At 71.4% G+C, this 52,942-nt stretch carries 46 protein-coding genes; 25 read left to right on the top strand and 21 right to left on the bottom strand.

Annotated elements, in window-relative coordinates; translation table 11 throughout:
• Positions 1–460: NADP oxidoreductase (locus CU044_RS26320; RefSeq protein WP_205124104.1), on the top strand; the 460-nt coding region annotated here is incomplete at its 5' end.
• A 51-nt stretch (positions 461–511) separates the two neighbouring features.
• Here CU044_RS26320 and CU044_RS26315 read toward each other — a convergent pair.
• Complete coding sequence (locus CU044_RS26315; protein ID WP_129771238.1) at positions 512–832, bottom strand: DUF6191 domain-containing protein; 321 nt, start codon at positions 830–832, stop codon at positions 512–514.
• A 125-nt stretch (positions 833–957) separates the two neighbouring features.
• Between CU044_RS26315 and CU044_RS26310 the strand changes: the two genes are divergently transcribed.
• From CU044_RS26310 to CU044_RS26295, 4 genes are read left to right on the top strand one after another with little or no spacing between them, the layout of a single operon-like run.
• The gene (locus CU044_RS26310; protein WP_129771237.1) at positions 958–1,698 is read left to right on the top strand and encodes a class I SAM-dependent methyltransferase; all 741 of its coding nucleotides are present in this window, start codon (positions 958–960) and stop codon (positions 1,696–1,698) included.
• Between the two features lie 35 nt (positions 1,699–1,733).
• On the top strand, positions 1,734–2,759 hold the full coding sequence (locus CU044_RS26305; protein WP_129771247.1) for a pyridoxal-phosphate dependent enzyme: 1,026 nt from the start codon (positions 1,734–1,736) through the stop codon (positions 2,757–2,759).
• Complete coding sequence (locus tag CU044_RS26300; protein ID WP_129771236.1) at positions 2,756–4,000, top strand: ATP-grasp domain-containing protein; 1,245 nt, start codon at positions 2,756–2,758, stop codon at positions 3,998–4,000. Before CU044_RS26305 ends, CU044_RS26300 begins: the two co-directional genes overlap by 4 nt.
• Positions 3,987–5,300, top strand: coding sequence for an MFS transporter (locus tag CU044_RS26295; RefSeq protein WP_129771235.1), 1,314 nt, complete (start codon positions 3,987–3,989; stop codon positions 5,298–5,300). The genes CU044_RS26300 and CU044_RS26295 overlap by 14 nt, the downstream gene beginning before the upstream one ends.
• A 61-nt stretch (positions 5,301–5,361) precedes the next feature.
• Here the strand turns inward: CU044_RS26295 and CU044_RS26290 are convergent, their stop codons facing one another.
• Together CU044_RS26290 and CU044_RS26285 are read right to left on the bottom strand one after the other, a co-directional pair.
• Complete coding sequence (locus CU044_RS26290; protein ID WP_129771234.1) at positions 5,362–6,051, bottom strand: sigma-70 family RNA polymerase sigma factor; 690 nt, start codon at positions 6,049–6,051, stop codon at positions 5,362–5,364.
• Positions 6,052–6,250: 199 nt separating this feature from the next.
• On the bottom strand, positions 6,251–6,928 hold the full coding sequence (locus CU044_RS26285; protein WP_129771233.1) for a hypothetical protein: 678 nt from the start codon (positions 6,926–6,928) through the stop codon (positions 6,251–6,253).
• A 156-nt stretch (positions 6,929–7,084) separates the two neighbouring features.
• On the opposite strand from CU044_RS26285, the gene CU044_RS26280 reads away from it, so the two are divergent.
• On the top strand, positions 7,085–8,098 hold the full coding sequence (locus CU044_RS26280) for a ferric reductase-like transmembrane domain-containing protein (RefSeq protein WP_129771246.1): 1,014 nt from the start codon (positions 7,085–7,087) through the stop codon (positions 8,096–8,098).
• Positions 8,099–8,158: 60 nt separating this feature from the next.
• Here CU044_RS26280 and CU044_RS26275 read toward each other — a convergent pair whose 3' ends face one another.
• Positions 8,159–9,028 carry an aldo/keto reductase gene (locus CU044_RS26275; RefSeq protein ID WP_129771232.1) on the bottom strand — a complete coding sequence of 290 codons (870 nt, stop codon included), beginning with the start codon at positions 9,026–9,028 and terminating at the stop codon, positions 8,159–8,161.
• A gap of 246 nt (positions 9,029–9,274) precedes the next feature.
• Here CU044_RS26275 and CU044_RS26270 point away from each other — a divergent pair, with 246 nt between their 5' ends.
• On the top strand, positions 9,275–10,600 hold the full coding sequence (locus tag CU044_RS26270; protein ID WP_129771231.1) for a CAP domain-containing protein: 1,326 nt from the start codon (positions 9,275–9,277) through the stop codon (positions 10,598–10,600).
• A 34-nt stretch (positions 10,601–10,634) separates the two neighbouring features.
• Here CU044_RS26270 and CU044_RS26265 read toward each other — a convergent pair whose 3' ends face one another.
• The 5 genes from CU044_RS26265 to CU044_RS26245 all read right to left on the bottom strand — a co-directional run bounded on the left by CU044_RS26265 (position 10,635) and on the right by CU044_RS26245 (position 20,188).
• Entirely contained in the window at positions 10,635–11,294 is a 660-nt protein-coding gene (locus CU044_RS26265) for a DUF4232 domain-containing protein (protein ID WP_129771230.1), read from the bottom strand.
• A gap of 265 nt (positions 11,295–11,559) precedes the next feature.
• On the bottom strand, positions 11,560–12,915 hold the full coding sequence (locus CU044_RS26260; protein ID WP_240045856.1) for a glycosyltransferase 87 family protein: 1,356 nt from the start codon (positions 12,913–12,915) through the stop codon (positions 11,560–11,562).
• Between the two features lie 23 nt (positions 12,916–12,938).
• Positions 12,939–14,366: a polyprenol phosphomannose-dependent alpha 1,6 mannosyltransferase MptB gene (gene mptB / locus CU044_RS26255; protein WP_193564076.1), complete on the bottom strand. Its 1,428-nt coding sequence runs from the start codon at positions 14,364–14,366 to the stop codon at positions 12,939–12,941.
• Between the two features lie 168 nt (positions 14,367–14,534).
• Entirely contained in the window at positions 14,535–17,267 is a 2,733-nt protein-coding gene (locus CU044_RS26250) for a ThuA domain-containing protein (protein ID WP_129771244.1), read from the bottom strand.
• A gap of 20 nt (positions 17,268–17,287) precedes the next feature.
• Positions 17,288–20,188 (bottom strand): carbohydrate-binding protein, encoded by a 2,901-nt coding sequence (locus tag CU044_RS26245; protein WP_193564075.1) that lies wholly within the window; start codon positions 20,186–20,188, stop codon positions 17,288–17,290.
• Positions 20,189–20,584: 396 nt separating this feature from the next.
• Here CU044_RS26245 and CU044_RS26240 point away from each other — a divergent pair, with 396 nt between their 5' ends.
• The gene (locus tag CU044_RS26240) at positions 20,585–21,730 is read left to right on the top strand and encodes an inorganic phosphate transporter (protein WP_129771228.1); all 1,146 of its coding nucleotides are present in this window, start codon (positions 20,585–20,587) and stop codon (positions 21,728–21,730) included.
• A 14-nt stretch (positions 21,731–21,744) separates the two neighbouring features.
• The gene (locus CU044_RS26235) at positions 21,745–21,996 is read left to right on the top strand and encodes a hypothetical protein (protein WP_129771227.1); all 252 of its coding nucleotides are present in this window, start codon (positions 21,745–21,747) and stop codon (positions 21,994–21,996) included.
• On the opposite strand, the gene CU044_RS26230 is transcribed toward CU044_RS26235, so the two are convergent.
• On the bottom strand, positions 21,990–23,570 hold the full coding sequence (locus tag CU044_RS26230; protein ID WP_129771226.1) for a substrate-binding domain-containing protein: 1,581 nt from the start codon (positions 23,568–23,570) through the stop codon (positions 21,990–21,992). The genes CU044_RS26235 and CU044_RS26230 overlap by 7 nt on opposite strands.
• 317 nt (positions 23,571–23,887) lie before the next feature.
• Between CU044_RS26230 and CU044_RS26225 the strand changes: the two genes are divergently transcribed.
• The 8 genes from CU044_RS26225 to CU044_RS38745 all read left to right on the top strand — a co-directional run bounded on the left by CU044_RS26225 (position 23,888) and on the right by CU044_RS38745 (position 31,546).
• Positions 23,888–24,976 carry a hydrogenase expression protein HypE gene (locus CU044_RS26225; RefSeq protein ID WP_129771225.1) on the top strand — a complete coding sequence of 363 codons (1,089 nt, stop codon included), beginning with the start codon at positions 23,888–23,890 and terminating at the stop codon, positions 24,974–24,976.
• Positions 24,977–25,090: 114 nt separating this feature from the next.
• A complete protein-coding gene (locus CU044_RS26220; protein WP_129771224.1) occupies positions 25,091–26,872 on the top strand; it encodes a nickel-dependent hydrogenase large subunit in 1,782 nt (593 codons plus the stop codon).
• A gap of 57 nt (positions 26,873–26,929) precedes the next feature.
• Positions 26,930–27,868: a NifU family protein gene (locus CU044_RS39740; protein ID WP_129771223.1), complete on the top strand. Its 939-nt coding sequence runs from the start codon at positions 26,930–26,932 to the stop codon at positions 27,866–27,868.
• 161 nt (positions 27,869–28,029) lie between these two features.
• On the top strand, positions 28,030–28,605 hold the full coding sequence (locus CU044_RS26210) for a DUF5947 family protein (protein WP_240045855.1): 576 nt from the start codon (positions 28,030–28,032) through the stop codon (positions 28,603–28,605).
• The gene (locus CU044_RS26205; RefSeq protein ID WP_129771222.1) at positions 28,602–29,240 is read left to right on the top strand and encodes a DUF6084 family protein; all 639 of its coding nucleotides are present in this window, start codon (positions 28,602–28,604) and stop codon (positions 29,238–29,240) included. Before CU044_RS26210 ends, CU044_RS26205 begins: the two co-directional genes overlap by 4 nt.
• A complete protein-coding gene (locus tag CU044_RS26200) occupies positions 29,237–30,814 on the top strand; it encodes a hypothetical protein (protein ID WP_129771221.1) in 1,578 nt (525 codons plus the stop codon). Before CU044_RS26205 ends, CU044_RS26200 begins: the two co-directional genes overlap by 4 nt.
• A 1-nt stretch (position 30,815) precedes the next feature.
• Positions 30,816–31,382, top strand: coding sequence for a hydrogenase maturation protease (locus tag CU044_RS26195; protein WP_129771220.1), 567 nt, complete (start codon positions 30,816–30,818; stop codon positions 31,380–31,382).
• A 5-nt stretch (positions 31,383–31,387) separates the two neighbouring features.
• On the top strand, positions 31,388–31,546 hold the full coding sequence (locus CU044_RS38745) for a hypothetical protein (protein WP_165371973.1): 159 nt from the start codon (positions 31,388–31,390) through the stop codon (positions 31,544–31,546).
• A gap of 77 nt (positions 31,547–31,623) precedes the next feature.
• On the opposite strand, the gene CU044_RS26190 is transcribed toward CU044_RS38745, so the two are convergent.
• Positions 31,624–32,022 carry a helix-turn-helix transcriptional regulator gene (locus CU044_RS26190; RefSeq protein ID WP_129771219.1) on the bottom strand — a complete coding sequence of 133 codons (399 nt, stop codon included), beginning with the start codon at positions 32,020–32,022 and terminating at the stop codon, positions 31,624–31,626.
• A 149-nt stretch (positions 32,023–32,171) separates the two neighbouring features.
• Here CU044_RS26190 and CU044_RS26185 point away from each other — a divergent pair, with 149 nt between their 5' ends.
• The 6 genes from CU044_RS26185 to hypE all read left to right on the top strand — a co-directional run bounded on the left by CU044_RS26185 (position 32,172) and on the right by hypE (position 38,657).
• On the top strand, positions 32,172–32,594 hold the full coding sequence (locus CU044_RS26185) for a hydrogenase maturation nickel metallochaperone HypA (protein WP_129771218.1): 423 nt from the start codon (positions 32,172–32,174) through the stop codon (positions 32,592–32,594).
• Positions 32,578–33,423: a hydrogenase nickel incorporation protein HypB gene (gene hypB / locus CU044_RS26180; RefSeq protein ID WP_129771217.1), complete on the top strand. Its 846-nt coding sequence runs from the start codon at positions 32,578–32,580 to the stop codon at positions 33,421–33,423. Before CU044_RS26185 ends, hypB begins: the two co-directional genes overlap by 17 nt.
• A gap of 155 nt (positions 33,424–33,578) precedes the next feature.
• Complete coding sequence (gene hypF, locus CU044_RS26175) at positions 33,579–35,888, top strand: carbamoyltransferase HypF (RefSeq protein ID WP_240045854.1); 2,310 nt, start codon at positions 33,579–33,581, stop codon at positions 35,886–35,888.
• A gap of 65 nt (positions 35,889–35,953) precedes the next feature.
• The gene (locus CU044_RS26170) at positions 35,954–36,319 is read left to right on the top strand and encodes a HypC/HybG/HupF family hydrogenase formation chaperone (protein ID WP_129771215.1); all 366 of its coding nucleotides are present in this window, start codon (positions 35,954–35,956) and stop codon (positions 36,317–36,319) included.
• A gap of 87 nt (positions 36,320–36,406) precedes the next feature.
• Positions 36,407–37,549 (top strand): hydrogenase formation protein HypD, encoded by a 1,143-nt coding sequence (gene hypD / locus CU044_RS26165; RefSeq protein ID WP_129771214.1) that lies wholly within the window; start codon positions 36,407–36,409, stop codon positions 37,547–37,549.
• 118 nt (positions 37,550–37,667) lie between these two features.
• Positions 37,668–38,657, top strand: coding sequence for a hydrogenase expression/formation protein HypE (gene hypE, locus CU044_RS26160; RefSeq protein ID WP_129771241.1), 990 nt, complete (start codon positions 37,668–37,670; stop codon positions 38,655–38,657).
• A 113-nt stretch (positions 38,658–38,770) separates the two neighbouring features.
• On the opposite strand, the gene CU044_RS26155 is transcribed toward hypE, so the two are convergent.
• From CU044_RS26155 to CU044_RS26135, 5 genes are all read right to left on the bottom strand, one after another.
• Positions 38,771–39,601 carry an aldo/keto reductase gene (locus CU044_RS26155; RefSeq protein ID WP_129771213.1) on the bottom strand — a complete coding sequence of 277 codons (831 nt, stop codon included), beginning with the start codon at positions 39,599–39,601 and terminating at the stop codon, positions 38,771–38,773.
• Between the two features lie 122 nt (positions 39,602–39,723).
• Positions 39,724–41,172 carry a GH1 family beta-glucosidase gene (locus CU044_RS26150; protein ID WP_240045853.1) on the bottom strand — a complete coding sequence of 483 codons (1,449 nt, stop codon included), beginning with the start codon at positions 41,170–41,172 and terminating at the stop codon, positions 39,724–39,726.
• 120 nt (positions 41,173–41,292) lie between these two features.
• Positions 41,293–42,219 (bottom strand): carbohydrate ABC transporter permease, encoded by a 927-nt coding sequence (locus tag CU044_RS26145; RefSeq protein ID WP_129771212.1) that lies wholly within the window; start codon positions 42,217–42,219, stop codon positions 41,293–41,295.
• Between the two features lie 19 nt (positions 42,220–42,238).
• The gene (locus tag CU044_RS26140) at positions 42,239–43,276 is read right to left on the bottom strand and encodes a sugar ABC transporter permease (RefSeq protein ID WP_129771211.1); all 1,038 of its coding nucleotides are present in this window, start codon (positions 43,274–43,276) and stop codon (positions 42,239–42,241) included.
• A 216-nt stretch (positions 43,277–43,492) separates the two neighbouring features.
• Positions 43,493–44,803, bottom strand: coding sequence for an extracellular solute-binding protein (locus CU044_RS26135; protein WP_129771210.1), 1,311 nt, complete (start codon positions 44,801–44,803; stop codon positions 43,493–43,495).
• 272 nt (positions 44,804–45,075) lie between these two features.
• On the opposite strand from CU044_RS26135, the gene CU044_RS26130 reads away from it, so the two are divergent.
• The gene (locus CU044_RS26130; RefSeq protein ID WP_129771209.1) at positions 45,076–46,107 is read left to right on the top strand and encodes a LacI family DNA-binding transcriptional regulator; all 1,032 of its coding nucleotides are present in this window, start codon (positions 45,076–45,078) and stop codon (positions 46,105–46,107) included.
• Here CU044_RS26130 and CU044_RS26125 read toward each other — a convergent pair.
• Positions 46,097–46,855 (bottom strand): methyltransferase domain-containing protein, encoded by a 759-nt coding sequence (locus CU044_RS26125; RefSeq protein ID WP_129771208.1) that lies wholly within the window; start codon positions 46,853–46,855, stop codon positions 46,097–46,099. The genes CU044_RS26130 and CU044_RS26125 overlap by 11 nt on opposite strands.
• Before the next feature lie 113 nt (positions 46,856–46,968).
• Positions 46,969–47,937, bottom strand: coding sequence for an SDR family NAD(P)-dependent oxidoreductase (locus tag CU044_RS26120; protein ID WP_129771207.1), 969 nt, complete (start codon positions 47,935–47,937; stop codon positions 46,969–46,971).
• 291 nt (positions 47,938–48,228) lie between these two features.
• On the opposite strand from CU044_RS26120, the gene CU044_RS26115 reads away from it, so the two are divergent.
• Positions 48,229–49,236: an alpha/beta hydrolase gene (locus CU044_RS26115; RefSeq protein WP_240045852.1), complete on the top strand. Its 1,008-nt coding sequence runs from the start codon at positions 48,229–48,231 to the stop codon at positions 49,234–49,236.
• A 53-nt stretch (positions 49,237–49,289) separates the two neighbouring features.
• Here CU044_RS26115 and CU044_RS26110 read toward each other — a convergent pair whose 3' ends face one another.
• From CU044_RS26110 to CU044_RS26100, 3 genes are all read right to left on the bottom strand, one after another.
• Complete coding sequence (locus tag CU044_RS26110; RefSeq protein WP_275670225.1) at positions 49,290–50,249, bottom strand: CU044_5270 family protein; 960 nt, start codon at positions 50,247–50,249, stop codon at positions 49,290–49,292.
• Positions 50,246–50,929, bottom strand: a complete 684-nt coding sequence (locus CU044_RS26105) for an RNA polymerase sigma factor (protein WP_129771205.1) — start codon at positions 50,927–50,929, stop codon at positions 50,246–50,248. Before CU044_RS26105 ends, CU044_RS26110 begins: the two co-directional genes overlap by 4 nt.
• A gap of 195 nt (positions 50,930–51,124) precedes the next feature.
• The gene (locus CU044_RS26100) at positions 51,125–52,603 is read right to left on the bottom strand and encodes a UDP-N-acetylmuramoyl-L-alanyl-D-glutamate--2,6-diaminopimelate ligase (protein ID WP_129771204.1); all 1,479 of its coding nucleotides are present in this window, start codon (positions 52,601–52,603) and stop codon (positions 51,125–51,127) included.
• Positions 52,604–52,942 lie beyond the last annotated feature (339 nt).

Below are 52,942 nucleotides of genomic sequence, written 5' to 3'. Positions count from 1 at the left end.
GGTGGCACCGCTGGCGGGGAAGGTCGTTCTCGACACGAACAACTACTACCCCGAGCGCGACGGACAGATCGCCGAGCTGGACACGGAGAAGACCACCAGCAGCGAACTCCTCCAGCGGCATCTGCCCGACGCCCACGTCGTCAAGGCGTTCAACAACATCTTCTTCCTGCATCTGACCGTACTCGCCCGGCCCACGGGCGCGGCCGACCGCACGGCCCTCCCGATCGCCGGCGACGATCCCGGGGCGAAGGCGTCCGCGACCCGGCTGCTCGATCTTCTCGGGTTCGACGCCGTCGACGGGGGGACGCTCGCCGACAGCTGGCGCTTCCAGCCCGGCACACCGGCGTATGGCATCCCGTACGCGCAGGACCCGGAGGGTCTCGCCATCGCCGACGACCCGGGCAGGAGCGCGGACGCCGCGACGCTCCGCACGGCGCTCGCCGCCGCCACCCGCGGCTGAGCCCGGTGACCCCGGCGGGTAACCCCGGCCGGGGTTACCCGCCGGGGTTCGCTACGGCCGCGCGTCCGGCATCCGTATGACCGCCGTCCCGCCGTCCAGATCCACCGTGGTCCGGTGCGGCGGGGCGCCGTCCTCCTCGTCGTCCCTGAGCAGCAGCGCCGACTGCCGCTCCTTCAGTTCGTTCTGCTTGCCCGGCGAGAAACTCGCGTGCAGCTGCTCGAACCCGGTGGCCGAGATCTGCCCCTGCCGCGCGCTGTTGCGCCACGGCAGCATGCCCGCGCGCCCCGCGCGCAGCAGCAGCTGATCGGCGAAGGCCACCGCGGTCAGCACGATGACCAGGCCGGGAAGCGTCATGAACACCACTGTCTCCATCGCTCCAGTGTGCGGGTTCACGAACTCGCCGGGAACCAGCCGGGCGCGACGGCCGACTACTGACACGAAAGCGAGTACCAGCGCTCATGTCAGGAGCCGTTGAGCTCCGGAGGAGGACAGCCGGTTTGCAGTGGTACGAGGACGACTCCCTCTGGTCCGACTTCGCGCCCACGATGTTCTCTCCCGGCCGCGCCGAGCAGGCCGCCGATATCGTGGCGAGTTCACCGCTCCTCGACTTCCCGCCCGGCTCGCGGGTGCTCGATCTGTGCTGTGGACCCGGGCTGTTCCTGGTGCCGCTGGCGCGGCGCGGCTACACCGTCACCGGTGTCGATCTCAGTCCGTCCATGCTGGACCGGGCGCGGGCCGCCTGCGCGGAGGCCGGCGCGGACGTCCGGCTGGTGCGGGCCGACATGCTCGACTACGCCGAACCGGGCTCCTTCGATGTCGTGCTGAACGTCTTCACCTCCTTCGGCTACTTCGACGATCCCGACGACAACCTGCGGGTCCTGCGCAACGCCCACGCGTCCCTCGCCCCCGGCGGCCGGCTCGTGGTGGATGTGATGGGCAAGGAGGTGCTCGCCGGCTGGATCGGGCGGCCCCAGGCCGTGGATCTGCCCGACGGCTCCTATGTGGTGCAGCGTGATGTGGTGCTCGACAGCTGGCGCCGGCTGCGCACCGACTGGACGCTGGTACGCGGCACTTCGGCCCGTACGGCGTCCCTCACCTCCTTTCTCTACAGCGCCGCCGAACTGCACGATCTCTTCGTGGCGGCCGGGTTCACGGATGTCGAGTGCTTCGGGGGCTTCGACGGCGGCGCCTACGACCAGAACTCCCGCCGGCTGATCGTCAGAGGGGTACGGAAGTGACGGGCGTACGCGTACACGAGCATGTCACCGACGCGATGAAGGCCCCGGACCTGATCCGGCTGAGCCCCAATGTGGTGCTCGCGCGCTTCGAGACGATGAAGGTCTACGCGGCGCTCGGTGCGGTCCGTACGCTGCTGCGGCGCGGCCGTATCGTGCCCGGACAGACACTCATCGACAGTTCGAGCGGTATCTACGCGCTGGCGCTGGCGATGGCCTGCCACCGGTACGGACTGCGGTGTCACATCGTGGCGTCCACCACGGTCGACGCGGTGATGCGGGCGCAGTTGGAGGTACTGGGCGCGACGGTCGACCAGATGCCCCCGTCGGAGAGTCTGCGGCTCGATCAGGAGCGGCGGGTGCGGCACGTACGTGAACTGCTGGCCCGCAGGCCGGACTTCCACTGGATGCGGCAGTACCACGACGCGGTGCACTACGCGGGTTACCAGGAGTTCGCCGAGCTGGTCACGGCGGCGCTGCCGGACCGGTCGCTGACCGTCGTGGGCGCCGTCGGCACCGGCGCCTCCACCGGCGGTCTGGTCCGGGCGCTGCGGGAGCCGGGGCACGGCTCCGGACGCGCGGTGCGGCTGGTGGGTATCCAGCCGTTCGGGAGTGTGACGTTCGGCAGCGAGCGCTTCAGCGATCCGGAGGCGATCATCGCGGGGATCGGCAGCTCGATCCCGTTCGGCAACGTCCGGCACGAGCTGTACGACACGATGCACTGGGTGGACTTCCGGCATGCCATGGCGGGCGCGGTGGGTCTGCTGCGCGAACACGCCGTCTTCGCCGGGCTGTCGACGGGCGCCGCGCATCTGGTCGCGTCGTGGGAGGCGGAGCGCGACCCGGGACGGCAGCATCTCGTCATCGGCGCGGACACCGGACACCGGTACGTGGAGCGGGTGTTCGCCCGGCACGCCGAGGCCCTGGAGCTGCGTACGCTGCGGCCGCGCAGGATCCACGCCCTCGACGACCTCGGTCCGCCGTGGTCGGTGATGGAGTGGGCGCGCCGCCCGCACAAGGAGCCCGTGGTGGCGGAAGTCGGTTCGGAAGGGGACGCGCTGTGACCATCGCCGCGCTGGAGTCACTGTCGTTCGGACTGGCCCGGATGGCCGCCGCGGCCGACGGAGCGGGGCACCGGCTGACCCTGCTCACCCGCGACCGGTCGGTGTACCGGCACGAGCTGGACACACTGCCGGACGACGCGCCGCTGTCCGTCGTCGACGTCGACACCTTCGACCCGGCCGCGACCCGGCGGGCGCTCGCCGCCCTGCCCGGACTGGCCGGCCTTCTCAACACCACGGACACGTGGAGTGTGCCGGCCGCCGCTCTCGCGGCCGAGTTCGGCCTGCCGGGGCCCGATCCCGAGGCGGTACGGCTGCTCCGTGACAAGGCACGGGTCCGCGAACTGCTGCACCGCCACGGGCTGAGCAAGAGCCCCGCCGTGCCGGTGGCGCCGGATCCGGACAGCGCGGACGAGGTGCTCCGTACGCTCGCGCCGCCGCTCGTCCTCAAGGACTCGGCGGGCACGTCGTCCCGTAACGTCTGGGTGGTCAGGGACGAGGAGGAGCTGCGCTCCGCGCTTCGCGAGTCGGCCCAACAGGCCCTCACGGGCAGGCTGTTCGCGGAGTCGTTCCTCGCCGGGCCGCTCTACAGCGCGGAGACGCTCAGCTGGGCCGGGGAGACCCGGCTGCTGGGGGTGCTCAGCCGGCAGACCTCGCGGGACATCGCCGTACGGGAGGAGGCCGCCGCCTTTCCCGTCGCGCTGCCGCCGGCCGAGCGGGGCGAGATCGAGGCGTGGGTGGGCCGGGTGCTGCGCACGGCGGGGCACGACGGCGGCTTCGCCCATGTGGAGTTCATCCTCACCGGCCAGGGGCCCGAGCTGGTCGAGATCAACCGGCGGATCGGCGGCGCCCTGGTCGGGGAGGCGCTGTGCCGGTCCCTGCGGACGAATGTGTACGAGGCGATGATCGAGGCCGCGCTCGGGCGCCGGCCCCGGCTCATGGATGAGCCACTCGACCACTCCGGCGCCGCGTGCGGTTTCGTGCTCGTCTATCCGGACCGGCCGGGGACCCTCGTGGGCTGGCAGGGGCTCGATGAGCTGGGTGCCTATCCGGGTGACGTGGGCTGGTACCCGGTCAGGGCACCGGGGGACGAGATCCATACCGTGGCCGATCAGCGCGGCTGCACCGGCATGGTGCTGGCCGAAGCGGCCACCGCCGAGCTGGCGCTGCACCGGGCGGCGAGCGCCGCGGCGCGTGTGCGTCCCGTCCTGGCTCCTGCCCGGGTCGCCGATGGCGGGACGTGAGCGCGGGCCCGCACACGCGGCCGGCGGCCGGAGAAGTGGTGGCGAGGCCGGGCACGAGCGAGCCGGCGGGAGGTGGCGGCCGAGCGGTCCGCGGTCGTTCCTGCTGGTCTGCTCGTTCCTGATCACGCTGGGCAGCTTCGCCGTACTGCCGTACATGTCGGTGCTGCTGCACCAGCGGCTGGGGCTCGGCCTGGGCACGGTCGGGTTCGTGCTCGCCGTCGCCTCGCTGGTGCAGTTCTCCGGCGGGGTGGTCGGGGGCGCTCTGGCCCGGCGGATCGGGCTGCGCGCCACGATGCTGGTGGCGCTGGCCGTGCGGACGGCGGGGTTCGCCGCGTTCGTGCCGGGGCTGAGCAGTCCGTCGGCCGCGATCGGCGCGCTGTTCCTGGTGTCGTGCGGGGCGGCGCTGTATCTCCCCGCGAACAAGGCGTATCTGGTGGAGGGGGCGGCGGAGTGGGAGCGGCCCCGGCTGCTGTCGGCGAGCGGTTCGGCGTTCAACGCGGGCATCGCGCTGGGCCCGCCGGCCGCGGCGCCGTTCGTACTGACCTCGCCGGGCGCCCTGTTCGCCGGTGTCACCGCGCTGTTCGCGGTGGTCGGGCTCGGGCACGCGCTGCTGCCGGCCGCGTCCTCCTCCGTGCCCGGCGCGAGCGATCCGCGGGCGGACGAGGATCGCGCCGTACGGGCGGGGAGTCCGGGCGGGGACGGACTGCCGTTCGTGGTGACCGTACTGAGCGTGTATGTCTTCATGTTCTTCCAGCACTATCTGGCGCTCTACGCCGTCCCCCGTACGTCGGCGTCGTTCTACGGCGCCGTGCTGATGGGGTACGCGTGTCTGCTGGTGGTCGCGCAGCCCCTGTTGTCGGAGTGGATCGCCGGGCTCTCCTACCGGCGTGCGGTGCGCGTGGGCTTCGGCGCGATGGCCGCCGGGACCGCGGTCATCGGTGCCGGTGGGCGGACGGGGATCGGCGTGGGGGCCGCGCTGATCTGTCTGGGCGAGATCGTGCTCTTCCTCAAGAACGATCTGGAGGCACTGGACCGCTCGTCCGCCGTCCCCGCCGTGGTGTTCGGCCGGCAGCGGCTGGCGGCGGGGATCGGCGCGTTCGCCAGTGGGGTGGCGGGCGGTCAGTTGTACGGCGCGGCCGAGGACATGGGGACGGCGCGCGGCTTCTGGTTCGCGGTCTCGCTCCAGGCCCTGGTCCTGCCGGTGCTGCTGGTCCCGCTGGCCGGTGCGGTGCGCCGCCGGTACGCCGGCTCCCGGCCGGAGAAGCGCACGACGGCCGACGGCGGTCCGCGCCGCACCTGAACCGGCCGACGGCGGTCCGCGCCGCACCTGAGCCCGAGGACGGCGCGGACCGGGACGCCCGTTACCTGGACGCCGCCCGGACGAGCAGCAGCCCGGGGTCACGGTCCGCCAGCCATACGGCGGTGAGGTCGCGCCGCGCCCGCGCGACCCGTGAGCGCACCGTACCGACGGGGCAGCCCGCGGCGTCGGCGGCCTCGGCGTACGAGAGCCCCAGCACCTGGGTCAGCACGAACGCCTGCCGCCGCGCCGGGTCCAGCGCGCCCAGCGCGTCGAACACCGCGACGCCCTCGTCGAAGCCGGGCAGTTGGCGCGGCTGCGCTCGCTCGGCGGCGCTCTGCCAGTCGGTGGTGTCGGCGAGCCGGGGCCGGGCGGCGGCGCCCCGGTACCGGTCGATGACCACACACCGCGCTATCGACAGCAGCCATGTGCGCGCGCAGGAGCGGCCCGCGAACTTCGCCAGGCTGGTCAGGGCCCGCAGATAGGTCTCCTGGGCCAGATCGTCGGCCCCGGGCACATCGGCTGTGAGATGAGCGACGAACCGGCGTACGTCGTCGTACGTCGCGTGGACGAACCGCTCGGCGGCCTCGCGGTCGCCACTGCCCGCTGCCAGCGCCCAGGCGGTGATCTGCCGATCGCGGTGGGCGGATCTGACGCCCGGTGAGCCGCTTTCCGGGGCGCGGGCCGTGGCGGCGGGAGTGTGGGGAACGGCGCCGGGGACGGCGCGTCTCGCGCCGCGGGCAGGGGGATTCATCGTCGGAGCAGGGCACATCGCAGATGGTCCTTCGTGTCCTCGCGGAGCCACGCCGGACGCGGTCGTCCGCGCGGCTCCATCGGTGGCCGGTCCCCCGCGGTGGCGCCGCTGGCGACCGGCATGCCTGTGAACAGGCACGCGTACGTGCCTGGAAGGACCCTCGGCCTGCACGCGCGGCACAGCGCGGACGGACGAAGGGTCAGCGAAGGGACGGAAGGACCGGCGGACCCCGGCGGGTGATGCTCCGCAGGAGGACGAGCGGGCGCGGCCCGCGCCGCGGCCTGCCCGGGGTGCGGACCGGCGTACGCGGCGCGGCGAACCCCTCGCCGGTCAGCACCCGCCAGGCGAGCAGCAGCGGTGCGGCCACGAACAGCGTGAGCGTGCGGCCCAGTTGGAGGACCGCCGACTCGCCGCGCCACAGCCACCAGCCGCACAGCAGCCCGGCGACGAAGTGGGCCGCCGCCATGCCCGAGGTCAGGGAATGGCCGTCGTAGGCCAGGACGAGCGCCAGGAGATCCTGCGGCGCCTCACCCATCCCGGAGTGGGCGTGCGCCATCGCAGTGGCGGAGCGGCCCTCCCCCGGCACCCCGACGGCGGGCGCCGCCGTCCCGGCGGGTGGCGGAAACGTATGGGTCCAGCTGAACAGCGCGTGCAGGATCAGCTGCCCCGCGGCGCTCGCCCCGGCGATGGCCAGAACCCCGCGCTCCCGCCCGGCCAGCCACCATCCGGCGCCGCCCGCCACGAGCAGGGCGAGGGCCAACGCAGGCCTGGGCAGCGGGACTTCGGAGCGCAGGGCATGTCCGAGACCGGACACCGCTACGCACACGACCGCGAAGATCGCGGCACGTGTGAGGCGGAATGCGGGCCCGGCTCCCATGGCTGACATCGTGTCACCCGGGGCCGGGCTTCGGAACAGAGCCGCTGATACGGATACGTCGATGGTTCGCCCGTTATAGAACGACACCAAGAGATGTGATCCATGTCACAGGAAGCCGCCGGGAACTTTCCCGGCCCGGCGGCCGACTGCTCCGGTATGAAGTCGTCCCCCGCGTCCGCCGTCCCCGAGCCGAGCGAGCCGGCCGAACCGGCCGAAGAGCCCGTCGCCGCCCCGGGCCGACGGCCTCCCCGGCCCACACTCCGGTCCGACCTCAGGGCGTCGGTCCCCGACGGTCTGATCGCGCTGGTGGTGACCGCCGCCGTCTTCGCGCTGCTCTACGCCCGGATCCGGGCGAAGACGTCGTCGACCGTAACCGTCATGCCCTTCATGGCGGACGCGGGCGGCTTCTGGATGTACTTCCTCAGCCAGGCGTTCGGCTGGGCGGCGCTGCTCTGGGCGTGGGGCACCGTGATTCTCGGTCTGCTGCTCTCCGGGCCCCGCCCGAAGCGGCTGCCGTTGTCAGGCCCCCGGCTGGAACGGCTGCACCGTACGACGAGCCTCAACACGATCGCGCTGATCGCCGCACACGCCCTGCTGTTCGCCGCCGAGTTGGTACGGCACGACACCGCGCGGTGGAACTCGCGGCTGTGGACGGCCTTCATCGAGGCGTTCGTGCCGGGCGGCTACGACTCGGGCACGGGGCAGATCGCGATGCCGGTCGGCCAGGCCGCGCTCTATCTGGCGGTCCCGCTGGGGCTGCTCTTCTACGTCAGACACCGCATCGGCCCCAAGACCTGGCGCGTACTGCACCGCTTCGTGATCGTCGTCTACATCCTGAGTGTCTGGCACACCCTGCTGTACGGAACGAACGTCTGGTACGACGGGTGGTTCCGCACCTCGGTCTGGCTGCTGCAACTGCCGATCGCGGCCCTGCTGCTCGTACGGCTGCTGCGTCCGGCCCGCCGCTCCGAGCAGCTGGCGCGCCCCGGCGGCGGAACCGGCACCGGGGGCGCGGGCTGGCGGACCTGGTCCGGCTGGTCCCTGCGGCTCGTCGGGCGCGTCGCCGTGGCCGGTGTCGTCGTCGCGATCCTGGCGGTCGTGCTCAGCGGGAGGGACGGCGGTCGCACCATCCCGCCCGCCGATACGTCCTCCACCCACAATCACGACTGAGCGGCTGGGAGCGGGGCCGGGCCGGTACCGTACCCGGCTCCGGGCCGGCCCGCTCCCGCGTCAGCCCGCCGCGCGGGAGAGCGCCTCGAACTCGTCGTCGGTCAGTTGGAGGGTGGCGCCGATGGTGTTCTCCTCCAGATGCGCCACCGAGGAGGTGCCCGGTATCGGGAGGACGACCGGCGAACGCCGCAGCAGCCAGGCCAGGGCCAGCTGCGCCGGAGCCACCCCGCGGTCGGCCGCGATCTTCGTCAGCGGGCTGTCGGCACCCGTGAGCGCGCCGGTCGCCAGCGGGAACCAGGGGATGAACGCCACACCCTGGGCCTGCGCGTACTCGAGCACGTCCTCGGCCGCGCGGTCGGCGAGATTGAAGCGGTTCTGCACGGACACGATCCGCGCGGTCTTCCCCGCTTCCTCCAGCTCCGCGACGGAGACCTCGCTCAGGCCGAGGTGCCGGATCTTGCCCTCGCTCTGCAGCGCCACCAGCGCCCCGAGCTGCTCCGCGAGCGGCACCTGCGGATCGATGCGGTGCAGCTGGAGCAGATCGATACGCTCCACTCCGAGATGACGCAGGCTCAGCTCGACCTGCTGGCGCAGATACTCCGGACGCCCCACCGGTACCCACTCGTCGGGGCCGGTGCGGGTGAGCCCCGCCTTGGTGGCGATCACCAGATCGCCGGGGTACGGGTGCAGCGCCTTCTTGAGCAGCAATTCCGCCGTGAAGGGGCCGTACGAGTCGGCCGTGTCGAAGAAGTTGATACCCAGTTCGACGGCGCGGTGCAGGACCCGCACGGCCTCCGCCGGATCCTCCGGGTCTCCCCAGATGCCGGGGCCGGTCAGCTGCATGGTGCCGTAGCCGAGCCGCGTGACGGGCAGATCGCCGCCGAGGAGGAACGTGCCGGACGCGTGAGCGGGCTGCTGGGTGACGGTCATGATCAGCTCCTGATCGGACTACACGTTGAGTTACCCGGGGGCAACGCGAGGAGCCGACGGGTTCGTTCCCATGGCCCGGCATCGGCGGAGCCCCGTCTTCCGCTCCCATTCTCCTCCGTACCCGACCGTCGTGCCCGTGCGGACCGCGGCGCCCCCGCGGAACCGTCGTGCCCTCCCGCGACGTTTCCCGGGCAGTGTCACCACCGGACCGAGGTGACGCGGCCCCGAGCCGGACGGACGGTACCGATGAGCGAGTTGGTTCCCGGCGGTAACATGCCCCTGCCGGACACGGAGCTGTGGTTCCGCGTCACCGGCCCCTACGATCTCTCCGCACTGATCACCGGCGACAGCGGGAAGGTCGCAGGGGACGGCGATTTCGTGTTCTACAACCAGCCGTCGGCCCCCGGTGCCCGGCTGCGCGCCGACGGCATCGGGCTGGATCCCCGGCGGCTGCGGGCCGGCGCGAGCCGGGTCACCGTGGTCGTCAGCCCGGCCGGGCCCGGCACTCCTCTCGGCCGGCTGCCCGCCCCGGCGCTGACGGTCACCGGGGCCGGCGCACGCGTCCTGGCCCGGTTCACCCCCGCGCGCCCGGCACAGGAGACGGTGCTGCTGCTGGCGGAGATCTACCGGCGCGGCGCCACGTGGAAGCTGCGCGCGCTCGGCCAGGGGTACGCGGACGGACTGGCCGGAATCGCCCGTGACTTCGGGGTCGAGGTCGCGGAGGAGGCGCCCGGCCCCGTATCGCCGTCCCCCTTCGCGGCGCCGGCCGTCGCGGTGCCTCCGGCGAGCGGTACGGAGGCGGAGTTCGAGGGGCTCGTCCGGGCCGCCCGGACCGGGGCGGGGGTCACGCCCGTGACCCTGGACGGGCGGCTCTCGGCCGCCGCGCGGGCCCACGTGGCGGTGATGGCGGGACAGCGGCGGCTGAGCGCGGACGGCCCGGACGGTCTCTCGGTCTTCCAGCGGATCACCGCGGGCGGCTACCGCTATCTCCGTATCGACCAGCAGCTGGTCTCCGGTCCGCGTACCGCCGCCGAGTTCCTCGACTACTGCCTCACCGACGGGGCGACCCGGCGCCCGCTCCACGACGCGGCCCTGACGGACGCGGGCATCGCCCGGCACCACGACTCCCGCTCCGGTGACGTCTACTGGACGGCGCTGTGGGCGGCGCCGTTCACCGCGGACGGTCTGCTGCGGACAGCGGCGGAGGTCCTCTCCCTCACCAACACCGAGCGGACCCGCGCCGGACTCCGTCCGCTGGCCGGTGACACCCGGCTGGCGACGGCCGCGCAGGCGTACAGCGCCGACATGGCCGCGCGCGCCTTCTACTCACACACCTCGCCCGAAGGGCTCGCGCCATGGGACCGCGCCGCCGCCGCGGGGGCCGCGCACCGCGGCATCGGTGAGAACATCGCCTGCGGTCAGCGCGACCCGCGCGAGGTGGTCCGGGGCTGGATGGACAGCCCCGGGCATCGGGCCAATATCCTCAAGCCCGGTTTCACCCACCTGGGAGTCGGTTTCGCGGGCGGCGGACCGGCCGGGACGTACTGGACGCAGCTCTTCGGCCAGACCTGACCGCCATGGCCGCTCGGCCAGTTCCCGGGACCGCTCAGCCGGATCGCACCGCGGTCACGGTGAAGGTGTCACCGCAGACGACCGGCGTCGAAGTCCGCAGCGTCATGGCGTCCCTGGAGCCGGGCGGATAGATCTTGAGGAGGCTGGGCGCGGCCCAGCAGGAGGAACCCTTGATGCCCTTGTTCAGGGTGTGCAGGGTGACGTCCGCGGTGCCTCCGGGAGCGAGGGTCACCGCGGGCAGCTGCTCGCCCTCGCGACTGGCCGGCCTGCCTATGGTGGCGCCGTCGCCCGCGAGCAGCGAGACACCGGGGAAGCCGCGCAGCACGCACGCGCCCGCACCGTTGTTGACGAGCCGCAGGTCGTAGCGGATATTGCCGGCGCCCGCGTTCGGGGCGCTCAGGCTCAGCCCCAGCTGGTCCGCCGTGCACCGCGGTGACGCGGCGGCTGCCTGCCCGGTACCGCTGGGCCGCGCCGAGGGCGCCGACCGTACCGCCGCCGCGGACGAGGGCGGCGCGCTGGACGCGCCGGGGGCCCCGTCGCCGCCGCTCTCCGTGGAGGTGGAGGAGGAAGCGGACGGGGCCGAGGAGGCGGATCCGCCGGAACCGTCGGGGGCGGACGCCGCGGAGCCGCCCGAGCCGCCACCGCCTCCGCACGCCGCGGTCGCGACGGCCAGCAGCGTCATGGACGCCGCCATGGCGCCCCTCCGCCACACCCGCCCGGCCCGTGCCTGCCGTGGCCTGCCCGCTTCCTGGTCCCCGACAGGGCCCCGGTGCCGCCCCGGGCCCCGGGCCTGTTCCTGGGATGACGTCCTGAAGGTCTGGAAGTGACCGGACACTCTGCCCACCTGCCCCTCGCGTCGTACGTATGCCCGTCGTACGTATACCCGCAAAAGCGAGGAGCGCTCGGACCCGCGGCGGAGCACAGCGGCCGGTGAGCCGGCCCCGAGGCGCGGCCGGGGATCATCCGCTCGGTTCCGGACCACCGGAAGGATCGACCGCGCGACGACGCCACGCTCCCGCTGACCGAGTGGCGGCCACCCCGTCCGTGACGGCGGTGGTCTCCGCCCCGGGCAGCCGCCGGACGCGGGGTCCAGGACCCGGTCCGGGCACGGATCGTGTCGTCTCCTCGGGACCCGGGGGTACGAGCAGCAGACCGAGGGTGATCCAGACGTAGGCGTTCGCGCCGAGGAAGGCGGCCGGTCCGGTCGAGTCCCAGCGCCACAGCCAGACGACACTGCTGCACAGGACGACGTACAGCGCGGCGCACACGACCAGCGACCGCCGGCGCGCGCCGGGCTCCCGGCTCAGCGCGGAGTCCGTCAGGACGAGCAGGGCCGGGATCAGCCAGACCAGGTGATGCACCCAGGTGACGGGGCTGACCAGGCAGGCGGCAAGGCCGGTGAGGGCGAACCCGGTCCTGTCGTCACCGTCGCGGACGGCGGCGCGGGCGCGGTACGCCCAGACTGCGAGAACGGCCAGGACGCACACCAGCCACACCAGCCGGCTCGGATGGTCCCCCGGCTGGAGCCGGGCCAGGACGCCTTGCAGCGACTGGTTGGAGACATAGCCGAGCGCCCCGACCCGGTCGGTGTCCCACAGGGCGCCGGTCCAGAAGGTCCGGGAGGCGCCGGGATCGATCAGGGCGGCGAGCAGGGTGGCCGCGCCCGCCGTACCCGTAGCCACCGCGGCCTGCCGCCGGCGGCCGGTGATCAGCAGATAGCCGATGAACAGCGCGGGCGTGAGCTTGATCGCGGTGGCCAGCCCGATGCCGATGCCCGCGTACCGGCCGCGCCCGGTGGCGAGCAGCCGCGCGTCGGCGAAGACGAGCGCGACGAGCAGCAGATTGACCTGGCCGAAGCTGAAGGTGTCGCGGACCGGCTCGAACAGGGCGAACAGACACCCGGCCACGACGAACACGAACCACGGCCGCCGGTCCCCGCTCCGCTCCGTACCGGTGCCCGGGTCCGTGCGCCGGGCGACCAGCCGCCGCACGGCCGGACCGGCCAGCCAGCGCAGCAGCAGCGCCGAGGCCACGGCGCTCAGCACGGCGCTGATGCCGATGGCCACATGCCAGGAGACCAGCGCCATCGGCAGCATGACCACGGCGGCGAAGGGCGGGTACGTGAAGCCGTACTGCGTGCCGGGGCGGAGATAGTCGTAGATCCGGCCGTCGTGGTGGATCCAGTCGTTGACCGTGCCGTAGTAGACGCCGACGTCGAAGAAGCCCCGGTGCAGGGGGACGGTCGCCAGGAAGACCGCGGTGGCCACGACGAGGGCCGCCGCGATGGCCGGCCGTCGTCGGGTGGTCGCCGGCATCGTCAGCGCGTCGCGTACTCGTCTCATGACGCCACCCGCGCCCGGGAGTGGACCGTGCCGGGGTCGGACATCTCGAACATCCAGTAGAGCGCGATCAGGCCGAACGCGGCGCCGCCGACGGCGAGGGTCACCTGCATGGCGTCCGGTGGATAGCCGCTGGGCAACAGGGCCGGCGCGAGTACGCCGCTGCCGGCCGCGGCCCAGCGCCGTACCCGCCCGTCGGGCGCGGCGGCGGCGATCAGGAACAGCCCCCACAGCGCGTACCACGGCCGGAAGGCCGGACCGAGCGCGAAGACCGCGAGCAGACTCAGCGCCAGTGCGTAGACCGGTCCCAACGGCACCCGGCGCAGCCAGAGCACCGCCACGGCACCCGCTGTGGCCAAGAGGCCGAACCACCGCCACGCCGGTATGGCCCGGTCGGCGAGTCCGCTGCCCACGGTGTCCAGCAGGGTGCCGGTGAGCCGACCGAGCGCGCTGGTCAGCGACCAGTTGTCGGGCGACACGGGGGTGGAGAGCGTGCCGAGCCAGCCGTAGCCGGTGCCGGTCGCGGCCGTGACGAGGGCGGTGGTGGCCAGGGCGACGGCGCAGGTCAGCGCGGTGGCTCTGACCGTACGCGCGCGGCCGGTGAGCCGGCCCGCCCACAGCGCCGCCACCGCGAGCAGCCCCAGCGCCGCGGGCGCCTTCACCAGCGCCGCCAGCGCGACGACGACCGTGGCCGTGACCGGCCGGCCGGCGAGGGCCGCCACGAGTCCGGCGCCGAGCAGGCCCAGCATGAGGGCGTCATTGTGGGCTCCCGCGATGAGGTGCAGCAGTACGAGGGGGTTGAGCGCGCCGAGCCAGAGGGCGGCGGAACGGTCGACGCCGCAGCGGTCGGCGAGCAGCGGCAGAAAGACGATCATCAGCGCGACGCCGAGCAGCGCGACCAGCCGCATGCCGAACACCCCGGCGGACAGGTCGGTATGGGCGAGACCGGACGCCCTGGCGGCGACGGCGAGAAAGACCGGGCCGTACGGGGCGGGCGTGTGCTGCCATACGGGCGCGACCTCGGTGGCGAGGGGGCCGCCCAGCTGCGCGGGCCCATGGCTGTAGACATCGATCCGGGCGTCGACCATCGCCCCCTGCGCGAGATAGCTGTACACGTCCCGGCTGAACAGGGGCGGTCCGATCAGCAGGGGCGCCGCCCAGATGGCGAGCGTCACCAGCAGTTCGCGGGGCGAGGGCGGGCGGGGGCGGCGGACCGCGCGGCCGAGCCACCACCAGGCGGCGATCAGCAGGACGAGCCCGAAGTACGCGCAGAGCACGCCCAGGGCGGCCCGGCCCGAGGAGGGCAGCGGCGCGTCGCGTACCGGCAGCGCGCCCGCGGTCAGCCCGCCGACGGTGAGCGCGACGGATCCCGCGAGCCCCAGCGTCCGGCATCGGTTCGGGTCCACATCAGCGTTCAGGGCGAGCATTCGTGGAGGCTCGCAGGAGGGGGTGGCCGGAAGACGACGTGATCACCACGGCCGGGTGGCAGGCGCATAGCCGCCGTCTTAAACCGGAACGGGCCCCGGCGGTGAGCCGGGGCCCGTCCGGTGGCCGCCGTTCCGCGGCCCCTGGTGACAGATCAGCTGATCAGGGCGTCAGCGCACGCGCCGTGCGTCGAACTGGCCCACCCAGTACTTCGTGCGGTCGAGATAGACGGTCTCCGCCTCGGTGCCGGTCTTCCCGTACGCGCCGGAGAAGGTCTGGTAGCCGAAACCGGCGGGCGGGTTGGCGGCGGCGGGCTCGATCGAACTGCCCTCGTGCCACTCGTTGAAGGAGGTGACGGAGACCCAGGTGGGCGATCCGCCGATGGCCGGGTCGAGCGCGTTGTTCCACTCCTTGTCATAGGTGGCGCCGTTGTCCCGGCCGAGCGTGGGGGTGGTGTTGCCCGGCACCGCGCGGTCGTCGATGTATCCGGGTGCCACCGAGGGCGCCCAGATCAGACCGTTGGCCTTGGCGTAGTCGCCGGCCTGCTTCCAGCCCGGGGCGGTGGCGCCCGCGATGCCGTCGTAGGTGTAGAGACCCGAGAAGTGCGCGATCTTGGAGGTGTCGGTGGTCTGCGCCAGGACCGTGTTGTTCTGGGTGACCTGGTCCAGGGCGGCCCAGTCCGTGATCTTCAGGCTCTCGAAGATGTAGAAGGCCGGACGGTTGTTGTGTTCGGCGTCGCGGTAGTACGCCGGGTGGCTGCCGTAGGTGGAGTTGAGGTACTGGATGTCGGAGACGACGGAGGCAGCGGTGCGCCCCGCGTACGGCTCGATGTGCCAGGCCACCTTGACGCCCTGCTGCTGGGCCGCGTCCAGCACGCCCTTGGCCAGGGTGTCCTCGTAACCACCCCTGCCCCACCAGCTGTAGACGATGACACCGGCGCCCGACTGCTTGACCCATTGCATGTGCTGGGCGACGGCTCCGGCGAAGTCACCGGAGTCGTACGCCCCCAGCTTCGGGTACAGGTCGGCGCCGACGTCCCGCGGTGGGGTGCGGCCGCCCTGCTGCCAGTGGCGGTAGCTGCCGTTCTTCACCGGGCTGCCGTACCACGGGTAGTAGAAGAGATGCACGTTCGACGACAGGGCGGCGGTCGCCGCCTGCTTCTCCAGGGTGAAGGTGTCGATGTCGAAGAGGGAGCCGGCCCCGCCGGTGAAGGTGAGGAAGACCGGTCCCGTCGGCGTGCCGGTCAGCGCGGTGGAGAGGGAACGGAAGTTCTCCCAGCCGCCGGTGTTCGGTACGGCCAGTGAACCGAGCACTGGTCCGGTGGCTGATCCGGAGCGGACCTGGATGGTGCCGCCGGAACCGCCCGAGGAGACCTTGGCGGTGAAGGTCCTGGTCCCGGCGAGCGAGGTCTGGGAGTAGCCGGCCCAGTCACCGTTCTCGATGTAGCCGAGGGTCCTGCCACCGCTGGCGGAGGCGTGGTCGGCGGGCTGCACCCCGGAGGACGAGGTGTACGACTCGCCCTCGAAGGTCGATGACGGCGTGCCGGTGCCGCCGAGCTCCTTGATCCGGATGTTGCGGAACGACACGTCGTCGCCGGTGCCGTGGTTCTGGATGCCGATATGTCCCTGCGCCAGGGACCGGGCGGGGTCGGTGTTGGTGAAGTCATTGATCTTCACCCCGTTGAGGAAGACCTGGAGCCGCTCCCCCTCCACCCGGATCTCGTATCCGTTCCACTCCCCCGGCGGGTTGAGGGCGCCGTCCCGGGCGGCGAGGTCGGCCGACTTGAAGCCGTAGACCGCGCCGGTGGTCCTGTCGGCGGCATCGGTGGCGTCGATCTGGATCTCGTAGCCCTGGTTCACCGCCGAGTTGGGGTCGTCGGAGGCGGGGAAGCCCACGAAGACACCGGAGTTGTCGTCTCCCTGCGCCTTCCAGTCGAGCTTGAGGGAGTACGCCTTGTACTCCTTCGCGCGGTACCAGAACAGCCCCATGCCGCCCTGCGAGGTGAGGGTGGCGTCGGTGTTGGTGAAGCTGCCGGGACCGGCCTGCGACCAGCCGGTGGTCGAGCCGTTGTAGAGCGTGGTGTAGCCGCTCTCCGGCCGGCAGTCGGCCTTGGCGAAGCCAGCCGCGTACCGGATTCCGCCGAGGAGCAGGGAGCGGAAGGCCGGGTCGGTGTACGACTCGGCGGTGTGGCCGAGGCCGGTGTAGAACGACCGGCCGCTGCCCTGGGCGTGGCACCAGGTGATGGGGTGGTCGCCGCTCATCTCCCCGCCGCTGTAGCTGCTTTCGTCGAGACTCTGCAGCACGCGCACGTTGTTGCGCGGATTGGTCCGGTAGTTGTACCACTCATCGGTCCTGGACCAGGTCTGGCCGAGGTGGGCGGTGGCCGCGTGGGACCGGTCCTCGGTCTTCAGCGTGGCCTGCTGGATCGCCGGGTGGCTCTTGAACCAGGCGCCGACGATCCCCTCGTACTGCGGCCAGCCGTACTCGGTGTCGGCCGCCGCGTGCACGCCGACATAGCCGCCGCCACCGTCGAGATACGACTGGAGGGCCGACTGCTGGGAGTCGTTGAGCACATCGCCGGTGGTGCTGAGGAACACCACCGTCTTGAACTGGGCCAGGTTGGCCGTGGTGAAGGCCGCGCTGTCCTCGGTGGCCGTGACGGTGAAGTTGTTGGCCGCACCGAGATCACGGATGGCCTGGGTACCGGCCGGAATGGAGTCGTGCCGGAAGCCCGCCGTCTTGGAGAAGACGAGCACCTTGTAGGCGGGGTCGGCGGCCTGCGCGGTCACGGCCGGTGTCAGGAACGCCCCGATGAGGGCGAGGGCGGTCACGAGGGCCGCGGCCAGCGCCGACGGTATTCGGCGCCGGCGTGCGGAAGGCCGGTGCGGGGTCTGATGCGTCATCATGGTCCCTTTCCCGCGCTTCACTTGGTGAGGGTGAGGGTGTCGATGTCGAACAGGGAGCCGGCGCCGCCGGTGAAGGAGAGGAACAGCGGTCCGGAGGAGGCTGTGCCCGTCAGGGCGGTGGAGACGGTGGTGAAGGTCTCCCAGCCGCCGGTGGGCTGGACGGCGACGGAGCCGAGCAGGGCGCCGGTCGCCGATCCCGACCGGACCTGGATGGTGCCGCCGGCGCCGCCCGAGGAGACCTTCGCGCTGAAGGTCTTGGTCCCGGCCGTGGGCACGGACGCGTACCCCGCCCAGTCACCGTTCTCGATGTAGCCGAGCGTCTTGCCGCCGCTGGCCGGGGCGTGGTCGGCGATCTGGACGCCCTGGGACGAGGAGTACGACTCCCCCTCCACCGTCTGGCCGGTGGCTCCGCTGCCGGTGGTGAAGGTGAAGGCGTCCACGTCGAAGAGGTTGCCCTGTCCCGTGGCGCCCTTGAAGACGAGGAACAACTCCGTCGAGGCGGCGGGCGCGTTGGTGAGGTTGGCGGAGACGTCGGTGAAGGTCTCCCAGCCGCCGGTCGTCGGTACGGTCAGCGTGCCGAGCAGGGTGCCGGTGGCCGATCCCGTGCGTACCTCGATCGTGCCGCCGGGGCCGCCGGAGGAGACCCGGGCCGTGATCTTGTTGGCGTTCCCCACCGCGTAGGGCTTGAAGGAGATCCAGTCACCGTTGTCGGTGAAGCCGACCGTGCTGCCTCCCTCGGCGGGACCGTGTGCCGCCACCTCTATGCCGGACTGGGCCGAGAAGTGCTCGGCCTGCCGGTGGCGGGGCTGGAGGATACGGATGCTGTGCGAGGTCAGTCCGGCGCCGTCGGTGTACTCGGCGTCGAAGACACCGTAGAGATTGGCGGCGCTGTCGTGCTCACCGTCGGTCGGCACGGCGATCGTTCCGGTGCAGCCGTTCTTCGAGGTGATCGCGTGACGGTGCTCGTCGTGGCCCAGGAGATAGGTGACCTTCACCTTGGCGCAGTCGATGGCCCCGTCCTCGGGGTCGGTGACGCTGACCGCGAAGGGCACGGTGTCACCGAAGGAGAACAGCTCACCGTCCTTGGGGCCGGTGAGATTGACGGTCGGCGCCGTGTTGCCCGCCGTCACCACCAGGCTCGCCGTGCCGGTGAGGCCCTGCGGATCCCTGACCGTCAGGGTCGGCCGGAAGGTGCCCGTGGTGGTGTAGGTGTGCGACGGGTTGGCCGCGGTGGACGTGGAGCCGTCACCGAAGTTCCAGGAGTAGGTCAGGGCCTGGCCCTCGGGGTCGGAGCTGCCCGCCGAGGAGAACGCGACAGTGAGCGGGACCGGTCCCGAGGTCTTGTCGGCCGCCGCGGCGGCGACCGGGTTGCGGTTGCTGCCGCCGACGTACTCGACCCGGTAGAGGGCCTGGTTGTTGGCGCCGGTGCCGTAGTCGAGCACGTACAGCGCGCCGTCCGGGCCGAATGCCTGGTCCATGACCTGGGTGCCGGTCCAGGGGAAGGCCTCGATGACGCCGGGAGCGCCGTCGGCCTTCACCTCGATGGCCTTGATCCACTTCCGGCCGTACTCGGCGGCGAAGAAGCGGCCGTTGAGGGACTCCGGGAACTTCACGTTCGAGTTCAGGTTCGCGTCGTAGCGGTAGACCGGTCCGCCCATGGGGGATTCGGAGCCGCCGCCGAACTCGGGCGGGGAGCCGGCGTCGCCGCCGTACCTGATCCAGCTCGCCTTGGCCGCGGGCAGCGTGGCCTGGCCGGTGTTGCGGAAGGAGTTGTTGGCCGGGCCGCCGGCGCAGTTGTACTTCGCCCCGGTGGGACCGCTCGGGAAGGTGTACTCACCGTAGGTCTCGGCCGCGGTGTTCGTGCCGGTGCAGTACGGCCAGCCGTAGTTGCCGGGTCCGGTGATGCGGTTGAACTCGACCTGGCCGCTGGGTCCGCGCCCGCCCCCGTCGGTGCCCCCGGCGTCGGGTCCGTAGTCACCGAGGTAGACGATGCCGGTGGCCTTGTCGACCGACATCCGGAAGGGGTTGCGGAAGCCCATCGCGTAGATCTCCGGACGGGTCTGCGCCGTACCGGGGGCGAAGAGGTTCCCCGCCGGGACGGTGTAGCCGCCGGCGGCCGTCGGCTTGATCCTGAGGACCTTGCCGCGCAGGTCGTTGGTGTTGCCGGAGGAGCGCTGGGCGTCGAACTGCGGGTTGCGGTCGGTCCGTTCGTCGATCGGTGCGTAACCGCTCGACTCGAACGGGTTGGTGTCGTCACCGGTGGTCAGATAGAGGTTCCCGGCGGCGTCGAAGTCGATGTCCCCGCCGACGTGGCAGCACTGGCCGCGGTCGTTGGGCACTTCGAGGACGACCTTCTCGCTCGCCATGTCGAGCGTGCCGTCGGTCTTCAGCGTGAACCGGGAGAGGTTGAGATGGCCCTTCCACGGTTCGAAGGAGGCGGCCGAGCCGGTGACCGGGGCGTCGCCGCCCGGGGTGTTCAGCTTGGGTGAGTAGTACAGGTAGAGATACCGGTTGGAGGCGAAGCCGGGGTCGGCGGCTATGCCCTGAAGCCCTTCCTCGTCATGGGTGTAGACGTCGAGCTTCCCTGCCGTCTTGGTGTTGCCGGCGGCGTCGGTGAAACGCACCGTGCCGTCACGGGCGGTATGCACGACCGCACGGTCGGGCAGCACCGCGAGCGACATGGCCTCGCCCAACTCGGCGGATCCGAGGGCAAGTTGCACCTGCTGGTAGTCGCCGGCCGGAATGGCCGCAGGGGCGGCGGGCGCGGCGGGCGCCGCGGCCACGGAGCCGGCGGCGGGGGCGCCGGTCGCCGGCCCGGTGACCACACCACCCGCGACGACCAGCGCGAGAACGGTGAGCCACCTCGACCATGACCGCTTCCGTTTCGGCGGCCCTGACAGTCCTGACGGTCCAGACATGGAGCTTCCTTCCTGACCTGGTGGGGGGCGTGAGCCAGGCATGCGGGCACGCGAAACCGCGCTGCCGTCTCACTGAGGGGCGAAGCCTGCGTCCACGGGTGATGTCCCGTCACCTGCGGTGCAGTGGAACCGTATTGGCGGAGGGCTTTCGATGCGGCATCAACGTATTGCGGAAACTCGCGAGAGTTTTGCATGCTGGCAACGGCCACCCTAATTTGTCAAGGCCGTGTCAAAATTCCGGTGCGCACCCCCGGAGCCCGTTCGGGCACGTCCCGCGACGGCCCTCGTCGGCGCACGACGTGAAGTGGCTGATCCACTCATCCTTTGGGAGGAAGCACCTGGTGTCCCCGCTCCGCCCGGCGCCCGGACACCGGTACCTGCGCTTGTATGAGGCGAATGGACCACATCACGTTTCTGGTGACAGTGGTGATCTTGACCGCCCTGGCGTTCGACTTCACCAACGGATTCCATGACACCGCGAACGCGATGGCGACATCGATCGCCACCGGAGCGCTACGCCCCAGGGTCGCCGTGCTGATCAGCGGTGTACTGAACCTCGCGGGCGCGTTCCTCTCCACCGAGGTCGCCAGAACGATCTCCGGTGGCATCGTGAACGACACCCTGGTCACGCCGGGTATGGTCTTCGCCGGTCTGATCGGTGCCATCCTGTGGAATCTGACGACCTGGCTGCTCGGCCTGCCCTCCAGTTCCTCGCACGCGCTGTTCGGGGGCCTGATCGGCGCCGTGTGGGTGGGCGCGGGGCGGCACGGCGTACATTTCGACCAGGTGATCGAGAAGATCATCCTTCCGGCGATCGCCTCTCCGGTGGTGGCCGGGCTCGCCGCGCTGGCGGCCACCTACTTCGCCTACCGGCTGACCGTCCGGGGCCGGGGCGCCTCGGTCGACCGGGGTTTCCGGCTGGGGCAGGTCGTCTCCGCCTCACTGGTCTCCCTGGCGCACGGCACCAACGACGCCCAGAAGACCATGGGCGTCATCACCCTCACCCTGATCTCCGTGGGCGCGCTGGCGCCGAACTCGGGACCGCCGCTCTGGGTCATCGGCTCGGCCGGGCTGGCCATCGCCCTCGGTACCTATATCGGCGGCTGGCGGATCATCAGGACCATGGGCCGGGGTCTCACCGATATCCGCGCCCCCCAGGGGTTCGCCGCCGAGTCGTCCGCCACGACCGTGATCCTCACCTCCGCCCATCTGGGCTTCGCCCTCTCCACCACCCAGGTCTGCTCCGGCGCCATCCTCGGCGCGGGGCTGGGCCGGAAGCTGGCGGAGGTGCGCTGGGGAATCGCGGGACGGATGCTCATCGCCTGGTGCGTCACCCTGCCCGCGGCGGCGGCCGTCGGCGCGCTCGCCGCCGTGATGGTCGTCTACGGCGGGACCATCGGCACCGTCGTCATCGCCCTGGCCGCCGCGGCCGTGGCCGTCTTCATCGTGATCGTCTCCCGGCGCCATCCCGTCACACGGGTCAACGTCAACGACGAACGCACCGTCACCGTCCGCTCGGGAAGCGCCAAGGCGAACGCGTGAGAGGAGCAGACCGCATGGCTGTGCACTGGAACGACTTCGGGGAGGTGGCCCTCGTCAGCATCGGGGCCACCGTGGGGGTCGTGATCGTCTTCTCGCTGGGCGTACGCGCCCTGGCGCCGCGGGACGTGAACGGCGTCCGGCGCAGGGACGGAGCCCGGGTCCGTCCGCCGACCGCGGGGGCGAAGGCCGTCGCGGCGGTCTGTTTCCTCGCCTGCGCGGCGGCGGTCGCGTACGGCCTGTATCTGATCGTCCCGCAGTTTCACTGAGCGGCCCCGCCTGCGGGCGCACCCGGGCTCTCACCGGCGGCCCCGCCGGCGCAGACGCTCTGCCCCTTCGGCGAGGAGCACGGCAGATGACCATGCGTACGGACCACGTCCTGCCCGCTGCCGCGCAGCAGATAGCTGAGGAAGCTGGAGACGAGGGAGTCGGCGGGCGGATTCCCGTAGGTGTACGCGTACTCGACCTCCCGGAACGGATAGGCGCTCCCGGTGATGGTGTCGGCGGAGGCGGACAGTCCGTCCAGACTCAGCGGATGCAGCCCCTTCGGCATGCTGCCGGAGCGCAGCTCGGTGTATCCGATGGCCCCCGGGATGCCGGCGACGGTGGCCAGGACCCGGTCCGTCCTGTCGAGTTCGCAGCGGAAGACCCGGGCGCGCGGGTCGTCCTTGCCGCGGCAGTCGGCCGAGGAGTCGGCCTCCTCGAACTCGCCGCCGAGCACCCTGCGCTGGAAGATGTCGCGGGTCCCCGAGCCGGATTTCCGGCTGGCGAGGATGATGGGCAGATCGGGGCCGCCGAGTTCGGGCGCGTTCCACCGCGTGAGGTCACCCCGGTAGATCCGGCGGACCTGATCGATCGTCAGACCGGGCAGCGCGACGGAGTCATTGACGACCAGGGTGTAGACGGAGACGGCGACCGGGTTCTCCCGCAGCCGGGGGAAGCCGTCGGACTTGGGGCCGTCGGACAGCGCGATCAGCGCGGGTGAGCCGTCCTTCGCGGCGGCGCCGCGCTCGTCCAACTCCTGGATGCCCTCGCGGCTGCTGCGCGCGTCGACGTGCACGGTCGAACCGGCGCAGTCCTTCTCGTACTTGTCCGCGAGTTCCCGGGCGACCGGGTTGAAGGCGGTGGAGCCCGTGATGGTCAGCACGCCCCTCGCGCAGCCCATCGGCGGCCGGGCGTCGTCGCGTACGACGATGATCGAGGCGAGTGTGACCACGCAGACGGTCAGCAGGACGATGATCAGCCGGGACGCCCTGCTGAACAGGGGCGGGGTGTCGTCGGGGGTCGTACCGCGGTTCGGGAAGACCCCGCCGTCCCTGATGCCACCGGTCACCCGTATCGCGTCGCCGACCCGCCCCCCGGTGAGCAGGACGAGCAGCTTGAAGTACTGGCCCTGGTTGAGCGGCACCCGGGGCAGGTAGACGCTGTCGTCGGCGTGGCGCAGCCCGGCGGAGGGGGTGAAGTGGTCGAGCAGATGGTCGGCGCCGCCCGGCGCGGTGACGGCGATGCCCCGGATGGTGCGGGAGCTGAACTCCACCGTCAGACCGTGGAGTTCACGTCCCGTGTAGTCGGCGTCGGCGATGCTCTGGGAGCCGTCGTTCTCGATGCGCAGCAGTACGAGCGTGGCATCGGAGAGATGCGGGTTGTCCTGGAAGAGGCCGAGCCTGACCCCGGCACGGCCGGTGCGCTCCGCGTTGCTCACCGGGGTGTCCAGCTGGACCCGGTAGCCGATGCGGGTGCGCCGCGGTACGCGCCGCTCGTACCAGAGCACCCCCAGTGAAGCGACGACACCGAGGACCGCGGTACCGACGGCGATGATGTTCTCCGCGCTGAGCCATTCCATGGCCGTGCGCCCCCCTCGAAAACGGACTCGAACAAGCGACCGATAGCGAAATCGTCCGGTCACCGTACGGTCGCCTTGGGCGACGGGTCGCCGACTTCGCCGCTCCGTGCTCTGCTGTTCGCCAAAGGTTCAGCGGGGCTCGGGCGGGACCCGGGTTCCAGGCGGCGCCACCCGTGGGCCGGTTCATAGGACCATCCCGCACTTACCGAAAGCGGCCCGCCTCCGCTATCCAGGTAGGGAGGCTCGTGGGAGAGGCTCGCCACTCGTGTGCGTACCCTCCCGGAAAGCCTCGCCCCGATTCCCGCGAGGAGGGGATGATGGATACCGCCACACCGGTCTCCGAGAGCGGCGCGACGCCCGGCGGAGAGAATGAGAAAGAAGACCCGACGGTCCATATTCTCTGGATCAACGCGGGTCTGAGCTGCGACGGAGACTCCGTATCACTCACCGCGGCCACCCAGCCGAGCATCGAGGAAATAGCCCTCGGAGCCCTTCCAGGACTGCCCAAAGTGGCGGTGCACTGGCCCCTGATCGATTTCGAATGCGGCCCGGTACAGGGCGCCGACAATTTCGTCGAATGGTTCTTCAAGGCGGATCGCGGAGAGATCGAACCCTTCGTGCTGGTCGTCGAGGGATCCATTCCGAATGAATCGATCAAGAGCGAAGGCTATTGGTGCGGATTCGGCGACGATCCCGAGACCGGGCAGCCGATCACCACCAGCGAGTGGATCGACCGGCTCGCCCCCAAGGCACTGGCCGTCGTGGCCATCGGTACCTGCGCGACGTACGGCGGGATCCACGCCATGGAGGGCAACCCGACCGGCGCGATGGGCGTACCCGACTATCTGGGCTGGGACTGGAAGTCCAAGGCGGGCATCCCGATCGTCTGCATCCCCGGCTGTCCGGTCCACCCGGACAACGCGTCGGAGACGCTGCTGTATCTGCTCTACCAGGCCGCCGGATCCGCGCCGATGATCCCGCTCGACGAACAGCTCCGGCCGACCTGGCTGTTCGGCGCGACCGTCCACGAGGGCTGCGACCGGGCCGGCTACTACGAGCAGGGCCAGTTCGCGACCGAGTACGGCTCGCCGCAGTGTCTGGTGAAGCTGGGCTGCTGGGGTCCGGTCGTCAAGTGCAACGTCCCCAAGCGCGGCTGGATCAACGGCGTCGGCGGCTGCCCCAACGTCGGCGGCATCTGTATCGCCTGCACGATGCCCGGCTTCCCGGACAAGTTCATGCCCTTCATGGACGAGCCGCCGGGCGGTCATGTGTCGGCGGCGGCCAGCGGGGCCTACGGCAAGGTCATCCGCAAACTGCGCGGTGTCACGGCCAGGACCGTCGACAAGGAACCGAAGTGGCGGCGCAAGGGCGACACGGTCCTGACCGGCTACCACCCCCCGTGGTGAACCGCCCCGCGCGGTGAACCGGCCCCTGGTGAACCGCCCCGCCTCGTGTCCCACCCCGTGGTCCCATCCCCTGGTGATCCGGTCCCCCCACCGTTGAGGAAAGGTGCGCACCCCATGGCGCCGACGAAGCGAGCCGAGGACAGCAACGGCCTGATGGAGATGTCCTGGGATCCGATCACCCGGATCGTGGGCAGCCTCGGGATCCACACGAAGATCGACTTCAAGCAGAAGCGGGTGGCGGAGTGCTACAGCACCTCGTCCGTCTTCCGCGGCTACAGCGTCTTCATGCGGGGCAAGGACCCCCGGGACGCGCACTTCATCACCAGCCGCATCTGCGGCATCTGCGGTGACAACCACGCGACCTGTTCGGTGTACACGCAGAACATGGCGTACGGCGTGAAGCCCCCGCACCTCGGCGAGTGGATCATCAACCTCGGCGAGGCCGCGGAGTACATGTTCGACCACAACATCTTCCAGGAGAACCTGGTCGGGGTGGACTACTGCGAGAAGATGGTCCGCGAGACCAACCCCGGCGTCCTGGACCTGGCCGAGCGCACCGAGGCCCCCCACGCGGGCGACCACGGCTACCGCACCATCGCGGACATCATGCGCTCGCTCAACCCGCTGGAGGGCGAGTTCTACCGCGAGGCGCTCCAGGTCAGCCGGGAGACCCGGGAGATGTTCTGTCTGATGGAGGGGCGGCATGTCCATCCCTCCACGCTCTACCCCGGCGGCGTCGGAACCGTGGCCACCATCCAGCTGTTCACGGACTACCTGACCCGGCTGACGCGCTACGTGGAGTTCATGAAGCGCGTCGTCCCGCTCCACGACGATCTGTTCGACTTCTTCTACGAGGCGCTGCCCGGGTACGAGGAGGTCGGCCGGCGCCGGGTGCTGCTGGGCTGCTGGGGCGCCTTCAACGACCCCGAGCACTGCGACTTCACGTACCGGAACATGTCCGACTGGGGACGGCGCATGTTCGTCACGCCGGGCATCATCGTCGACGGCAAGCTCATCACCAACGACCTCGTCGACATCAACCTCGGCATCCGGATCCTGCTCGGCAGCTCGTACTACGACGACTGGGCGGGCCAGGAGAAGTTCGTCGAGCGCGACCCGCTGGGCAACCCGGTGGACGGGCGTCATCCGTGGAACCAGCACACCATCCCGGCTCCGCAGAAGCGGAACTTCGAGGACAAGTACAGCTGGGTGATGTCCCCGCGCTGGTTCGACGGTACGGACCATCTCGCGCTGGACACCGGCGGCGGCCCCCTCGCCCGGCTCTGGTCCACCGCGCTGTCGGGGCTGGTCGACTTCGGCTATGTGCGCTCGACCGGGCACAGCGTCGAGATCAACCTCCCGCGCACCATGACCAAGCCGGAGACCCGCTTCGAGTGGCGCATCCCCCGGTGGAGCAACGCCCTGGAGCGCAACCGCGCGCGCACCTACTTCCAGGCGTACGCCGCCGCCTGCGCGCTGCACTTCGCGGAGCGGGCGATGGAGGAGGTCCGCACGGGCCGCACCCAGACCTGGGAGAGCTTCGAGGTGCCGGACGAGTCGATCGGCGTCGGCTTCACCGAGGCGGTACGCGGTGTGCTCTCCCACCACATGGTGATCAGGGACGGCAAGATCGCCAACTACCATCCGTACCCGCCCACTCCGTGGAACGCCAGTGTGCGTGACTCCTACGGCACGCCGGGCCCGTACGAGGACGCGGTGCAGAACACACCGATCTTCGAGGAGAACCCCCCGGACTCCTTCAAGGGCATCGACATCATGCGGGCGGTGCGCAGCTTCGACCCGTGTCTGCCGTGCGGCGTCCATATGTACGTCGGCGGTGGCAGGACCATCCAGGAGACCCATATGCCCACCGGGCTCAGCGGGTTCGCCGGCTGATCCGCGCAGGCGCGGGCCCGCCCGGGGCCGTCCCCACCGGAGGAAAGGCACCGTGACATGGCAGCAACGGCCAAGGAGCAGCAGGCGGGTGAGCACATCGCCGCGCTGCTCGATGATCTCGGAAGATCGATGGGGCCCGCGGGGCGCGATCTCGCGGACGAACTCGTGCACAGCATCGTCGAGTTCTACGGGAGCGGTCTGGCCCGGGTGGTGGAGCTGCTGCGCGACGCACCGGACGGCGCCGACCCGCTGACCCTGCTCGGCGGCGACGAACTCGTCGGCGGACTGCTGGTGCTGCACGACCTCCACCCCGAGGACACCCTGACCCGGGTGGGCCGGGCGCTGGACGAGGTCCGCCCGTATCTGGGGTCGCACGCGGGCGATGTGGACATCGCCGGGCTCGATCCGGAGGACGGCGAGGGAGCGGACGGACTCACCCTCCGGCTGCGGCTGCGGGGCAGCTGCGACGGCTGTCCGTCCTCCGCGCAGACCGTGCGCTGGACGATCGAGGAGGCCGTGGCCCGGCGCGTGCCCGAGATCTCGAAGGTGGAGGTCGAGGGCGTGACGGAGGAGCGGCCGGAACCGAAGCTTCTCCAGATCATGTCCGGCCCCCCGGACACGCCGGCCGGTGAGGCAGCCGCCGGTGCCCTCGACAGGCCGGCGGGCGCTCCGGTCGAGTGGCAGCCGCTGACGGGGCTGCCGGTGCTCGCCGACGGCGAGTCCGCCGTGTACGGGGGCGCGGGCACCCCGCTGCTGCTGGTCCGGCTGCCCGGCAATCTGTACGCGTACCGCGACCACTGTCCGGGCTGTGCGGGCCGGCTGGGCGAGGCGGCGGTCGACGGCGAGCGGCTGCGCTGTCCGTCCTGCGCGGCCGAGTACGACATCCGCCGGGCCGGCCAGGGCGAGCGCGGCCATCTGGAGCCCGTCCCCCTGCTGGAGGAGAACGGCTCCGTACGGGTGGCGCTGCCGGGCATCCTGCTGGGGACGGGGCCATGACGGCGCGGCCCGCCCCGGCGGGGGGCGTCCCTGTCACAGCGGAGCACTCCTCGGGCGGACCGACCGGACGGAACGCACCGACCGGACCGAACGCCGTATCGGGCCCGTCCGGGCTGCGCGGCTTCACCCGCCGCCCGCCGCCCGCGCGGGAACGGTGCGAGCTGTGCGCCGAGCCGCTGTCCGGTGAGCACCGGCATCTGGTCGACACCCGTAAGCGGTCGCTGATGTGCGCCTGCACCGGCTGCTATCTGCTGTTCACCCGTCCGGGCGCGGGCGCGGGCCACTTCCGCGCGGTGCCCGACCGGTATCTGGCGGACCCGGACTTCACCCTGGACGAGGAGAGCTGGAACCGGCTCCAGATCCCGGTCGGCCTCGCCTTCTTCTTCCGCAACTCCGAGCTGGACCGGCTGGCCGCGTTCTACCCCAGCCCGGCGGGCGCCACGGAGAGCGAGCTGGACCCGGACACCTGGCGCGACGTCCTCGGCCACAGCCGGCTGGCGGCGCTGCTGCGGCCCGACACCGAGGCGCTGCTGATCCGGCGCGAGCGCGAGGCGGAGGGACCGGGCACGGGTGAGTGCTATCTGGTGCCGGTCGACGCCTGTTACGAGCTGGTGGGCCGGATGCGGCTGCACTGGCAGGGGTTCGACGGCGGCGCCGAGGCGCGCGCGGATCTGGCGGACTTCTTCGCCCGGGTCCGGGCCGCGGCACGCCCCCCGGCGGAGGAGGACGGCCCATGACCGAGCTGGAGTTCTCCTGTCTCGACGTACGGCCGGAGCCGTACGGCACCGGCCCGACCCTGCTGTTCCGGCTGCGGATCGAGGCGGCCGGCGGCGCGCGGGTGCACGCCCTGGCGCTGCGCTGCCAGCTACGGATCGAACCCGTCCAACGTCGTTACACCCCGGTCGAGATGGAGATGCTCGGCGATCTCTTCGGGGAGCCCGACCGGTGGAGCAGCACACTCAAACCGCTCCAGTTCGCCCATGCCTCGGTGACCGTGCCCGGTTTCACGGGCGCCACCGAGATCGAGCTGCCGGTGCCCTGTACGTACGACATGGAGGTGGCGTCCGCCAAGTACTTCCGCGCCCTCGCGGACGGTGAGGTCCCGCTCCTGCTGCTGTTCTCCGGCACGGTCTTCAGCGGTGAGCGCGGCTTCACGGCGGAACCGGTCCCCTGGCACAAGGAGACCGGCTTCCGGATGCCGGTCAAGGTCTGGCAGAACATGATCGAGCAGTACTTCCCCGGCTCCGGCTGGCTGCGGGTACGCGACGACTGTCTGGAATCCCTGCGCCGTTACCGCTCGGAGCGGGCCCTGCCCTCCTGGGAGCGGGTCTTCGAGGAGCTGCTGCGCACCGCCGAAGGAGGGCAGCCATGACCGGGGACACCGTGGAACGGGTGACGGCGGGCTTCACCGAGGCCCGCCGGGTCGCGGACGCGCTGCTGTTCGAGGGGTATGTGCTGTATCCCTACCGTGCCTCCGCGCGGAAGAACCAACTGCGCTGGCAGTTCGGCGTATTGGTGCCGCCGGCCTGGCAGGACGCGGGCGGCGAGCACACCTGGCAGCGTACGGAATGCCTCCTGGAGCCCCGTCGCGCCGACCGGCTCCTCGTGGAGCTGCGGTTCCTCCAGGTGCGCCGCCGTACGGTCGAGCGTCTGTCGCCGGACGGCGCGAGCTGGACCGAGGTGGCCGAACTCGACCTGCCCGACCGGGTGCTGGTGCCCTGGGACGAGGGCGAGGAGGAGCGCGTCGAACTCGACGTGCCGCTCGCCCGGCTCACCGGGGAGGGGCACACGCGGCGGTTCGAACTGCCCGGCGGGGTGGAGCACGAGCCGGTGTACGACGGTGCGGCCGGGGTCGTCGGACGTCTGGTACGCCACACCCGGCCGCTGACGGGCGAGATCCGGCTCACCACCGAGCCGCTGCCCGGTCCGTACGGGGCGCTGCGGCTGACCGCGACCGTGCGCAATGTGTCGGCCTGGACGCCCGGTCCGGAGGAGGCCGGCGACCGCGAACGCGCCCTGCCGCACAGCCTGATCGGGGCGCATCTGCTGCTGGGGCTGCCCGGCGGGCGGTTCCTGTCGATGGCGGATCCGCCGGAGTGGGCCGGCCCGGCGGCGCGCACCTGCCGCAACGAACACACCTGGCCGGTGCTGGCCTGCGGGGAGGGCCGGGACGAGGTCATGCTGTCCTCGCCGATCATCCTCGACGACCACCCCGAGGTCGCGGCGGAGAGCCCGGGACCGCTGTACGACGCCACCGAGATCGACGAGATCCTCTCGCTGCGTACGGCCGCGCTCACCGAACGGGAGAAGCGCGAGGCGCGCGGGACGGACGCCCGTGCCGCCGAAGTGATCGATCTGGTGGACGGCATGCCGGCCGAGGTGATGGAGCGGCTGCACGGCGCGATCCGCGGGCTGCGCGAGGTGACCGGCGAGTCGACGGGCGGGTCGACGGGCGGGCGGGCAGGCCGCCGTACGACGGCCGGTGACGCCCCGGACGGGGCACGGTCCTCGGACTCGGACGGCGCGCGGCCGTCGTCCGACGACGTCGTGGAGCCGTCCGCCGCTCCCCCCTCGGCCGGGCTCCGGCTGCCCACCGGCCCGGGACTGCCCTGGTGGGACCCCGCCCAGGACCCGGCACCCGCGCCCGGCGGGGGAACGGTCACCGTCGACGGGCAGGTGCTCGGTGCCGGAAGCAGAGTGCTGCTCCAGCCGGGACCGCGCAGGTCCGACGCCCAGGACATCTTCCTCACGGGCCGCGCGGCGACGGTCGAGGCGGTGCTGGAGGACTTCGACGGCGAGACCCATATCGCGGTCACCGTGGACGGGGATCCCGGCATCGATGTACGGCGCGAGCAGGGCCGGTTCCTCTACTTCCGCCCCGACGAGGTGGATCCCCTGCCGGAGCCCGCGCGGGCTCCCGCTCGGGACGGCGAAGGAGGGGTGTGACATGGCCACCACGGACTCCGTCTCCGTACCGCTGCCGGACAGTTCGCACGGCAGGACCCTGATCGCGGGCATCGGCAACATCTTCCTCGGCGACGACGGCTTCGGCGTCGAGGCCGTCCGCAGGCTGACCGGCCGGCCGTTGCCGCCCGGGGTCGATCTGATGGACGCGGGCATCCGGGGTGTCCATCTCGCCTACCGGCTGCTGGACGGCTACCGCAGGCTCGTCCTGGTCGACACCGTCGACCGCGGCGCGCCCCCGGGCACGGTCTACGTGATCGAGGTGGACCCGGCGGGCGCCCCGCCGGAAGGGGCGCCGCCCGCCCGGCTGGACGGGCACGGCATGGACCCGGCGGCGGTGCTCCGGCTGGTCGGCGATCTGCACGCCGGGGCGGGCGGCACGCTCCCCGAACACGTCCAGGTGGTCGGCTGCCAGCCGCTCTCCGCCGAGGAGGGCATCGGGCTGAGCGAGCCGGTGGCCGCCGCCGTCGGACCGGCGGCGGACCTCGTACTCGACCTCGTACGGCGCCCGCCGGGCGCGGTCGACGGCACGGCACACCGAAGGAGATGAGTTCCATGCACACGACACGTCCGATGAAGGGGATGGACCACGCCAGGGACACGGATCTGACCTGGTTGTGGGTCTGTGCCGGGGTGGTCATGGCCGGAGTGGCGTACGAGACGGCGAAATCCGTGCCCGACCTGCGCCGCTATCTGCGCATGCGGCGCATGTGAGCGGTGACGCAGAGGTGGGAGGTCGCCGGCGGATCGGATGGCGGACGGATCGGCCGCCGGGCCGGGTGCCGGCCGGATCAGGTGGCGGGCCGATGCCCGAACAGCGGCTGTGCGTCGGCGTCGCCCCCCGCCAGGTCCGGACCGTTCAGCTGCACATAGCGCTCCAGGAACAGGTGCAGCGTGCTGTGCAGCTCCCCCAGCCGGACGAACCACAGCGCCAGGCTCATCGCCCCGGCCGCGGTGATCTCGTACTCCCGGCGGGCCGGTCCGGAGGCGGACGCACGCCATTGGGAGGAGATCTGGCCGCACTTCTCCATGCCGCGCAGCAGCCGGTAGACATGCGCGGACTCGGCCTCGGCCCAGCCGAACGCGGCCAGGCGCTGCGTCAGCTCGTATCCGTGTCCTGGCCGTTCGGAGAGCAGCAGCAGGATGACGGGGGTCATCAGCGCCCGTCGTTCTGTGTCGTGCGTCGTCATAGCGGCGATCTCCTGCGGGTGACCGTGCGACGGTGCGGTCAGTGGCCCTCTCCCACGCTAACCAGCCCGGTCCGCCCGGGCCAGCCGTCATCCGTCGGCGCGGCAGCGGACCGCCGGACCCGACAGGACTCCTCGACGAGGTGAGAGCCGTGCATGAACTGTCCATCGCCACCGCCGTGGTCGCCCAGGTGGAGGAAGCCGTCCGTACCAACGGCGGCGGTCGCGTCCTCTCGCTGCGGCTGCGGATCGGCGAGCTGGCGGGTGTGGTGCCTGAGGCGCTCCGGTTCTCCTTCGGGCTGGCGAGCGAGGGAACGGCCCTCGCCGGGGCCCGGCTGGAGGTGGAGACCGTCCCCGGCCGCGCCCGCTGCGGAGGCTGCGGCCGGGAGAGTGACACCGGAGTGCCGCCGATGCTGTGGTGCGCCGACTGCGCGCGCCCGCTCGGCGAACTGCTGTCGGGGCGGGAGCTGGAGATCGCCGAGGTCGTCCTCACGGATCCCTCGGATGCGCCGGACCCGGTCAGCGGTGACGATCGGGATACGCCCGAGGAGGCAACCCATGTGCCGAGTGGTTGATCTGCGTCAAGCCGTGCTGGCCAAGAACGACGCCAGTGCCGTGGAGTTGCGCGAACATCTCGCCGCCCGTGGAACGACGGAGGTGAATCTGCTGTCCAGTCCCGGCAGCGGCAAGACGGCGCTGCTGGAGGTGCTGCTCGCGCGGGCCGTCGCCGGGGGCACCGCCGTCGCCGCGGTGACCGCCGACCTGGCCACCGAGAACGACGCGCGGCGGCTCGCCCGCGCCGGTGCGCCGGTCAAGCAGGTGCTCACGGACGGGCTGTGCCATCTGGAGGCCGGGATGCTCCGGGCACATCTGGACGGCTGGCTGCCCCGGGACACCCGGGTGCTCTTCGTGGAGAACGTCGGCAACCTGGTGTGCCCCGCCTCCTACGACCTCGGGGAGAGCCTGCGGATCGTGCTGGGCTCGGTGACCGAGGGCGAGGACAAACCGCTCAAGTACCCGACGGCGTTCGGCCTCGCCCATCTCGTGGTCATCACCAAGACGGACATCGCGGAGGCCGTCGAGTTCGACGCGGCGGCGTTCCACCGCAATGTGCGGCAGGTGAATCCGGGAGTGCCGGTGCTGGAGACCTCGGCGCGAACCGGCGCGGGGGTGGACGAACTGCTCGCCCTGATCCTCGCGGTCGCCGACGGGGCCCCCGTCCACCGGCCGGTGCTCGCGCATCAGCACGAGCGGTATCTGCACCACGATCACGGCGACGAGGACGGCCATTCCCACGGGGAGCACGCGGACGGCCATACGCACGAGGGGCCCGAGGACCGGCATCCCCATGAACACCCGGCCGCGTCCCCCGTCCCCGTCCCCGGAGCGGCAGACGCACCATGAGCCGACCCGTGACCGACACCGACGCGGGCACCGACACCGACGCGGGCACCGACACCGACAGCGCCGCCGCTCCCCCGGGGGAGCGGCGCGCCTCCCTCGAACGCCGGAGTGCCGTCGTACGCGGGGTCGTCCAGGGCGTCGGCTTCCGCCCGTTCGTGTACGCGCTCGCCGCCGAACTGGGCCTGACCGGCTGGGTCACGAACAACGCCGACGGGGTCGAGACGGAGGTGGAGGGGGCGCTCCCCGACGTGGCGGCGTTCTGCCGGCGGCTCACCTCCGACGCTCCCCCGCTGGCCGTCGTCGAATCCGTCCAGCTCCGGACCGTACCGACCGCGGGCGGCAGCGGGTTCACCATCCGCCCCTCGGCGGGCGGCAGTGGCCGTACCCTCGTCTCCCCCGACATCGCGACCTGTGACGACTGTCTGTCGGAGCTGGCCGACCCGGGCGACCGCCGCTACCGCCATCCGTTCATCAGCTGCACCCACTGCGGCCCGCGGTTCACCGTGGTGACCGGACTGCCGTACGACCGGGCGCTGACCACCATGGCCGGCTTCCCGCTCTGCGCCGACTGCGCGCGCGAGTACGCGGACCCCGCCGACCGGCGCTTCCATGCCCAGCCCGTCGCCTGCCACGCCTGCGGTCCCCGGCTCACGCTGGTCACCCGGGGGTCAGCCGGGCCGCGTCCGACCGGTGAGGACGCCCTGGCCGGGGCGCGCCGGCTGCTGGCCGCGGGAGCGGTCGTCGCGGTGAAGGGGCTCGGCGGCTATCACCTGGCCTGCGACGCCTCCGACCCCGCCGCCGTACAGACGCTGCGTACGCGCAAGAACCGTGGCGCGAAGCCGTTCGCCGTGATGGCCGGTTCGCTGGAGACGGTGGAGCGCCTCGTCTTCACCAGCCCGCTGGAGCGTGATCTGCTGCTCGGCCGGCGCAGACCCGTCGTCCTGCTGCGACGCCGTGACGGTTCCGGCTCTGGGGCCGGGTCCGGGTCGCGGAGCAGGGCCGGATACGGATCGCGGTCCCTCGTCACGGACGGTGTCGCGCCCGGCAGTCCCGATCTCGGGGTGCTGATGCCGTACACGCCCGTGCATCATCTGCTGCTGGGCCTGCCCGGTGATCCGGCCGGCCCGCCCGTGCTCGTGATGACCAGCGGAAACCGTTCCGGCGAACCCATCGTCACCGATGACGAGGAGGCGCTGGTCCGGCTGGACGGTCTCGCGGACGCCTGGCTGACGCACGACCGGCCGGTGCGGGTGCCGTGCGACGACTCGGTGGTACGGGTGTGCGCGCGGCAGGAGTTGCCGGTACGGCGCTCCCGCGGCTACGCGCCGCTGCCGGTCGCCCTGCCCGTCGCTGTGGAGCCCGCGCTCGCCGTCGGCGGGGATCTGAAGAACACCTTCTGTGTCGCGGAGGGCCGGTACGCGTGGCTGTCCGCGCATGTCGGCGACATGGACGACCTGGCGACGCTGACCGCCTTCGAGGACGCGGTGGGCCAGCTCTCCGAACTGGCCTCGGTCACCCCCCGGGTGCTCGTCGCGGACCGCCATCCCGGCTACCGCTCGGGCCAGTGGGCGGACCGCCACGCGGAAGGCCGCCCGGTGCGCCGCGTCCAGCACCACCACGCGCACGTGGCGTCCGCGATGGCCGAACACGGCCTGGACGGCTCGGCGCCGGTGATCGGTGTGGCCTTCGACGGCACCGGCTACGGCGACGACGGCGCGGTGTGGGGCGGTGAGGTGCTGCTCGCGGACTACGACGGCTTCCGGCGGTTCGCCCATCTCGCGTATGTGCCGCTGCCGGGCGGCGACGCGGCCGTGCGCAACCCGTACCGGATGGCGCTCTCCCAGCTGCGGGCGGCGGGTCTGCCCTGGTCCGAGGAGCTGCCGTGTGTCGCCGCGTGCCCGCCCGCCGAACGGCGGCTGCTGGAGCGTCAGCTCGACCGGGGCATCAACTGCGTGCCCACCTCCAGCATGGGACGGCTGTTCGACGCCGTCGCGTCGCTCGCCGGGGTGTGCCATCGCGTGGAGTACGAGGCCCAGGCGGCCATGGAGCTGGAGCACGCGGCACTGACGGCGGCCGGGGACATACGGTCCTCCGGCTACCGGTTCGGGCTGCCCGCCGCCCCGAGGCCGGGAGAGGCGCCGCTGCCGGCCGACCCCGCGCCGGTACTGGCCGCCGCCGTCGAGGATCTGCGGGCGGGCGCGGACGCGAGCACGGTGGCCGCCCGGTTCCATGGCGCGGTCGTCTCACTGGTGCACGAACTGTGCCGGGCGGCCCGTGACCGTACCGGCCTGGCCACCGTCGCGCTCACCGGCGGCGTGTTCTGCAACGCCCTGCTGACCAGCGGCTGTGCGCAGCGGCTGGAGCGCGACGGATTCACCGTGCTGCGGCACCGCACGGTACCGCCGAACGACGGCGGGCTGGCGCTCGGCCAGTTGATGGTCGCCGCCAGGACGAGGCAGAGCTGATCCACCGGCCGGGTTCCGGCCGGACCGACCACCCGTTGACCACCGCTTGACGTGAAGGAGGAGCGATGTGCCTTGCCGTGCCCGGCAGAGTGCTGGAGATCGAGGAGCGCGACGGGACCCGGATGGCCCAGGTCGACTTCGGCGGCGTCATCAAGGACGTCTGCCTGGAGTACGTGCCGGAGATGAAGGTCGGTGACTACGCGATCGTCCATGTCGGCTTCGCGCTCCAGCGGCTCGACGAGGAGTCCGCGAAGCAGACGCTGCGGCTCTTCGAGAGTCTGGGCGTTCTGGAGGAGGAGTTCGGCGACGCGTGGGGGCGGGCCGCGCGGGAGGCGGGCGCCGAGCGTCCGGCCGGCACGCCGCCGTCCCCCGGGCCGGCGCGGACCGGTCCCGCCGCCCCCGGCCCCGATCCCCTCAGCCCCCGGCCCTGAGCGCCCGTACCCCGAGTCCCGTACCCCGTACCCCGAGCCCCACGTCCCGCGTGCGGCGTCCCCCGTCCCGAAGGAGGAGACCCATCGATGAAGTATCTCGACGAGTTCAGCGATCCCGAGCTGGCCCGGCGCCTTTTCGACGAGATCCGCGCCACCGTCACCCGGCCCTGGGCCCTGATGGAGGTCTGCGGCGGCCAGACCCATTCGATCATCCGCCATGGCATCGACCAACTGCTCCCCGAGGGCGTCGAACTCATCCACGGCCCCGGCTGCCCGGTCTGTGTGACCCCGCTGGACACCATCGACAAGGCGCTGGAGATCGCTTCCCGCCCCGATGTGATCTTCTGTTCCTTCGGCGACATGCTGCGGGTGCCCGGCAGTGGCCGTGATCTGTTCAAGGTGAAGAGCGAGGGCGGGGACGTTCGGGTCGTGTACTCCCCGCTCGACGCGCTCAGGATCGCCCAGCGGAATCCGGACCGTCAGGTGGTCTTCTTCGGGATCGGGTTCGAGACCACGGCCCCGCCCAACGCCATGACGGTCTACCAGGCCAAGAAGCTGGGCATCGCGAACTTCAGCCTGCTGGTCTCGCACGTACGCGTGCCCCCGGCGATCGACGCGATCATGAACTCGCCCGACTGCCGCGTGCAGGCGTTCCTCGCCGCCGGACACGTGTGCACGGTGATGGGGATCGGTGAGTACCCCGAACTCGCCGAGCGGCACCGCGTCCCCATCGTCGTCACGGGCTTCGAACCGCTGGACATCCTGGAGGGCATCCGGCGTGCCGTACGGCAGTTGGAGGCGGGCGAGCACACCGTCGAGAACGCCTACCCGCGCGCGGTCCAGGCGGAGGGGAGCCCGGCCGCGCAGGCCATGCTGGCCGATGTCTTCGAGGTCACCGACCGGGCCTGGCGCGGTATCGGCATGATCCCGGCCAGCGGCTGGCGGCTGTCGCCCGCGTACCGGCAGTACGACGCGGAGCACCGCTTCTCGGTGACGGGGATGCATACGGAGGAGTCCACGGAGTGCCGCAGTGGCGAGGTGCTCCAGGGGCTGATCAAACCGCATCAGTGCGAGGCGTTCGGGACGACCTGCACCCCGCGCAATCCGCTCGGCGCCACGATGGTGTCGAGCGAGGGCGCCTGCGCCGCGTACTACCTGTACCGCAGGCTGGCGACACCGGACGCGGCGGGCACCGCCGGTACGCGCGAAGAGGTGACTTCCCTTGGCTGAGACGACCGGGGTCCGGGTGACCGAGGCGGACGCCGTCCTGCCCGAAGCGCCGCCCGCCACCGCCGACTTCTCCGGGTGGACCTGTCCCGCCCCGCTCCGTGACCACGCGAAGGTCGTGATGGGACACGGCGGCGGCGGACAGCTCTCCGCCGAACTGGTCGAGCATCTCTTCGCTCCGGCGTTCGGCGGCGATGTCCTCGCGGAGCTGGGCGATGCGGCGACCGTCACCCTCGGCGGGGCGCGGCTCGCGTTCTCCACCGACTCGTACGTCGTCCGCCCGCTGTTCTTCCCGGGCGGCAGCATCGGGGATCTCGCGGTCAACGGAACGGTCAACGACCTGGCCATGATGGGCGCCACGCCCGCCTACCTGTCCTGCGGGTTCATCCTGGAGGAGGGTGTCGAACTCGCCACGGTCGGCCGGGTGGCCGAGGCGCTCGGAGCGGCCGCCAGGGCGGCGGGGGTGGTCGTCGCCACGGGTGACACCAAGGTCGTGGACGCCGGACACGGCGACGGGATCTTCATCAACACGGCGGGCATCGGGCTGATCCCGGACGGGATCGACATCCGCCCGCGACGCGCCGCGCCCGGCGATGTGGTCATCGTCAGCGGTCCGATCGGTGAGCACGGCGTGGCGATCATGAGCGTCCGCGAGGGGCTGGAGTTCGGGGTGGAGATCGTGAGCGACACGGCGCCGCTCGCCTCGCTCGTCCAGGCCATGCTGAACGTCTGCCGCGATCTGCATGTGCTGCGGGATCCGACCCGCGGCGGGCTCGCGACCTCGCTCAACGAGATCGCGTCGGCGGCGGGGGTGGGGATCACCCTGCGGGAGCAGGCGCTTCCGGTCCCCGACTCCGTCGCCAACGCGTGTGCCTTCCTCGGCCTCGATCCGCTCTATGTCGCCAATGAGGGCAAGCTGGTGGCGTTCTTACCGCCGGATCACGCCGACGAGGTGCTGGCGGCCATGCGGGCGCATCCGCGGGGCCGTGGGGCCGTGGTGATCGGCACGTGCACGACGGACCACCCCGGCATGGTCGTGGCGAACACCGGTCTGGGCGGCACCCGGGTGGTGGACATGCCACTGGGTGAGCAGCTCCCCCGTATCTGCTGACGCGCCCCGGGTCCGCCGACGCGCGCCACGGCCCGGACACGGCGGAACCGGTCGGCCCGGACACGGCGGGACCAGGGCGTGTCGCGAAAGTCCCGCCCGGCCCGCGCCGCCGGTCAGAACTCCTCGTGGTGTTCCGGGTCGCCGCCGAGCCTGCGGTGCGGACCCGCCGAGATCCTGTCCAGTTCACCGGCCGTCAGCTCGAACCCGAAGATGTCGAGATTCTCCCGCTGACGGCCGGGATCGGCCGACTTCGGGATGGGCACGGCGCCGAGCTGGGTGTGCCAGCGGAGCACCACCTGCCCCGGGGTGACGCCGTGCGCTTCGGCGATCGACACGGTCTCGGGGTCCTTCAGCAGCCGGCTGCCCCGTCCGAGCGGGCTCCAGCTCTCGGTACGGATCCCCTTGGCCGCGTGCACGGCGCGCAGTTCCTCCTGGGGGAGGTCCGGATGCATCTCGATCTGGTTGACCGAGGGCAGGACACCGGTCTCCGCCTCCAGCCGCTCGATGTGCGCCGGAGTGAAGTTGGAGACTCCGATGGACCGGACGAGCCCGTCCTCCCGGAGCTTGATCATGGCCTTCCAGGAATCGACGTACTTGTCCACGCGCGGCAGCGGCCAGTGGATGAGATAGAGGTCCACGTAGTCGAGGCCGAGCCTGGCGCGGGACTCCTCGAAGGAGGCGAGGGTCTCGTCGTAACCGTGGTGCCTGCCCGGCAGTTTGGTGGTGATGACGATGTCCTCGCGCGGCACCCCGGCGCGCGCGACACCCCGTCCGGTGCCGGTCTCGTTGCGGTAGTTGAGCGCGCTGTCGACCAGCCGGTAGCCGAGTGCCAGCGCGCCGGCGACGGCCTTCTCGCACGCGTCGTCGTCGAGCGGATAGGTGCCCAGACCGACGGCGGGCAGGGCGGTGCCGTCGTTGAGCGTGTGGACCGGAGTACTGGTCACGGATCTCTCGCTTTCCTCGCGCGTACCGGTCCGTCCAGCGTAGAACGGGACCGGCCGCCGGACCCGGCGGGCCGCGGCCGGTCACCGCCGGCGGCGGCCGCGGCCCGTCCGGGTGCGGTGGGCTACTGCCCCGCGGGGAGGGTGCCGGTGCGCGTCAGCTCCGCGTACCAGCGTGCGCTGGACTTGAGGACGCGGCGCTGGGTCGCGTAGTCCACGTACACCATGCCGAAGCGCCTGCTGTAGCCGTATCCCCACTCGAAGTTGTCGAGCAGCGACCAGAGGAAGTAGCCGCGGATGTCCGCCCCCGACCCGATGGCGCGGTGCACGGCCGCGAGATGCCCGCGCAGATAGGCGATGCGTTCCGGGTCGCGTACGTCGCCCTCCGGGCGCGCGTAGTCGTCGAAGGCCGCGCCGTTCTCGGTGATCATCACCGGCAGGTCCGGATGGTCACGGCGCACCCGCATCAGCAGTTCGTAGAGGCCGTCCGGGTCGATCGTCCAGCCCATGGCGGTCCTGCCGCCCGGTGTCTGGTGGAAGGCGACGTGGTCCGCGCCGGGCCAGGGGCTGTGGTCGCTCGCGCCGTGTCCGTCCGACCCGTGGACGGCGGGGCCGGAGTGGTGGGAGACCAGGGTCGGTGAGTAGTAGTTGACGCCGAGGAAGTCGAGCGGCTGGTGGATGAGCGCGGTGTCACCGTCCCGGACGAACGACCAGTCCGTGATCCCCGCGGTGTCCTCCATGACATCGGCCGGGTAGGCCCCGGACAGCATGGGGCCGGTGAAGATCCGGTTGGCGGTGCCGTCGATACGGCGGACGGCGTCCGCGTCGGCCGCGCTCTCCGTCAACGGCCTTACGTGGTGCAGATTGAGCGTGACGGACACCTGCGCGGTGGCGGGCAGCCGCGCGCGCAGCGCCTGCACGGCGAGACCGTGACCGAGGTTGAGATGGTGCGCGGCCCGCAGGGAGTCGGCCGGGTCGGTACGGCCGGGGGCGTGGACGCCGGAGCCGTATCCGAGGAACGCGCTGCACCACGGCTCGTTGAGGGTGGTCCAGGTCGTCACCCGGTCGCCCAGGGCGTCGGCCACGATCCCCGCGTACTCGGCGAAGCGGTGGGCCGTGTCGCGCTCGGGCCAGCCGCCGGCGTCCTCCAACTCCTGCGGCAGATCCCAGTGGTAGAGCGTGACGACGGGCTGGATCCCCTTCTCCAGCAGGCCGTCGGCCAGCCGCCGGTAGAAGTCGAGCCCCTTCCGTGACGCGGGCCCGGCGCCGGTCGGCCGGATCCGCGGCCAGGACACCGAGAAGCGGTACGCGCCGACGCCCAGACCGGACATGATCTCGATGTCCTCGCGCCAGCGGTGGTAGTGGTCGGTGGCGATGTCGCCGGTGTCGCCGTTGCGCACCCTGCCCGGGGTGTGGGAGTACACGTCCCAGATGGAGGGCGTGCGGCCGTCCTCCGCGACGGCGCCCTCGATCTGGTACGCGGCGGTCGCGGTGCCCCAGAGGAAGCCGGGCGGGAAGACCAGGGGGGCCGCGGGGTCCAGGGCGCGCCCGGGGTCAAGTGCTGAGGTGGCCACGAAGGGTCCTTCCGCAGAGATCGAACGGTGTGGTGCGTGGAGCGTGTGCGCGTGGAGTGTGTGCGCACGACATGTGCGCGCTCGTTGTGTGCGCGTACAGCGGTGAGGGGTGGCGGGCCGTCAGCCCTTCACGGCCCCCTGCATGATGCCGCCGACGATCTGGCGGCCGAAGACGAGGAACATCGCCAGCAGCGGCAGCGTGCCGAGCAGCGCGCCCGCCATGATCACCGACTGGTCGCGGACATAGCCGGCGCTGAGCTGGGTGAGAGCCACCGGGACCGTGGGGTTCGTCATGTCCAGCGCGATGAAGGGCCAGAAGAAGTCGTTCCAGGCGTGGACGAACGTGATCATGAACAGCACGGCCATCGGGGGCCGGGCGATGGGCAGGACGATGCTCCAGAAGATCCGCAGGGAGTGTGCCCCGTCCAGCCGTCCCGCCTCGATGAGTTCGTCCGGCAGGGCTTCCTTCAGATACTGCCGCATGAAGAACACCCCGACCGCGCTGACCAGCGTCGGGAAGATGACGGAGGGCAGTGACTGTCCCCAGCCGAGGTCGGCCATCATCATGAACAGCGGGACGACTCCGAGCTGCGGCGGCACCAGCATCGTGCCGATGACCAGCATCAGCAGGAGGTTGCGGCCCCTGAAGCGGAGTTTGGCGAAGGCGAAGCCGGCGAGGGTCGCGAAGAAGACGGTCGCGAGGGCGATCACCCCGGCCACGATCAGGCTGTTGACCATCGCCCGGCCCATCGCCGCGTCCTGCCACGCCTTGGCGAGGTTCGTGAACAGGTTCGGGCCGGGCAGGAACGGCGGCGGGGTCTGGGAGACACGGGTGTTGTCGGTGGAGGCGGCCACCATCGTCCAGTAGAGCGGGAAGAGGGAGACCAGCGCGGCGAAGCCGAGCAGGAGATACGCGAGGGGTCCCGCGTGGTGCTGACGGCCGGCGCCCGGACGCAGTACGCGGCCGAACCGGCACTGTACGGGCGGCGGCGGATGGGGCGCCCGGTCGCGGGTGTCCGCCCGTACCTGTGCGATATCGGTGGTCATGGGGCCTGCTGCTCCCTGGTCAGGACGTACGGGGTGTACGAGGAGTACGGGACGTACGGGACGTGACGCGCGCGAGGACGCGCTGGAGGACGAAGACGAGGAGGAGGATGAGGAACATGGCCCAGGCGATCGCCGAGGCCCGCCCCATCTGGTAGTTCTTCCAGCCCTCTTCGTAGAGCAGCAGACCGAGCGTCTGGTACTGGTTGTCGGCGCCGCCGCTGATGCCGTTGGGGCCCTGTCCGAAGATCAGCGGTTCGCCGAAGAGCTGGGTCGCGCCGATGGTGGAGAGCACGATCGTGAAGATGATCGTGGCGCTGATGCCCGGGACGGTCACGGTGCGGAACTGCTGCCAGCGCGAAGCCCCGTCGATGGCCGCGGCCTCGTAGAGGTCTCTGGGTATCGCCTGCATGGCGGCCAGATAGAGCAGGGCGTTGTAGCCGGTCCAGCGCCAGATCACGATGAGGGAGATGGCGAGCTGGGCGGGCCACTTCTGGCTCTCCCAGTCGACGTTGTCGACACCGAAGAGGCCGAGCCCCCAGTTGATCATGCCGAAGTCGCGCTCGAACAGCATGGTGAAGACGAGGGCGGCTGCGCCGATGGAGGTCGCGTACGGGGTCAGGACGGCGACCCGGAAGAACGTCGAGCCACGAAGCCGGTAGTTGAGCAGATGGGCCAGGCCGAGGGCCATCAGGAGCTGCGGGACGGTGGAGATGACGCCGAGCGTGAAGGTGTTGGTCAGCGCGTTCCAGAACCGGTCGTCCTCGAAGAGTTCCGTGAAGTTGGCGAGGCCCCGCCATTCCCGGGTGTCCATCGAGGACAGCTCGACGCGGTGCAGCGAGATCCAGAAGGTGTAGAGGAGCGGATAGAGGCCGAAGGCGGCGAAGATCAGGAAGAACGGGGCGATGAAGGCGTACGGCACCGTGCCGAGGTCCAGGCGGTGCAGGAGAGTGCGCCGCGCCTGACGGGACGGCTCCGAGCCGGCGCCCTTTCCGGGCGGCCGGGCCGGCGCGGGGTGCGGCTGCCCGCCCGAGGGGGCAGCCGGGGTGGAGGTGGCCACGCGGGCTTCCTTCCGTGGAGTGATGCGGTGGGACGGCGAGGCGGGGACACGGGGAGGAGGGGACACAGAGCGGAGGGGACACAGGGACGAGAGGCCCGGGGACCGAGGGGGCTCAAGACCAAGAAGGCGGTGGGACGGAGAAACCGGGACGGAGAAACCGGGCGGGGCGCGCGGCCGGGGCGTCGGGCCCCCGGCCGCGCGGTCGGGCCGCGACGGTCAGCGCGCCAGTTTCTGGATGCGCTCGTCCGTGGTCTTCCACGCCTCGTCCGGGCTCTTGCCCTGCGACTCGATCAGCTGGAGGCCCGCCGAGAAGGTGTCCTTGATCGTGCCGTCCTTGCGTCCGAGGACCTGCTCGTCGGGGATCTCCTTCGCCGCGGCGCCGAAGATCTGGCCGATCGGCGCGTCGCTGAAGTACGCGGACGTGCCACCCGCGACCTCCGGCAGGTCGAGCGCCGTCTTCGAGGACGGGAAGTTGCCGAGCTTCTCGAAGATGTACGCCTGCTGCTCCGGCGCGCTCAGCCAGGCGACCAGCTTCTTGGCCTCCTCCTTGACCGGGCTCTTGTCCATCACGCCGAGGAACGAGCCGCCCCAGTTGGCGCCCTTGGGGGCCTTGGCGACATCCCACTTGCCCTTGTTCGCGGGACCGGCCTTCTCGCTGATGTGGGCGAGCATCCAGGCGGGGCAGACCGCGCTGGCGAAGGTGCCGTTGGCCAGCCCCGGGTCCCAGCCCGGCTGGAACTGGCGCAGCTTGGCGGTGAGTCCGGACTTCGCCGCGTCCGACGCGAGGGCCCAGGCGTCCTTGACGGCGGGGTTGTCCTGGTAGATGAGTGTGCCGTCCTTGTCGTAGAACTGCTTCTCATCGCCGTAGATCATCGCGTTGAACAGACCGGTCGAGCTGTCCATGAAGGAGACGTCGTCGTCCTTGGAACGCTGCTTGAAGTCGCGGCCCGTCTGGACGTACTTGGACCAGTCCCCCTCCCAGAGCTTCGCCACCTCCGCGCGGTCCGTGGGCAGCCCGGCCTGCTCGAACAGGTCCTTGCGGTAGCACACCGCCATCGGGCCGATGTCCGTGCCCAGGCCGAGCAGCTTGCCGTCCTCGGTGGTGACCTGGTTGGACTTCCACGGCAGGAAGTGATCGAGACCGGCCGTCCCGGACAGATCCGCGAACTTGTCCGCCTGGGTGTCGACCAGTTCCTTGGCCCGGCCTATCTCTATGCCCTGGATGTCCTTCAGCCCGCTGCCGGCGGCGAGGTGCGTCTGGAGGGCGGTGTAGTACGTCTGCTCGTCACCGGCCACATCGGCCTCGATGAGAATGTCCGGGTTCTCCTTCATATAGCGGTCCAGGAGATCGGTCTCCTTGAACCCCATGACCCCGAACAGGCCCATGCTGATGACGGTCTTGCCGTCCTTGGTACGTGCCTCGCCCGAGTCGCCGCCGCCTCCGCAGCCGGCGACGAGAACGAGGGACACGGCAGCCGCCGTAACGGTGGCGAGGGTCGAACCGAAGCGCTTCCGGGCAGTGCCCATGTGCTTCCTCCTAGCAGCGGCGCTCAGGCGCGCGCCTGCTGCGGCTCACGGTCGAGTGGGATCGAAAACCCGTGCCGGGAGAAAACTGGGAGCGCTCCCAACGGGTTGTGGAAGACTCTCCGTAGAGACCGGGCCCTGTCAAGAGTCGAAGTCGGTTCCGTTGCCGGAATGTGTCCCGCTCCGGGCCCAGGGCCCTCGGCGGACCGGCGGCCCCGCACAATCTCCTGGTGAGCGCCGTGGCACCGCGCCGGGAGCAGAGTTGAGGAGACGTGATGAGCAGCCGTAAACGGCCAGGCCAGAGGCCAACTCTTGAAGCCGTCGCCCGGTTGGCGGGCGTGGGCCGCGGGACGGTCTCGCGTGTGGTCAACGGCTCCCCGGGCGTGAGCGCGAAGGCGCGCGCCGCCGTCGAGGCGGCCATCGCGGAGCTGAACTACGTACCGAACCCCGCCGCCCGCAGCCTGGTCACCAGCCGCACCGACAGCATCGCGCTGGTGATCCCCGAGTCGGAGAGCCGGCTGGCGGCGGAGCCGTACTTCTCGGCGGTCATCCGCGGAGTGAGTACCGAACTCGCCGACACCGAGATGCAGTTGCTGCTGATCCTGGTGCGGAATCAGCGCGAACTCGACCGGCTGACCCGGTTCGTGGAGGCACAGCGGGTGGACGGGGTGCTGCTGGTCTCGGTGCACCAGGACGATCCGCTGCCCGCGTTCCTGGAGAAGATGCAGATACCGACGGTCCTCGCGGGCCGGCGCTCACCCGTCGAGCCGCTCAGCCATGTCCGCGCCGACAACGCCGGCGGGGCGGCGCAGGCGGTACGTCATCTGATCGGCCAGGGACGCGGCGCCGTCGCCACGATCACCGGGCCGCTCGACATGGACGTCGGCCGGAGCCGCCTTCAGGGGTGGCGGGACGCGCATCTCGAAGCGGCCGGGCGGCAGCCGGACGAGTCACTGGCCGTGTCGGGAGACTTCACCGAGGAGGGCGGCCGGGCCGCCATGCGTGAACTTCTCGAACGGCATCCGGACCTGGACGCCGTCTTCGCCGCGTCCGACGTCATGGCGGCGGGCGCGCTGACGGAGCTGCGGGAGCGGGGACGGCGTGTCCCGTCGGACGTCGCGGTCATCGGCTTCGACGACTCGATCGTCGCGCGGCACACCGTCCCGCCCCTGAGCAGTGTCAATCAGCCGAGCGAGGACATCGGACGGGCCATCACCCGGCTGCTCCTCGACGAGATCGACGACCCGTCCCGGCCGCGGCGTCAGCTCACACTGCCGACCACCCTCGTCCACCGGCTCACGGCGTGAGCGCCCGTCGGGCCGTGATCACGAAGCGGTGGCAGCGTACGGTCAGCGGGCTGCCGGAGCTCAGCCGCGCGTGCAGCGCGCGGAGCCGGGCGTCATAGCGGTCGACGTCGAAGCCGGGGATCTGCCAGGGCGTGATGCGCAGGAAGAGCAGTACGGCTCCGATGTCGTGGAAGGCCGCGGGCACCAACTCCTCGCGCGCGTCCAAGATCTCGAACCCGGCGCCGGCCAGCCCGGCACGCGCGGAGGCCAGATCCCAGTGGCTGTAGCCGTGTCCGGGCGCGCCGAGCGCCTCGTTCAGCTCCGCCAGATCGCGCCCGCCGACCTGTTGGGTGACGAACACCCCGCCGCCGCGCAGCACCCGCGCGATCTCGGCCGGCGCGTAACTCTCGTGCCGGCTGGTGACCAGTCCGAACGCCGCGTCGGGCAGCGGGAGCAGATCGTCGTCCTCCTCGCCGGTGTCGATGACCCGTACCCCCAGCGGTGCGAGCCGGCGGCCGGCGACGGGGACATTGGGCGGGTAGGACTCCGTCGCGGTGGTGCCCGGCGGGAGCGGGGCGAGTCCGGAGAGGAACTCGCCGCCGCCGGTGCCCAGATCGAGCAGCGCCTCCCCGTCGGTCAGCCGTGACCGCACCAGCTCCGCGAAGTCCCAGGAGGTGTTCTCTTCTGTGAAGCGTCCGGCGAACACCCCGAAGTCCCAGCCCTCGAACGGCGCGTGGGCCGCGCCCTGGACGAGATCCGTGTAGTTCATGACCCGCAGGCTGTCCGGCGTGCCGGTTCCGTGTCCGGACGGGCTGCCGGGGCGCACCGGCCGACGCGGCCGGCCGGTGAGGCGGAGCGGGTCCCTGCGGCGGAGGAGTCCGCTCACGCGGTCGCCGCGAACGCGTTGACTCCGGTCAGCTCGGCCGAGAGCCGCCACAGGCGCGCGGCCTGCTCGGGGTCGGTCGCGTAGGCGCGTACGCCGCCGGCCACCGAGGTGTCCTGGGAGGCGGGCTCCGCGATGTCGCAGTCCTCGCAGTACACCCCGCCCGCGCCCGCCAGCCGGGGCGATGTCGCCGCCCACACCTGGGTGGCCGCACCCTGCTCCAGCGTCTTGAACGCGGGGTTCAGGCCGTTGCCCTCCTCGTCGATCCAGCCGGCGGCGACCATCTCCTCCTTGGCGAGGTGGCGCTGCAACGGGGTGAGGATGCCACCGGGGTGCACCGAGAAGGCCCGTACACCGGAGTCGCGGCCGAGCGCGTCGAGTTCCACGGCGAAGAGCGCGTTGGCGGTCTTCGCCTGGCCGTAGGCCTGCCACTTGTCGTAGTCGTGCGCGAACCACATGTCGTCCCAGCGGATGGGCGAGTTGCGGTGGCCGGACGAGGAGAGCGAGATGACCCGGGCCCCGCCGGGCACGATCGCCGGCCAGAGCCTGTTCACTAGCGCGAAGTGGCCGAGGTGGTTGGTCGCGAACTGCGCCTCCCAGCCGGGGCCGACCCGGGTCTCGGGGCAGGCCATGACCGCCGCGTTGTTGATGACGATGTCGATGGTGCGGTCCGAGGCGAGGAAGCGCTCGGCGAACCGGCGGACGCTGTCGAGATCGGCGAGGTCGAGTTCGTCGACCTCGACGCCGTCGATGCCGTCGAGCGCCTTCTCGGCGGTCTCGCGGCGCCGGGCGGGCACCACGACATGCGCGCCGGCGCCGGTGAGAGCGCGGGTGGTCTCCAGGCCGAGGCCCGAGTATCCGCCGGTGACGACGGCGAGCGCGCCGCTGAGGTCGATACCGCGCAGCACGTCCTGTGTGGTGCTGCGGGCTCCGAAACCGGATCCGATCCTGTGCTGTGGGGTTGTCATGACCGAAAGGCTACGAATTGGAGCGCACTCGAAGTCAAGCGCACCGGCCCGGCCTCGTAAGGTTCACCCTGGTGACGGGTTTGTCCGGGAAGTCGGCGATGCCGGGACGCCACGACGGGCCGTGGATGTACGCCGTGGGGCACCGATCCGCCGTGCTGCTGAGCGAGAGTCGAATCCACCAGCGGGTCGCCGGGCGCGAACCGCCCACGATCGGGTCAGCGATGCGCGGTCGGGCCGGGTCAGCTGCTAGGCAGGGACGTTCGTGTCCGTTCCGTAGCTCTGGAGTCACCCATGCCCATCGATGCCGTTCTCGCCCAGGAGCATGACTCGCCCATGGTCACTCCGCTGATCCCGGAGCAGCCTGCCGAGGAGGGCGGGCCGGACGGTCCGGTCGAGGAACGTGACATGACGTTCGACGGCTTCCGCTACACCTGTCGCGTCGTCGACCACGGCACCGCGCTGACCGAGCCCCTTCTCGTGCTGGGCGGCTCCTCCCAGGACCGCAACTCCTGGGTGCGGCACGAGAAGTGGCTGGCTCCGCTGGGCCGGGTGATCACCGTGGATCTGCCGGGATACGGTACGGCCGACTTCCTGCCCGCGCACTACGGCGTCGACTTTCTCGCGGCGGCCGTCCGGCATCTGCTCACCGAACTCGACGTACCGCGCGTCAATCTGGTCGCCGCCTGCTACGGCGGCGCGGTCGGCCTGCGCTTCGCCCAGCACTACCCGGGGATGCTCGCCCGGCTGCTGCTGGTCGGTATGACCACCCGGATCCCCGCGGACTACGCGGCGGCGATGGAGCGCTGGTCCGTCATGATCGACCGCGGTGAGACGGAGACCATCGCCCGCGAGCTGGCCGACCGCTTCATGTCGCCGCCCGGTACGGGCCGGGTGCGCAAGCACGCCGCCGTGTCCCGGCTGGTGTACCAGCAGATCGCCGGGCAGGACCCCGAGCAGCTGAAGAAGTCCGCCGAGCACAACACCCGGCTGATGCGGCACGAGTGGTACCGGCCGGAACCGGTACCCGCCGTGCCGAGCCTGGTGGTGACCGGTGAGCACGACACGCTGTGCACGCCCGCGATGGGACGTGAGGTGGCCGCACAGCTGCCCGAGGCGCGATTCCTGACCATCGACGAGACCGACCATCTGGCCCCGGTGGAGCGGATCGCGGACTTCGCGGATCTGATGGCGCGGTTCTGCACCGACCGGTCACTGGACGAACTGCCCTACGCCAGCGGGCCGGAGACACTGGGCACGGCTGTCGGCACCGTCGTGACCGGTGCGGGCGCCGCGTCCTGAGAACTGGGCCCACCGGCCCCGGGGAGGGGCCGACGGCGGCGTGGACCCGTCCCTCAGCGGGAGAGGGGCCGCTGGTCCGTCGCGTCGGCGATGCCCACGTCGAGGAGGGCGACCTCGTTCGTACCGAGGTAGCTCAGCCGGTCCTTGTCGAAGACCCAGACGGCGTTGTCCCTGTCCGCGGGGAAGGTGAGGCCGACGCCGCGCCGCCCCGAGGCGTCGACGGCGTCCTGCCTGACGACGACTCCGGGTATCTTGGCGGTCGCCCGGTACAGCGCCGCGTTCAGCTCGGGCCGGAGGGTCGCCTGCGGGAGCATCTCGGCGATGGCCTCGAAAACCGCCTCGCCGTGGGCCGGCCCCTGGCCCTGGGTGTCCCTCTCGATCGTCTTCAGCAGGGTGTCGGGGTCGGTGGGAAGGGCCTCGAGCTCACGGTACGTGGTCATGTTGGGGTCCTTGTAGAGCAGCATCTTCCCCTCCGCCCTCCGGGGGTCCAGCGAAGGGCTTCCCTTGTCGAACACCTGCCGCGCGAGGCCGTTCCGTTCGCCGTCCACCGCGATCCAGTCCTCACGGACGAAGACATCCGTACCCTCGTCCGACACCGGCCGCGAGACTTTGATCTTGGTGTAGACGTACTGATCGTCGCGTACCGTCCTGGCCGGGCGCCCCGCGGCTGCCAGGGCGATACGGTCCAGCAGCCGCACCGCCTCGCGGTGGTCGGCCGCGCTCACCTCGGACGGCGCCGAGTCGCCGAACGCGCCCGTGAGGCTCGTCGCCGTGGCCACGGCGGCCACGAGCAGTGCCGGGACCGCGACGAGTGCGGTCCGCCGCCTCCAGCCGGGACGGGCCGGCCGTACGGGCGTGGACGCGGGCGCGGATTCCCGGGCGATCTGCTCCATAAAGCGCTCTTTGAGGAAACTCTGCCGGTCGGCGGACAGGTCCTCGCATTGCGGCGCCGGGGGAACCGGAGCCGATTCCTCATGCCCGGCGCGGGACTGCCGTCGCGAGAAGAAGCTCATCGGTTTCCTTCCTGTACCGACGTGACCGCCGAAGTGCGGCTGCCTATGAACTGTCCGCGGGAAGAGGGGCGTTGCGTGTCTTCCCTGCCGTCTTCGCCTCGGCCGCGGCGCAGTTCCGCTTCGGTGAGTTTACGGAGCCGCCCGCGGGCCCGGGACAGCCGGGAGCGTACAGTGCCGACCGCCACACCCAGGGCCTCGGCGGCCGCCGCGTGGTCGAGACCTTCCCAGACACAGAGCGTGAAGACCTCCCGTTCCGCACGCCGCAGTCCGCTCAGCGCCACCCGGGCGGCGGCCAGTTCCTCGGTGTCGGCCAGCCGGGCGGCCACACCGTCCGCGAAGTCCGGTTCGGCTTCCGGTTCCGGGAGCCGGGCGAGCGCGAGGTCATGGCGTCTGGCCGAGCGCACGATATTGCGCATGACGTTCGTGGCGATCCCGAGCAGCCAGGGACGGAGGCTTTCCCCCTCCGCGTGCACCTTCTCGCGCAGCCGCCACGCCTCCAGAAAGGTCAGCGACACGACGTCCTCGGCGGTGGCCCAATTGCCGGTGACGCGCACGGCATAGCGATAGACGATTCCGGCATAGTCTTCGAATAACTGCCCGAACGCAGCCGTGTCTCCGGCTCGTATGCGGGCGCGGGAGGAAGGGTTCACATCTCTCTCAGTCCGACGTCGGTCCTGCATTGCCGTGACTCACGCCACAGGCACATACGGTCGTTTTCACACAGACCGGGTGTCGGAGAGCTGAACAGTGAACATCAAGAGAGTGACACCGTGGGTGGCGGGTCGGCGTCAGATCCCCGGTGCGGGTCCCCGGTGCGGTGATCACGACGTACGCCCCGCGGCCGGCCCGCCCCGCGCCCCGGCCTCGCGCCGCTCCTACAGGGCGAGTTCGCGCACGGTCGCCATGTCGCTGAACGGCAGCAGCCGGTCACCGACGATCTGGTACGGCTCGCTGCCCTTCCCCGCGATCAGGACGATGTCGTCGGGGCCCGCGTCCGCCAGGGCGAAGGCGATGGCGCGGCGCCGGTCGGCGAGCCGCTCGAACGGGGTGCCGGTGGCGGTGAGTCCCGGGGTGATCTGGTCCATGATCGCCCCGGGGTCCTCGCCACGCGGATTGTCCGAGGTGAGAACGCACAGATCGGAGTGGGTTCCGGCGATCTCCCCCATCCGCGCGCGCTTGGTGATGTCACGGTCGCCGCCACAGCCGAAGACGGTGACGATCCGGCCGCGCGCGAAGTCGCGGATGGTGGTGAGCACCTTCTCCAGTGAGTCGGGCGAGTGCGCGTAGTCGACGATGACCGAGGTGCCCGCCGGGGTCTCGAAGCGCTCGAACCGTCCCGGTACCGGCGGCATCCGGTCGAGCGCGCCGACCAGGCCGTCCAGATCGTGCCCCAGCAGATGGCAGGCGGCCACGGTGGCAAGGGCGTTGGCCACCGAGAAGCGACCGGGTACGGGGATCGCCGCCGGGTACTTGCGCCCCTCGTGGTGCAGCGTGAACCGCGTACCGAACGCGTCCATGGCGAGGTCCGTCGCCCGGAAGTCCGCCTCGGAATCGATCCCGTAGGTCGTCACGGCCCCGGGCATCAGCGCGCCGATGGCGGCGCCCACCGGATCGTCCGCGTTGACCACGGCGCGACGGCAAAGCCCCTGGAACAGCCGGAGTTTGGCGTCCCGGTAGTTCTCCATGGTGCCGTGGTCATCCAGATGATCCTGCGTCAGGTTGGTGAAGATCCCGATGTCGGTGTGGGCGTGGTCCACCCGGTGGGTCAACAGGCCCATGGAGGTGGCCTCCAGGACCACGGTACCGACCCCGCGGTCGCGCATGCGCCCCAGCAGATACTGGAAGTCCGGCGCCTCGGGGGTGGTGAGCACCGACCTCGGCATGGGGATCGGTTCGTCGCCGATCCGGCTGCCCGCCGTCCCGATGACCCCGACCGCCACGCCCTCGGCGAGGCGCAACACGGACTCGACCATGTACGACACCGAGGTCTTGCCGTTGGTACCGGTGACGGCCACCATGTCCATGGCCCGTCCGGGCTCCCCGTAGTAGCGGGAGGCGACGAGGGACGCGGTGATCCGCGTGTCCCGCACCCGTACCACGCACACCTCCGTGTCCGCCCACACCGACGCCGGCGGCTCCGGTGCCCCCGCGTCGAGCAGGACCGCCGCCGCCCCGCGCGCGAGGGCCGGGCCCACGGACTCCGGGCCGCCCTCACGATGATCCGGAACCGCGATGAACAGCGAACCCGGCGTGACCCGGTGCGCGTCGAAACACGTGCCCGCGGTGATCGCCGTCTCCGGATCGCCCCGCAGAATCTCGTGGTCATGCCCGGCGAGCAGTGCGCTCAACTTCACAGGGGTCCTCTCGAAGATGCGACGCGACAGGTCTCCGGCGGTCGCCGAGTGGGCACCGACGGCACGCCGTGGCGTCGCGGAAGGGGGTGGTGCGTACGGGGATGCGCGCTCTCGCGAGCGGGGGGAGCGGGGAACAGGCCGGGAGCGAGCGGGCATGGGCAACGGGCAGAGCCGAAGAGCCGAGCGGCAGAGCCGCGTGCACGAGCCGAGCGGCAGGGCCCTGTCAGGAGAGACCGGAACGAGCGGGACCGGAAGATCGGTCCGGCGGAATGGTCCGGGGATTGGTTGCTAGCCGTGGCCGTGCAGGGCGCGGCAGCCGGCTTCCGGAGCCGGCAGGGG

Source organism: Streptomyces sp. L-9-10, assembly GCF_004151105.1.
GTDB lineage: Bacteria > Actinomycetota > Actinomycetes > Streptomycetales > Streptomycetaceae > Streptomyces.
The sequence above is the reverse complement of the archived record's forward strand: the minus strand, read 5'-3'. Positions and strand labels throughout refer to the sequence as shown.

What these genes read in the sequence shown, in the direction of transcription:
- CU044_RS26270 (WP_129771231.1), top strand. Translation starts at nt 9,275, where the DNA reads ATGAGCGAGTTGGTTCCCGGCGGTAACATGCCCCTGCCGGACACGGAG.
- CU044_RS26120 (WP_129771207.1), bottom strand. Translation starts at nt 47,937, where the DNA reads ATGACAACCCCACAGCACAGGATCGGATCCGGTTTCGGAGCCCGCAGC.
- CU044_RS26245 (WP_193564075.1), bottom strand. Translation starts at nt 20,188, where the DNA reads ATGTCTGGACCGTCAGGACTGTCAGGGCCGCCGAAACGGAAGCGGTCA.
- CU044_RS26220 (WP_129771224.1), top strand. Translation starts at nt 25,091, where the DNA reads ATGGCGCCGACGAAGCGAGCCGAGGACAGCAACGGCCTGATGGAGATG.
- CU044_RS26115 (WP_240045852.1), top strand. Translation starts at nt 48,229, where the DNA reads ATGCCCATCGATGCCGTTCTCGCCCAGGAGCATGACTCGCCCATGGTC.
- mptB (WP_193564076.1), bottom strand. Translation starts at nt 14,366, where the DNA reads ATGCTCGCCCTGAACGCTGATGTGGACCCGAACCGATGCCGGACGCTG.
- CU044_RS38745 (WP_165371973.1), top strand. Translation starts at nt 31,388, where the DNA reads ATGCACACGACACGTCCGATGAAGGGGATGGACCACGCCAGGGACACG.
- hypB (WP_129771217.1), top strand. Translation starts at nt 32,578, where the DNA reads ATGTGCCGAGTGGTTGATCTGCGTCAAGCCGTGCTGGCCAAGAACGAC.
- CU044_RS26230 (WP_129771226.1), bottom strand. Translation starts at nt 23,570, where the DNA reads ATGGAATGGCTCAGCGCGGAGAACATCATCGCCGTCGGTACCGCGGTC.
- CU044_RS26190 (WP_129771219.1), bottom strand. Translation starts at nt 32,022, where the DNA reads ATGACGACGCACGACACAGAACGACGGGCGCTGATGACCCCCGTCATC.
- CU044_RS26285 (WP_129771233.1), bottom strand. Translation starts at nt 6,928, where the DNA reads ATGGGAGCCGGGCCCGCATTCCGCCTCACACGTGCCGCGATCTTCGCG.
- CU044_RS26235 (WP_129771227.1), top strand. Translation starts at nt 21,745, where the DNA reads ATGGCTGTGCACTGGAACGACTTCGGGGAGGTGGCCCTCGTCAGCATC.
- CU044_RS26200 (WP_129771221.1), top strand. Translation starts at nt 29,237, where the DNA reads ATGACCGGGGACACCGTGGAACGGGTGACGGCGGGCTTCACCGAGGCC.
- CU044_RS26110 (WP_275670225.1), bottom strand. Translation starts at nt 50,249, where the DNA reads ATGAGCTTCTTCTCGCGACGGCAGTCCCGCGCCGGGCATGAGGAATCG.
- CU044_RS26250 (WP_129771244.1), bottom strand. Translation starts at nt 17,267, where the DNA reads ATGACGCATCAGACCCCGCACCGGCCTTCCGCACGCCGGCGCCGAATA.
- CU044_RS26260 (WP_240045856.1), bottom strand. Translation starts at nt 12,915, where the DNA reads ATGCCGGCGACCACCCGACGACGGCCGGCCATCGCGGCGGCCCTCGTC.
- CU044_RS26265 (WP_129771230.1), bottom strand. Translation starts at nt 11,294, where the DNA reads ATGGCGGCGTCCATGACGCTGCTGGCCGTCGCGACCGCGGCGTGCGGA.
- hypE (WP_129771241.1), top strand. Translation starts at nt 37,668, where the DNA reads ATGGGACACGGCGGCGGCGGACAGCTCTCCGCCGAACTGGTCGAGCAT.
- CU044_RS26295 (WP_129771235.1), top strand. Translation starts at nt 3,987, where the DNA reads ATGGCGGGACGTGAGCGCGGGCCCGCACACGCGGCCGGCGGCCGGAGA.
- CU044_RS26195 (WP_129771220.1), top strand. Translation starts at nt 30,816, where the DNA reads ATGGCCACCACGGACTCCGTCTCCGTACCGCTGCCGGACAGTTCGCAC.
- CU044_RS26315 (WP_129771238.1), bottom strand. Translation starts at nt 832, where the DNA reads ATGGAGACAGTGGTGTTCATGACGCTTCCCGGCCTGGTCATCGTGCTG.
- CU044_RS39740 (WP_129771223.1), top strand. Translation starts at nt 26,930, where the DNA reads ATGGCAGCAACGGCCAAGGAGCAGCAGGCGGGTGAGCACATCGCCGCG.
- CU044_RS26130 (WP_129771209.1), top strand. Translation starts at nt 45,076, where the DNA reads ATGAGCAGCCGTAAACGGCCAGGCCAGAGGCCAACTCTTGAAGCCGTC.
- CU044_RS26275 (WP_129771232.1), bottom strand. Translation starts at nt 9,028, where the DNA reads ATGACCGTCACCCAGCAGCCCGCTCACGCGTCCGGCACGTTCCTCCTC.
- hypD (WP_129771214.1), top strand. Translation starts at nt 36,407, where the DNA reads ATGAAGTATCTCGACGAGTTCAGCGATCCCGAGCTGGCCCGGCGCCTT.
- CU044_RS26135 (WP_129771210.1), bottom strand. Translation starts at nt 44,803, where the DNA reads ATGGGCACTGCCCGGAAGCGCTTCGGTTCGACCCTCGCCACCGTTACG.
- CU044_RS26290 (WP_129771234.1), bottom strand. Translation starts at nt 6,051, where the DNA reads ATGAATCCCCCTGCCCGCGGCGCGAGACGCGCCGTCCCCGGCGCCGTT.
- CU044_RS26105 (WP_129771205.1), bottom strand. Translation starts at nt 50,929, where the DNA reads ATGCAGGACCGACGTCGGACTGAGAGAGATGTGAACCCTTCCTCCCGC.
- CU044_RS26145 (WP_129771212.1), bottom strand. Translation starts at nt 42,219, where the DNA reads ATGACCACCGATATCGCACAGGTACGGGCGGACACCCGCGACCGGGCG.
- CU044_RS26125 (WP_129771208.1), bottom strand. Translation starts at nt 46,855, where the DNA reads ATGAACTACACGGATCTCGTCCAGGGCGCGGCCCACGCGCCGTTCGAG.
- CU044_RS26225 (WP_129771225.1), top strand. Translation starts at nt 23,888, where the DNA reads ATGGATACCGCCACACCGGTCTCCGAGAGCGGCGCGACGCCCGGCGGA.
- CU044_RS26240 (WP_129771228.1), top strand. Translation starts at nt 20,585, where the DNA reads ATGGACCACATCACGTTTCTGGTGACAGTGGTGATCTTGACCGCCCTG.
- CU044_RS26280 (WP_129771246.1), top strand. Translation starts at nt 7,085, where the DNA reads ATGAAGTCGTCCCCCGCGTCCGCCGTCCCCGAGCCGAGCGAGCCGGCC.
- CU044_RS26205 (WP_129771222.1), top strand. Translation starts at nt 28,602, where the DNA reads ATGACCGAGCTGGAGTTCTCCTGTCTCGACGTACGGCCGGAGCCGTAC.
- CU044_RS26170 (WP_129771215.1), top strand. Translation starts at nt 35,954, where the DNA reads ATGTGCCTTGCCGTGCCCGGCAGAGTGCTGGAGATCGAGGAGCGCGAC.
- CU044_RS26305 (WP_129771247.1), top strand. Translation starts at nt 1,734, where the DNA reads ATGAAGGCCCCGGACCTGATCCGGCTGAGCCCCAATGTGGTGCTCGCG.